The organism is Micromonospora sp. NPDC047812, from assembly GCF_040704175.1.
Taxonomy (GTDB): Bacteria; Actinomycetota; Actinomycetes; order Mycobacteriales; family Micromonosporaceae; genus Micromonospora.
The window spans coordinates 1-56250 of the sequence record NZ_JBEYRY010000008.1 but is presented as its reverse complement, the minus strand read 5'-3'; the positions used below and the strand labels follow the sequence as shown (position 1 = coordinate 56250).

At 72.4% G+C, this 56250-nt stretch carries 56 protein-coding genes, 1 tRNA gene and 1 rRNA gene (1 of these 58 only partly in view); 24 read left to right on the top strand and 34 right to left on the bottom strand.

From position 1 onward, the window contains the following. From AB0883_RS24855 to AB0883_RS24785, 15 genes are all read right to left on the bottom strand, one after another. Window positions 1-509 carry the 5' portion of a site-specific integrase gene (locus AB0883_RS24855; RefSeq protein ID WP_366643649.1) on the bottom strand. Its footprint begins 700 nt before the window's first position, so only the first 509 of its 1209 coding nucleotides appear in the window; it begins with the start codon at window positions 507-509; the stop codon falls past the left edge of the window. Window positions 510-525: 16 nt separating this feature from the next. Next, the gene (locus AB0883_RS24850) at window positions 526-735 is read right to left on the bottom strand and encodes a helix-turn-helix domain-containing protein (RefSeq protein WP_357722408.1); all 210 of its coding nucleotides are present in this window, start codon (window positions 733-735) and stop codon (window positions 526-528) included. 483 nt (window positions 736-1218) lie between these two features. Continuing rightward, the gene (locus AB0883_RS24845) at window positions 1219-2778 is read right to left on the bottom strand and encodes a hypothetical protein (RefSeq protein WP_366643648.1); all 1560 of its coding nucleotides are present in this window, start codon (window positions 2776-2778) and stop codon (window positions 1219-1221) included. After that, window positions 2775-3734 (bottom strand): bifunctional DNA primase/polymerase, encoded by a 960-nt coding sequence (locus AB0883_RS24840; protein ID WP_366643647.1) that lies wholly within the window; start codon window positions 3732-3734, stop codon window positions 2775-2777. Before AB0883_RS24840 ends, AB0883_RS24845 begins: the two co-directional genes overlap by 4 nt. 179 nt (window positions 3735-3913) lie before the next feature. After that, entirely contained in the window at window positions 3914-4216 is a 303-nt protein-coding gene (locus AB0883_RS24835; protein WP_366643646.1) for a hypothetical protein, read from the bottom strand. After that, entirely contained in the window at window positions 4213-4452 is a 240-nt protein-coding gene (locus tag AB0883_RS24830) for a hypothetical protein (RefSeq protein WP_366643645.1), read from the bottom strand. Before AB0883_RS24830 ends, AB0883_RS24835 begins: the two co-directional genes overlap by 4 nt. A gap of 147 nt (window positions 4453-4599) precedes the next feature. Further along, on the bottom strand, window positions 4600-6774 hold the full coding sequence (locus tag AB0883_RS24825; protein ID WP_366643644.1) for a cell division protein FtsK: 2175 nt from the start codon (window positions 6772-6774) through the stop codon (window positions 4600-4602). 94 nt (window positions 6775-6868) lie between these two features. Continuing rightward, window positions 6869-7066 (bottom strand): hypothetical protein, encoded by a 198-nt coding sequence (locus AB0883_RS24820; RefSeq protein WP_366643643.1) that lies wholly within the window; start codon window positions 7064-7066, stop codon window positions 6869-6871. Between the two features lie 88 nt (window positions 7067-7154). Further along, complete coding sequence (locus AB0883_RS24815) at window positions 7155-7325, bottom strand: hypothetical protein (RefSeq protein WP_366643642.1); 171 nt, start codon at window positions 7323-7325, stop codon at window positions 7155-7157. 11 nt (window positions 7326-7336) lie between these two features. After that, window positions 7337-7741 (bottom strand): hypothetical protein, encoded by a 405-nt coding sequence (locus tag AB0883_RS24810; RefSeq protein ID WP_366643641.1) that lies wholly within the window; start codon window positions 7739-7741, stop codon window positions 7337-7339. Beyond that, window positions 7738-8205, bottom strand: coding sequence for a helix-turn-helix transcriptional regulator (locus tag AB0883_RS24805; RefSeq protein ID WP_366643640.1), 468 nt, complete (start codon window positions 8203-8205; stop codon window positions 7738-7740). The genes AB0883_RS24810 and AB0883_RS24805 overlap by 4 nt, the downstream gene beginning before the upstream one ends. Before the next feature lie 92 nt (window positions 8206-8297). Next, window positions 8298-9467, bottom strand: a complete 1170-nt coding sequence (locus tag AB0883_RS24800; RefSeq protein WP_366643639.1) for a DUF2637 domain-containing protein — start codon at window positions 9465-9467, stop codon at window positions 8298-8300. Continuing rightward, window positions 9464-10138, bottom strand: coding sequence for an NUDIX hydrolase (locus AB0883_RS24795; protein ID WP_366643638.1), 675 nt, complete (start codon window positions 10136-10138; stop codon window positions 9464-9466). Before AB0883_RS24795 ends, AB0883_RS24800 begins: the two co-directional genes overlap by 4 nt. Further along, window positions 10135-10509, bottom strand: coding sequence for an RRQRL motif-containing zinc-binding protein (locus AB0883_RS24790; RefSeq protein WP_366643637.1), 375 nt, complete (start codon window positions 10507-10509; stop codon window positions 10135-10137). The genes AB0883_RS24795 and AB0883_RS24790 overlap by 4 nt, the downstream gene beginning before the upstream one ends. Next, window positions 10509-10760: a DUF6284 family protein gene (locus AB0883_RS24785; protein ID WP_366643636.1), complete on the bottom strand. Its 252-nt coding sequence runs from the start codon at window positions 10758-10760 to the stop codon at window positions 10509-10511. The genes AB0883_RS24790 and AB0883_RS24785 overlap by 1 nt, the downstream gene beginning before the upstream one ends. 324 nt (window positions 10761-11084) lie before the next feature. Between AB0883_RS24785 and AB0883_RS24780 the strand changes: the two genes are divergently transcribed. The 3 genes from AB0883_RS24780 (at window position 11085) to AB0883_RS24770 (ending at window position 14041) form a co-directional block, all read left to right on the top strand. Further along, complete coding sequence (locus AB0883_RS24780) at window positions 11085-11495, top strand: helix-turn-helix transcriptional regulator (RefSeq protein ID WP_366643635.1); 411 nt, start codon at window positions 11085-11087, stop codon at window positions 11493-11495. Window positions 11496-11568: 73 nt separating this feature from the next. Then, the gene (locus tag AB0883_RS24775; protein WP_366643634.1) at window positions 11569-13056 is read left to right on the top strand and encodes a helix-turn-helix transcriptional regulator; all 1488 of its coding nucleotides are present in this window, start codon (window positions 11569-11571) and stop codon (window positions 13054-13056) included. A 1-nt stretch (window position 13057) separates the two neighbouring features. After that, entirely contained in the window at window positions 13058-14041 is a 984-nt protein-coding gene (locus tag AB0883_RS24770; protein ID WP_366643633.1) for an NAD-dependent epimerase/dehydratase family protein, read from the top strand. 152 nt (window positions 14042-14193) lie between these two features. On the opposite strand, the gene AB0883_RS24765 is transcribed toward AB0883_RS24770, so the two are convergent. After that, complete coding sequence (locus AB0883_RS24765; RefSeq protein ID WP_366643632.1) at window positions 14194-15165, bottom strand: TIR domain-containing protein; 972 nt, start codon at window positions 15163-15165, stop codon at window positions 14194-14196. A 262-nt stretch (window positions 15166-15427) separates the two neighbouring features. Here AB0883_RS24765 and AB0883_RS24760 point away from each other — a divergent pair, with 262 nt between their 5' ends. From AB0883_RS24760 to AB0883_RS24745, 4 genes are all read left to right on the top strand, one after another. Further along, on the top strand, window positions 15428-15913 hold the full coding sequence (locus AB0883_RS24760; RefSeq protein WP_366643630.1) for a TIR domain-containing protein: 486 nt from the start codon (window positions 15428-15430) through the stop codon (window positions 15911-15913). Next, window positions 15910-16353: an HIT domain-containing protein gene (locus AB0883_RS24755; protein WP_366643629.1), complete on the top strand. Its 444-nt coding sequence runs from the start codon at window positions 15910-15912 to the stop codon at window positions 16351-16353. Before AB0883_RS24760 ends, AB0883_RS24755 begins: the two co-directional genes overlap by 4 nt. A gap of 23 nt (window positions 16354-16376) precedes the next feature. Continuing rightward, window positions 16377-16832 (top strand): hypothetical protein, encoded by a 456-nt coding sequence (locus tag AB0883_RS24750; protein ID WP_366643628.1) that lies wholly within the window; start codon window positions 16377-16379, stop codon window positions 16830-16832. 562 nt (window positions 16833-17394) lie between these two features. Next, complete coding sequence (locus AB0883_RS24745) at window positions 17395-18186, top strand: sulfite exporter TauE/SafE family protein (protein ID WP_366643767.1); 792 nt, start codon at window positions 17395-17397, stop codon at window positions 18184-18186. 76 nt (window positions 18187-18262) lie between these two features. Here AB0883_RS24745 and AB0883_RS24740 read toward each other — a convergent pair whose 3' ends face one another. Together AB0883_RS24740 and AB0883_RS24735 are read right to left on the bottom strand one after the other, a co-directional pair. Continuing rightward, window positions 18263-18511, bottom strand: a complete 249-nt coding sequence (locus AB0883_RS24740; protein ID WP_366643626.1) for a flavin reductase — start codon at window positions 18509-18511, stop codon at window positions 18263-18265. Continuing rightward, window positions 18508-19014, bottom strand: coding sequence for a hypothetical protein (locus tag AB0883_RS24735; RefSeq protein WP_366643624.1), 507 nt, complete (start codon window positions 19012-19014; stop codon window positions 18508-18510). Before AB0883_RS24735 ends, AB0883_RS24740 begins: the two co-directional genes overlap by 4 nt. Before the next feature lie 238 nt (window positions 19015-19252). Here AB0883_RS24735 and AB0883_RS24730 point away from each other — a divergent pair, with 238 nt between their 5' ends. From AB0883_RS24730 to AB0883_RS24715, 4 genes are all read left to right on the top strand, one after another. Beyond that, entirely contained in the window at window positions 19253-20020 is a 768-nt protein-coding gene (locus AB0883_RS24730; protein ID WP_366643765.1) for a helix-turn-helix transcriptional regulator, read from the top strand. Then, the gene (locus tag AB0883_RS24725) at window positions 20011-20202 is read left to right on the top strand and encodes a DUF397 domain-containing protein (protein WP_366643623.1); all 192 of its coding nucleotides are present in this window, start codon (window positions 20011-20013) and stop codon (window positions 20200-20202) included. The genes AB0883_RS24730 and AB0883_RS24725 overlap by 10 nt, the downstream gene beginning before the upstream one ends. 380 nt (window positions 20203-20582) lie before the next feature. Continuing rightward, window positions 20583-21197 carry a hypothetical protein gene (locus tag AB0883_RS24720; RefSeq protein ID WP_366643622.1) on the top strand — a complete coding sequence of 205 codons (615 nt, stop codon included), beginning with the start codon at window positions 20583-20585 and terminating at the stop codon, window positions 21195-21197. Further along, window positions 21194-21724 carry a hypothetical protein gene (locus AB0883_RS24715; protein ID WP_366643621.1) on the top strand — a complete coding sequence of 177 codons (531 nt, stop codon included), beginning with the start codon at window positions 21194-21196 and terminating at the stop codon, window positions 21722-21724. The genes AB0883_RS24720 and AB0883_RS24715 overlap by 4 nt, the downstream gene beginning before the upstream one ends. Here the strand turns inward: AB0883_RS24715 and AB0883_RS24710 are convergent, their stop codons facing one another. Then, complete coding sequence (locus tag AB0883_RS24710; protein WP_366643620.1) at window positions 21725-22300, bottom strand: kinase; 576 nt, start codon at window positions 22298-22300, stop codon at window positions 21725-21727. Window positions 22301-22483: 183 nt separating this feature from the next. On the opposite strand from AB0883_RS24710, the gene AB0883_RS24705 reads away from it, so the two are divergent. Further along, on the top strand, window positions 22484-23035 hold the full coding sequence (locus tag AB0883_RS24705) for a DUF5872 domain-containing protein (protein ID WP_366643619.1): 552 nt from the start codon (window positions 22484-22486) through the stop codon (window positions 23033-23035). A gap of 76 nt (window positions 23036-23111) precedes the next feature. Here the strand turns inward: AB0883_RS24705 and AB0883_RS24700 are convergent, their stop codons facing one another. Both AB0883_RS24700 and AB0883_RS24695 read right to left on the bottom strand, forming a co-directional pair. Next, window positions 23112-24428, bottom strand: coding sequence for a hypothetical protein (locus AB0883_RS24700; protein WP_366643618.1), 1317 nt, complete (start codon window positions 24426-24428; stop codon window positions 23112-23114). A gap of 195 nt (window positions 24429-24623) precedes the next feature. Further along, window positions 24624-24710 (bottom strand) — tRNA-Ser (locus AB0883_RS24695). Window positions 24711-24785: 75 nt separating this feature from the next. On the opposite strand from AB0883_RS24695, the gene deoD reads away from it, so the two are divergent. The 3 genes from deoD to AB0883_RS24680 all read left to right on the top strand — a co-directional run bounded on the left by deoD (window position 24786) and on the right by AB0883_RS24680 (window position 26707). Beyond that, window positions 24786-25493: a purine-nucleoside phosphorylase gene (gene deoD, locus AB0883_RS24690; RefSeq protein WP_366643617.1), complete on the top strand. Its 708-nt coding sequence runs from the start codon at window positions 24786-24788 to the stop codon at window positions 25491-25493. A 111-nt stretch (window positions 25494-25604) separates the two neighbouring features. Continuing rightward, window positions 25605-26243 carry a TetR/AcrR family transcriptional regulator gene (locus AB0883_RS24685; RefSeq protein ID WP_366643616.1) on the top strand — a complete coding sequence of 213 codons (639 nt, stop codon included), beginning with the start codon at window positions 25605-25607 and terminating at the stop codon, window positions 26241-26243. Further along, a complete protein-coding gene (locus tag AB0883_RS24680; protein WP_366643615.1) occupies window positions 26240-26707 on the top strand; it encodes a thioesterase family protein in 468 nt (155 codons plus the stop codon). The genes AB0883_RS24685 and AB0883_RS24680 overlap by 4 nt, the downstream gene beginning before the upstream one ends. A gap of 5 nt (window positions 26708-26712) precedes the next feature. Here AB0883_RS24680 and AB0883_RS24675 read toward each other — a convergent pair whose 3' ends face one another. The 4 genes from AB0883_RS24675 to AB0883_RS24660 form a co-directional block, all read right to left on the bottom strand. Next, window positions 26713-27162, bottom strand: a complete 450-nt coding sequence (locus tag AB0883_RS24675) for a nucleoside deaminase (protein WP_366643763.1) — start codon at window positions 27160-27162, stop codon at window positions 26713-26715. A 184-nt stretch (window positions 27163-27346) separates the two neighbouring features. Further along, on the bottom strand, window positions 27347-27874 hold the full coding sequence (locus tag AB0883_RS24670; protein WP_366643614.1) for a tRNA adenosine deaminase-associated protein: 528 nt from the start codon (window positions 27872-27874) through the stop codon (window positions 27347-27349). A 122-nt stretch (window positions 27875-27996) separates the two neighbouring features. Then, on the bottom strand, window positions 27997-28164 hold the full coding sequence (locus tag AB0883_RS24665; RefSeq protein WP_165947875.1) for a hypothetical protein: 168 nt from the start codon (window positions 28162-28164) through the stop codon (window positions 27997-27999). 143 nt (window positions 28165-28307) lie between these two features. After that, on the bottom strand, window positions 28308-28700 hold the full coding sequence (locus AB0883_RS24660; protein WP_366643612.1) for a hypothetical protein: 393 nt from the start codon (window positions 28698-28700) through the stop codon (window positions 28308-28310). Window positions 28701-28760: 60 nt separating this feature from the next. On the opposite strand from AB0883_RS24660, the gene AB0883_RS24655 reads away from it, so the two are divergent. From AB0883_RS24655 to AB0883_RS24645, 3 genes are all read left to right on the top strand, one after another. After that, a complete protein-coding gene (locus AB0883_RS24655; RefSeq protein WP_366643611.1) occupies window positions 28761-29522 on the top strand; it encodes a M23 family metallopeptidase in 762 nt (253 codons plus the stop codon). A gap of 171 nt (window positions 29523-29693) precedes the next feature. Next, a complete protein-coding gene (locus AB0883_RS24650) occupies window positions 29694-32618 on the top strand; it encodes a glycosyl hydrolase (protein ID WP_366643609.1) in 2925 nt (974 codons plus the stop codon). 65 nt (window positions 32619-32683) lie between these two features. Then, window positions 32684-33760: a PHP domain-containing protein gene (locus AB0883_RS24645; protein ID WP_366643608.1), complete on the top strand. Its 1077-nt coding sequence runs from the start codon at window positions 32684-32686 to the stop codon at window positions 33758-33760. A gap of 211 nt (window positions 33761-33971) precedes the next feature. Here AB0883_RS24645 and AB0883_RS24640 read toward each other — a convergent pair whose 3' ends face one another. Then, window positions 33972-35081, bottom strand: coding sequence for a DMT family transporter (locus tag AB0883_RS24640; protein ID WP_366643607.1), 1110 nt, complete (start codon window positions 35079-35081; stop codon window positions 33972-33974). Window positions 35082-35268: 187 nt separating this feature from the next. Here AB0883_RS24640 and AB0883_RS24635 point away from each other — a divergent pair, with 187 nt between their 5' ends. After that, window positions 35269-36939, top strand: coding sequence for a DUF885 domain-containing protein (locus AB0883_RS24635; RefSeq protein WP_366643606.1), 1671 nt, complete (start codon window positions 35269-35271; stop codon window positions 36937-36939). Between the two features lie 58 nt (window positions 36940-36997). Here the strand turns inward: AB0883_RS24635 and AB0883_RS24630 are convergent, their stop codons facing one another. Both AB0883_RS24630 and AB0883_RS24625 read right to left on the bottom strand, forming a co-directional pair. Beyond that, window positions 36998-37462 (bottom strand): hypothetical protein, encoded by a 465-nt coding sequence (locus tag AB0883_RS24630; protein WP_366643604.1) that lies wholly within the window; start codon window positions 37460-37462, stop codon window positions 36998-37000. A 1100-nt stretch (window positions 37463-38562) separates the two neighbouring features. Next, entirely contained in the window at window positions 38563-39666 is a 1104-nt protein-coding gene (locus AB0883_RS24625) for a DUF3068 domain-containing protein (RefSeq protein WP_366643761.1), read from the bottom strand. Between the two features lie 131 nt (window positions 39667-39797). Here AB0883_RS24625 and AB0883_RS24620 point away from each other — a divergent pair, with 131 nt between their 5' ends. Next, the gene (locus tag AB0883_RS24620; RefSeq protein ID WP_366643603.1) at window positions 39798-40997 is read left to right on the top strand and encodes an acyltransferase; all 1200 of its coding nucleotides are present in this window, start codon (window positions 39798-39800) and stop codon (window positions 40995-40997) included. On the opposite strand, the gene AB0883_RS24615 is transcribed toward AB0883_RS24620, so the two are convergent. Further along, window positions 40889-45199 carry an alpha-(1->3)-arabinofuranosyltransferase gene (locus tag AB0883_RS24615; RefSeq protein WP_366643602.1) on the bottom strand — a complete coding sequence of 1437 codons (4311 nt, stop codon included), beginning with the start codon at window positions 45197-45199 and terminating at the stop codon, window positions 40889-40891. The two genes, AB0883_RS24620 and AB0883_RS24615, sit on opposite strands and share 109 nt — an antisense overlap. Before the next feature lie 85 nt (window positions 45200-45284). Here AB0883_RS24615 and AB0883_RS24610 point away from each other — a divergent pair, with 85 nt between their 5' ends. After that, window positions 45285-46496: a glycosyltransferase family 4 protein gene (locus AB0883_RS24610; RefSeq protein WP_366643601.1), complete on the top strand. Its 1212-nt coding sequence runs from the start codon at window positions 45285-45287 to the stop codon at window positions 46494-46496. Here the strand turns inward: AB0883_RS24610 and AB0883_RS24605 are convergent. Together AB0883_RS24605 and AB0883_RS24600 are read right to left on the bottom strand one after the other, a co-directional pair. Next, entirely contained in the window at window positions 46481-46672 is a 192-nt protein-coding gene (locus AB0883_RS24605; RefSeq protein WP_148710173.1) for a hypothetical protein, read from the bottom strand. The two genes, AB0883_RS24610 and AB0883_RS24605, sit on opposite strands and share 16 nt — an antisense overlap. Window positions 46673-46787: 115 nt before the next feature. Next, window positions 46788-48347 (bottom strand): hypothetical protein, encoded by a 1560-nt coding sequence (locus tag AB0883_RS24600; protein WP_366643600.1) that lies wholly within the window; start codon window positions 48345-48347, stop codon window positions 46788-46790. Between the two features lie 116 nt (window positions 48348-48463). Between AB0883_RS24600 and AB0883_RS24595 the strand changes: the two genes are divergently transcribed. After that, complete coding sequence (locus tag AB0883_RS24595; protein ID WP_366643599.1) at window positions 48464-49723, top strand: polysaccharide biosynthesis protein; 1260 nt, start codon at window positions 48464-48466, stop codon at window positions 49721-49723. 89 nt (window positions 49724-49812) lie between these two features. Then, a complete protein-coding gene (locus AB0883_RS24590) occupies window positions 49813-52275 on the top strand; it encodes a DUF5005 domain-containing protein (protein WP_366643597.1) in 2463 nt (820 codons plus the stop codon). 42 nt (window positions 52276-52317) lie between these two features. On the opposite strand, the gene nudC is transcribed toward AB0883_RS24590, so the two are convergent. After that, window positions 52318-53238 (bottom strand): NAD(+) diphosphatase, encoded by a 921-nt coding sequence (nudC, locus tag AB0883_RS24585; protein ID WP_366643596.1) that lies wholly within the window; start codon window positions 53236-53238, stop codon window positions 52318-52320. A gap of 181 nt (window positions 53239-53419) precedes the next feature. Between nudC and AB0883_RS24580 the strand changes: the two genes are divergently transcribed. After that, window positions 53420-55234, top strand: a complete 1815-nt coding sequence (locus AB0883_RS24580) for a VanW family protein (protein ID WP_366643595.1) — start codon at window positions 53420-53422, stop codon at window positions 55232-55234. On the opposite strand, the gene AB0883_RS24575 is transcribed toward AB0883_RS24580, so the two are convergent. Then, window positions 55189-56091, bottom strand: coding sequence for a GNAT family N-acetyltransferase (locus AB0883_RS24575; RefSeq protein WP_366643593.1), 903 nt, complete (start codon window positions 56089-56091; stop codon window positions 55189-55191). The genes AB0883_RS24580 and AB0883_RS24575 overlap by 46 nt on opposite strands. A 72-nt stretch (window positions 56092-56163) precedes the next feature. Continuing rightward, window positions 56164-56250, bottom strand: a 5S ribosomal RNA gene (rrf, locus tag AB0883_RS24570); the annotation flags it as partial.

Genomic DNA, 56250 nt, shown 5'->3' with positions numbered 1-56250 from the left:
AGGCGGGGTGGCTTGGCCAGCGCGGCAGGATTTCTAGCGAGGTGCCCCCGGCGGACCGCCTCGCCGAGCGCTGTGCGAATGGTCCGGTGCGCCTGGTGGGCGGTGCCGGCCGCGCTGCCGTTGGCCATCATCCGTACGTACAGCTTCTCCAGGTGCTCCGGCTCCAGGCGGTCGAGGCGGTGAGCGCCGACACCAGGAATCAGATGCTTGCGGACCGCCACCCGGTAGCCGTCGAGGGTGTTCGTGCGGACCACCGGGCCGGCGATGTTCTCGACCCAGTGCGTGAGCCACTTCTCGACGGTCCACCTCTGCCCCGGCTTCCGTACCGTGCCGTTGTCCCGCTCCCGTTCCAGGGCACGAACCTTGCGAATCACCTCGGTCTCGGTCTTCGCCTGGACGTGCCGCCGGTCCGGCTTGCCGTCGTCCTTCACGCCGACCGTTACCCGGCCGTGCCAGTAGCCGTCACCGCCCTTGTAGATGCTGGATGCGCCGTTTGGCTTGCGTCCCATTGGCTGGCTCCTTTCGTCAGGCGGCGTGGTCGAGGGGCGTGGGTTCGGCGAGCAGGTTGCGCACGTACTCGTCCAAGCAGAAGGTGGGCACGCGGCGAAGTCGGCCGATGGTGACGGTGCGAATTTGGCCGGTCTTGATGAGGGCGTACATGGTGGTGCGGCCGATGCCGAGTCGTTGGGCGGCTTCTTCGATGGTCAGGACGACGCGGTTTTCTGGCGTGGACACGGTTCTCCCCGTAGTTCCGTTGGGTTGAGAGCGCCGGTGGCGGGCGTTCTCGGCGGGCGAGGGGCATTTGCTGGGTGGAGCGAGCGAATCGATGGAGGCCGCTAGGGCGGCCCGCTGAGAGCGCCGGAGAGCCAAGATCTCGGGCAGGCCGGTGCCAACGGGTAGGCCGGATCGGTTCAAGGGTTCTCAGCGGGCTGTCTGCGCGCGGGTCGGGTGCGGTGGTTGGTGCGTTGCTGCGCGGGAGGGCTGAACCATCTCCGCATCTCCGCATCTCCGCAAACATGGCTGTGAGCTGGGCGAATGCTTGCGGAGATGCGGAGTGCCACTGAGGGGTCATCTCCGCAAAGAGGGTTCATCTCCGCAGCGCGGTTGCGGAGATGCGGAGATCGATGATCCTCTAGGTTCTGATCTCCGCAGAGTGTTTCCCCTGGTAGAGCGCCGTTGCTGCGGCGTTGCGGAGATGCGGAGATGGTTCAGCGGGTTTCACCCCTGGTGGCGTTCGACCCAGAACACCGACCGGTCGCCCCGGTCGTTCTTGCCGGCCCGGATGACGTGATCGCCGCGCCAGCGTCCGGCCTGCCCGGTCAGCAGCCGGCCGAGTTGCAGCGGGTTGGGTAGGCGGCCGTTGTGGGTGGTGATGAATTGCCCGTCCCACGGGTCGTTGACGTCGCTGCCCAGGTGCATCGGTTCAGCGTCTTGGCGGAGTTCGGCGGCGGTCATCGCTCGGCCGCCGTGGCGGTCGTGCCAGCAGGTAAGGAACGCGCGCCAGCGCGTTTCGTCTTCATCGATCTCACGGATGTCGGCGGCGTTGGTGAGGAACCCGTCGATGCCGTGGTGGGTGAGGAACCCGCCGAGGGCTTGCGCCCACGGGGTGAACTGCCGCATCGACAGTCCGGTGACCCGAGGTGCTCCTCGGCGGGTCCAGTCGAGGACGAGGACCAGGAGGTGCCACAGGACGGTGAGTTGGTTGGCCGGGTCGGTGATCCATTGGTCGAGGTGGGGGATGCCGAACCCTCGTTGGTCGCGCAGCTCGGGGCGGGGCATGTTCGGGTCGAGGTGCACCCGCACCGTCCGAGATGCCATGTCTCCGCCAACCTGGAGGTTGTTGCCGGTGGCCATCCATAGCCGGTCGTTGACGGTGGCGACGTTGCGCGACGCGCCTAGCTGCCGGTCGGACCACACACCCGAGGTGACGAGTTGAGCGAGCACGGCGGAGTCGATGACGGTGCCCTCGGCGAGGTTGTCCCAGATGACCACCCCGACCTGCTCGGCCAGCACCGCGGTGATGCTCTTGCGAAGTTCTTCATCGGAGTAGGCCCAGGTCATGACCCGCTGTCCGTACAGCATTCCCGGCCCGGCGGTGAGGATCGTCTTGCCGGATGACGGCATGGTGGCGTCGATGAGCGCGAACGGCGTCAGGGATCGGGTGAAGTGCCGCAGGATCGGCGTTGCCAACAGCGCCACGTAGTTGGCCCGGTCAGCAGCGGACGCCCACGGGAAGTCACGCAGGAACCGGCCGAGCAGGAACGTACGCGCCTCGTCCACCTGCTCGGCGGTGGGTTCGTCCGGCACGGGCGGAAGCGCCACCTTAGACGCCAGGTAGAGGCCGGTCGCCGGGTCGTAGCCGGGCCGCTGCAACAGGGTGCCGTCACGGCGCAGCACCGGGGCACCGATGATCCCGCGCAGCGGCGGCACGCCCGGCCACGTCTTGCCGGCCAGCACCGACGAGAGGATGTCGCGGGGCGGGGTCACCTCGTCTTCGAACATCTCCGGGTCGCCGGTGTCGCTCTTGCGGGTCTTGAGCCGGTAGACGTAGGCGTGCTCGGCGAGCAGCCCGGCCAGGCCGGCGGGGTTGACCATGCTCGCGCTGACCGGCAGCGGGGAGTCTTCGTCGGCGGCGGTGGCGAGGCCGCCGGAGACGGCTTCCATGTGCACCAGCGACCCGGCTGACACGTACGTGTCGGGTAACAGTCCGTCGACGAGGGCGGCCTTGAGTACGCGGATGGTTTCCGGGCCGGAGCCGATCTGTAGGCGGGTGGTCATGCTGCCGCCTTTCCGAGGTTGGTGAGCGTGCGGGGGTTGCGTACTCCGGTGCGCAGGCCGGAGGCGATCGTGCGGGCGACCTCGGCGGGGCGCAGGCCGATCGACAGCGCGGCCGGTTCCAGGACGGCGGTCACGTCGTCGTCGGTGAGCGCGCCGCCGGCGGCCAGCTGGCCGAGGGCGACGGCGGAGGCGAATAGGGCGTGGTTGCGTTGCCCGTCGGGGGCGGCGGTGAGGTGGGCGACCTGGCGGCGGATAGCCGCAGCCACGTAGGGGCCGTGCCGGTCGGCGGGCAGCGCCACCGGGGCGGGCCGGTAGGCAGGTCGCGGGGCGGGGGTGAGCAGTCCTGCTAGCCATGCGGGCAGCGGCGCCGGGTCGCAGTCGAGTGCCACGGCGTAGGGGCGGCCGGCGACGGTGCTGCCGGCGGCGACGACGTAGCCGCCGTGGGCGCGGGTGTCGACCTTCCACCCCAACCCGCCCCGATCGCCGGTGGAGTTGCGCAGTTCCGGGCCGGCGGTCGGGTGGCGGTAGTACAGGTGGCTTCCGCCCCGCCCGGTGGTGACGGTGTAGGTGGTGTCGATGCTGCCGCCGTGGCGGCCGGCGAGGGCGGTGAGCACGTCCAGGCCGTCACGCGCCCCGGCCCAAGCGGCGGGCGGGGTGTCGTCGGTGGTCTTGGGCACGTCGAGGTCGACCACCGCGAGCCCGGACGGGCCGCAGGCGATGCCGACGCCGTAGGGGCGCGTCGACCACGCGCGGCGGATGCGGTCCGGGTCGGTGGTGGCGCGGGGTTCCCAGCCGAGGTGGCGGCCGGCGGCGCGGCAGCGCGGATCGTGGCCGGTGCAGGTGTCGGCGGTGTGGTCGGGGAACGCGGGCCGCTTGTCGTCGGGGCGCAGCGGGAAGACGTGCCATTCGCGTGCGGCGTGGGCAAGGGCAGCGGCCAACAGGCCAGGGTCGGGCATGAGGTCCCCTCCTTCGGTCGATGGCGGACAGATGGGGGTAGAGGGCGGCTCCGGCCGCCCCGCGAGCGCTGAGGGCGTGTGCGCGGGGCAGCGAGGGCCTTGTAGGTAGGGGCGGATGCCGTTCGGGCTGTGGCAGTAGCGGGCGGCGGTGCCGATCCAGTGGCCGCACCGCCCGCCGGTCACCGCCCGGCCCGCCCGGGTCGAGGCCGGGCCGCGATGGCGGCGCGAGTCACGGCCTGGCGCATGTCGCCGAGCAGCCCCACCAACTGGCGGCGGGCCGCGATCTCGCCGGGGGCGAGGGCCACGCGGACGCGCACCTCGGCGTGCTCGCGGCCAGCGGCGGTACGCACCCTGACGAGCACGGCGCGGGCGTAGCCGGCGTCGACCACAATTTCGTCGGAGCGGTGCTCGCCGAGGCCGCATCGGTGGTCCCGGCCGCACCAGTCGGTGTGACCGGCGCGGCCGGCGCGGCGGGCGGTCATTGGTGCCCTGCCCGGTATTCGGCGCGGATGTAGTCGATGAGGCGGCGGCCGTAGCGGACGCGGATGCCGGTGCCGTCGCAGCGGCGGCAGTCGCGGCGGGTACCGATGGCGGTGCGGTGGGAGCGGCGGCCGTGGCAGCGGCGGCAGCGTCCCCACGGGGAGGTGAAGCACACGGCCAGGTAGCACAGTGCGTAACCGAGGGCTGCGAGGCTAGCGAGCAGGGCAATGGTGGTCACGAAACGCCTCCACGAGCCGTTATGAGGGTGCGGAAGGCTGACGCCGCTAGGAACTAGGGCGCTGGCCAGGTATCGGATGGGTTGCTAGCGGGGGTGCTAGGTCTAGCGGGGGCTACCGCTAGACCTAGCAACCAACCGCTGTCCGGCTTAGGCGGCTTTGTCGCCTCGCCGCTTGTTACGCTCCGCGACCGCATCGGCGATGTGCTGCCGCTCGATACCGCGCCGGTTCGCGCCCTTGCCGGTCGTGGGGTCGGTGCCCCACACCTGCCCCGTGGTGATGCCGTACGGCTTGAGCGCCGCCGTGAGCTGATCGCGGGTCAGGTCCCCGTACGCGTCGGTGTTGAGGTCGGCGAGCCGCTCGGTGAGCGTCTCGGCCCACACCTTGCCCTCGGTCGCCGGGACGACGGTGAGGATGTCGTCGAGCAGGGTGTCTCGGCGGGCCGCCGGAGTCGGCGTCGCCTGCCCGATGGCGTGGCCGGTCAGCGTCCCGGCAGCCTCGCGCAGGGCACGCGCCCGGTCGATGACTTTCTCGGCGGTGGGGCCGTCCACGTAGAAGGTCCGCACGATCTGCGCGTCGTCGGCCGCGCCGACCAGGTAGCCGACGCCCTTGTCCTTCTTGGCGAACATGGTCGCCCGGATGCCGTTCTTGTACGCCGAGGTGCCAAGGATCATGTCGTTCTCGATCTGACCCATAACCCGCAGGCAGAACCGCGTACCCGCGTTCGCCGACACGCCGGTGGGCAGGCTCTTCGCGTCGGGCCGCTGGGTGGCCACGACGAGGATGACGCCCAGGGCGCGGCCGAGCTTGATGACCTTCTCGGCCAGTTCCCCGGCTTCCTTGCCGAACTCCGGGTGCGAAAAGAGTTCCTGCACCTCATCGAGGGCGACGACCAACCAGTGCAAGCCCAGCTTCTTGCGGCGGGCCAGCTCCGGGGTGACCTTGTTGTCCGGGCACACCGCCTTCGGCAGGCCCTTGATGACGGCGGCGCGGCGCTGGCACTCCTTGCGCAGCTCCCGCAACGCCATCAGGCCCTCTTCGGCGGTGTCGTCGTCCTGCCCCGACGCGTAGCGGGCGGAGACCTTCTCCAGGGGGTCGAGGCCGCCGGTGCCCTTGAAGTCGAAGCACCACAGTTCCGCATACGGGTCCAGGGCCGCCGCGAGCAGGGGGACCTGGGTGGCGGCCGTCTTGCCGTAGCCGGGAATCGACCCGATCAGCACGTTCGTGTACGGCAGTTCGAAGGAGATGACCCGCCCGCGCGGGTCGGTGCCGAACGGCACCGGCCGCCTCAGATCGAACCCGCCGGACGCCTTGAGCAGCGGCCACGGCTTCGGCGGCGTGGCGGCCATGTCCTGATCGCCCACCCACAACAGCAGCCGGCCCGGGTGCACCTCCGGCTGCCCCTCCGGCCACACACACCCGAGAGGGCGGGTGAGGCCGGCGGCGAGCCGATCTCGCCGCTCGATCACGTCTCCGGCGGTGACGCCCGGCGGCAGGTCGATGTCGGCGCGCCAGCCGGGGCCGTCGCGGGTAATCGGGGCGGTGAACGCGATAGCCCGCTGTCCCTGCTTGGCGATGGCCTGGGTGATGCCGGAGATGCCGAGCACCGCCAGGGCGCGCACCACCACATCCGAGGTCAGCCGCGCGACGCGGGGGATGACCACGGCGGTGTCGAGCAGCGGCTTGTCGGCCGGCTGACCGAACATCCCGCACAAGGTGACCAGCAGCGCGGGCACCGCCCACTGCGCCCATCCGGGCGCCCACATCATCGCCAGCCCCCCGGCCAAGGAGAGCGAGAGGGAGAAGGTGGCGACGATGCCCCGCCACCGCACCCGCCGGTCACGCTGCCGCGACAGCTTCAAGTACAGCTCCCCGTCGCGGGTCTCGGAGGTGGCCTGCCGCAGCCGCTCACCCTCCCAATCGAACACCCACCGGGTTGCCCCGGACAGCAACCGCCACGCCCCCGCCGGTGAGCGCAACGCCACCTTGCCGCCGTACTTCGGCAGGCGGGTGGCGTGGTAGGCGGTCGTGTGCAGCAGGTGCCCGACCGCCCACCGCATCGTGTCGCGCAGCTCGGCACGCGAGCGCACCCAGGCCGGCAGAATCGGGCGACGCTGGCCGGCGCGCACGCCGTCGAGGGTGAACCGCGGGGACTTCTGCGCGGCGGGCGAGTCGACCAGCACCGGCCCGCCCTCGTCGTCAGGGTCGGGGGTACGGGCGGCGCGGGCGGCGTCCAGGTCGACCACCTCCGCATCCGGGCCGGCGGTGATGTCGGCCTCTGCGGCTCGCCAGTCGAAACGGTCGTCATCTCGGGGGGCAGTCATGATGGGGGTTCCTCCAACTGATCCGTCAGGGTCGGGGGTGAGGGCCGGCGGCGCGGCGCGGGTTGGTCGCCAGGGGCCGCGCCGCCGGGCCGGGTCAGAAGCGGATGCGGATGGGGCCGGTCACGGTGTCGGCCTGGATGCCGACGCGGGCGTTACCGGTGACGGTGTTCTCGGTCCGGGCCGGCTTGGTGTCGGTGTCCTTGGGGGTCTTGCTGGTGTCGCGGCGGCTGGTGACCTCACCGGCCTGCACGGCGACGCGGTCGTTGCCGGAGGCGACGTTGCGCTTGCCCATAGCGGGGGTGCTCCTTCGGTTGGGCCGTCCAGGGGGTCTGGCGGCTTCCGCGCGTCACCGGGTGATGAGCCGGTGACGACGGGAGCGGTCAGCTCTTGACGGAGATGCGGTTGCCGCAGTGGCCGCAGGTCGCGTGGGTGCGCTGGTTGTCGGCGGTGATGTCGCGCCAGTGGGTTTCGTTGCCGCAGGCCGGGCACCACAGCTGCGAGGTGCCGGTGGTGATGCGTCCGCCGGTGGAGCCGATCGAGATGCTTGCCATCAGGTGTCCTTTCAGGGCTGGGTGGCGGCGTCGATGAGCGCCAGGTCGCGGTGGTCCTTCGGCCGTGCGGTGTGCCGCTTGGAGCGCACGACTTCGGCCAGTGGGGCGAACGGGATGCCGTTGTGGTGCTCGGCGGTGGCGATCAGGTGTGCGGTGTCGAAGCCGGGTAGCCACTGGTCGGCGGCTTCGATTTGCAGGCGCACCATCTGCCCGTGCCCGGACGGGGCGGGGGCCGGCGGGGACATCGCGGCGAGGCGGTGCCAGGCCGTGCCCCGGGCGACGATGTCCAGGTCCCCGAGCTGGGTGCGTAGGCCGTGGGCCAGCAGCGGCCCGGAGCCGAACACCACGTAGTCGTCGGTGGGTAGGTCGAGGGCGCGCAGCATGCGGATCAGCGGGTGCCAGTCCAGGCTGTTCATGCCGCCGCCAGCAGGGCCGCGACGAACAGGAACCCGATGTGCCATGACTGGTCCAGGGCGTAGAGGCCACCGCCGCGCTCCAACCAGGCGGGGTCCTTGCCGAGGGCATCGGCGAGACGCCGCAGCGGCACCCGTCGGTCGGCAACGTAGTGGCTGACGGCCGAGACGGTCAGCCCCACGGTGACTGCCCACGGGTCGAGCCGTAGGCCGGTGCCGGCCATGAGGAACAGCAGCGCGACGGCGGCGGTGAGGGTGTAGGTGGCGACGTGGGCGGCGCAGTGCCAGCGGGAGCGCCACACCGAGCAGTGCGGGTGCCCCGCGCGGCCGTGCTCCGGGTCGCACCCCTTGTGGGTGGCCTGGTGCTGCGTCTGCACCCAGTGGTCGGCGACCTGGTGGGCGACATAGAGGGCGACGAACACGGCCGCGAACGCGCCAGCGTGCGCGTCGGTGGGGTCTGGGAACATGGGTGGTCTCTCCCGAGGTCGATTGGCTGAGGGGTGAGGGCCGGCGGCACGGCACGGGTTCCTAGGCCTGAGGGCCGTGCCGCCGGGCGGGGCTACGTGCGGTTGCGGTGGCGGTTGGTGGCGAGCAGGGCGGCGGAGGCCATGACCATCAGTCCGTCGATGGCCAGGGGGCCGATGGCGACGGTGAGGGGGTCTTCGCCGAAGTGCTCCAGGAGTCCGGCGAGGTGCCGGTACGAGACGACGGCGGCGACCAGGGCGACGGGGAGCACGCCGACGATGCGGGCCATGAACCAGCGCAGGCCCTCGCCCCACGGGATGCGGGTCAGGATCTCGACCGCGACGAACAGGGCGACCGGCCAGAACACCGAGAACGCCACCGCCAGGGGTGAGGGGGACCAGTCCGGGGCCGGGGTCCAGTCGGCGGGTGCGCCCTCGGGCGGCTTCGGCAGGTAGGTGTGGGCCACGTTCGCGGCGATGGACACCACCCCGCCGAGGATCACCCCGACGTACGCCCATCCACGCCCCGCCGAGCGGGTAGCGGCCGGGGCGGTGGTGATGTTGGGACCCGGGTGACCGACCACCGTGACCTGCTCGGCCGCCTCGGCGACGGGGGCCGGCGGTGCGGGGGTCGGGGCTGGCTCGGCGACCGGCACGGACTCGGGTGCGCCCGGGTCCGTCCAGGACGTGCCGGCGGGCGGCAGCAGCGCGCCCCGGGCGGTCATCGCCGTGCGCAGCGTCTCGGCCCGCTCCGTCGTCTCGGTCGGTGCCGGCGGGGCCGGGTGCGGGCCGATCGGCTCGGCGTAGTCCAGCGGCACCGGGTCCGCCCCGTCGGTCGGGTCGCCGTCGATGTTGTCCAGCCTGCCGGCGGCCCGGCGCTTGTGGACCATTGCTACCAGGTTGGTCAGAGCCCCTGCTTGTTCCAGACTGATTCCGAACGTGGCCGCGTACTCGTCGGCGGTAGGTACCTCGCCGCGCTCGTCGGCGATCTCGACCGCTGCGGGAATCATCTCGGCGACACTGAGGCCGGTCCGGTCCGGCGGTGCGGGGGTGGCGTCCGGCTTCTCGGCCAGGTCGGTGCCGGCGAGCAGCCGGACCACCTCGGCCCGCACCGCGTCGGCCTTCGGCGCGCCGATGCGGTACTGCCGCATTAGGGCGTTACGCGACGGGATCTTGTGCTCCTGTTCGGCCCATGCCAGCGCGCGGGGCACCAGCTCGTCGATGGGCTGGGGGTAGCGGGTGCCGTTGAGGGTGGGGGCGGTCATGGGGTCACCTCGTCCAGGTGGTCGGCGAGCAGGTCACGGTGGGCGGGGAACACCTGGCCGTCGTAGGCGTCGGCCAGGTGGTCGGCGAGCACGTCGTAGTCGTCGGCGGGCAGCCACAGCGCCCGGCGGGCGTCGTCGGCACCGGTCACCGGCGGGAAGTCGTCGCGGCGGTGGTGGCCGATCCAGGTGCGGGCAAGGACGGTGACCATCCATGCCTCATCGCTGGCGCGGGGGTCGGGCACGTAGCGCGGTGGCGACAGCTCCCACCGGGCATCGGGAAGGATCAGGCCGGTTTCCTCGGCCAGCTCCCGCACGGCGGCGTCGGCCGGCGTCTCGCCGGGGTCGACCTTGCCCCCGGGCAGCGCCCAGCCGTGGCCGTCGCCGCGCTCCACCATCAGGATCCAGCGGTGCCGGTTCTCGTCCCAGAGCGACACCAGGGTGTCGGCGCAGACCTGCTCGCCCCAGTGGCCGAGCTGGTTGCGGCCGTAGCGGATACCGGTCGGCGCGTACGGGTTGACCGGCCGTCCGTCGACCAGCGGGAAGGGGATCGCGGCGGCGGCCCGGCGGGCGGTCCAGTCGATGGCGGCGGGGTCCATGGTCGGGTCGGCCCACGACGCCCCGGCGGCGATGCCGTCCAGAACGCTCGGGTGGGTGTAGGTGCGGGGGATCATGCGGCGGCCTCCATCGGGTGGGCGCATTCGAGGCACTCGCCGAGCGAGCGCGGGATGCAGTAGCTGCGGACCTGCCGGCAGGTTCGGCAGGTGCGGCGGGCGGTGAGCGCGGCGCGGACCGCCCGGAGTTGGGCGGGGGTGGCGGTGCGCTTGGGTCGGGCCAGGTCGACCCGGTACAGGTAGGCGGCGCGGGTACCGCCGACCCCTTGCCAGAGCACCTGCGCGGCGATTGGCTGACCGCCTGGGCGTAGGCCGGCGGCGGTCAGTTGGCGGCGGGTGGCGTAGCCGGCGGGGGCACCGCGCCACCAGTAGGTGGGGATGCCGTACCGCGTGCCCTCCGGATCGAAGTAGGCGGCGCGGATGCGCGACATCAGGCCGCGCGGTGCGGGCCGGCGAGGGTGCCGGCGGCCAACTCGGCGGCGGCGCGGGTGACGCGGGCCTCGGCCCGGCGCAGCCGCCGCCAGTCCAACGCGGTCGGGCCGCCGTGGTCCTCGGCGTAAAACATCGTGATTTCGGCGTCGAGCACGTCCAGCTCGGCGGCGATCAGCGGCCACTCCGCCTCGATCGCGGCCAGGTCGGCGGCGGTCGGCTCGGCGGTGATGGGGGCGAGGTGCTTCCTCACGGGAACCTCCGGAACGGGTCGATGGGAGCAGCGACGGCGCGAGCCAGAGAAGGCCCGCGCCGACGCGCCAGGTGGGTGACGAGCTGCACGGTGACCAGAGCCGTGCGCGGCACCTTTTCGGTGGGAGATGCGGCCCGATGAAGTTCTGAAGGAACGAGTGCGCAGCGGCTCGTGGGCGCGCAGCGCTGTGAGGCGCTGCCTTCCCCGGTAGCCAACCGGCGGCATAGCTAATTTCAGCGCTAAAATTAGCGCTGATGTTGTGCGGTGTCAACGAGGGGAGGGACTAGGATCAGCGGATCGGGCAGTCAGACAGGGAGGCGTCGGGTGGAGGATTGGCAGGCTGTAGCCAGCGCCATCAACGGCCGGATGGCCGAGTTGCCGATGACTCAGCAGGAGTTGGCCGAGCGGTCCAAGGTCTCAGTGGCCACCCTGCGCGAGCTGCAATACGCGACGGCGACTCGCAAGCGTTCGGCCCGTACGCTCGCCGCGATCTCTCAGGCTCTTAGCTGGCCGGACGACTACCTCCGCGCCGTGCTGACCGGGGCTACGCCGCCGCCGAGCGGTGGCGGGAGTGCCGGGCGGGTGGACAATTCCTCGCTGGTGCTCGCACGGCTGGATCAGCTTCACGCCGAGGTGCGGCGGCTCGCGGATGCCGTAGAGCGGATCGCGGTCGGTCATGGCGACAAGGACACCAGTTCCGGACGCGCATCCGAACGCCGTTCACCAGCCGGGTAAGCGCCGTTCACTAGGCATCCACTAGGCACGGGTGTGCATGGTCGATGCCTACGCCAGTAGAGGGAGGGCTGTTGTGCCTGCTCGCGCCAAAGATGCCAACCCGAATCTCGCGCTCTACAACCTTCGCGACGCTGCCGGCGAGACTCAACAGGACGTGGCAGATGGACTGAACCGCCTCGGGACAGGACGCGGGAAGAGGCTGGCCGTCACCGCCAACCAGGTGAGCAGATGGGAACGGGGAATCACGTTCCCATCGGCGCTCTACCGGCAGCTCCTTGCCGAGCACTTCGGCGTGTCCGTGCAGGATCTCGGCCTTACTCGGCAGCGCGTCACGCCGCAGCAACGAGACAGCCCCGAGAGCGATTCCGGAGGTTTCGCGATCTACCAGGATCTTGAGTCTCACCCGCACGCGGAGAAGAGCCAGGAGGAGTGGCGAGCGGTCCGGCGGAAGCTGAACACCCATCGGGTGCAGCTCGCGCGGGAGGCAGCGTGCCTCTACGACGCCGAGCAGCGAGTAGGCAACAGCGGACTGATCGCGCCACCGGAATGGCTGCCGTCGACTCCCGTCGAGCTGACGCAGTTCGGCATCGGACTCGCGCCGGAGGGAACCGCGCCCGTCGTCACCGGCACCGAGGACGCGTCAGCCGGCGTGCGGCCGTTGGCGTCGGACGGGAGGCGGCACCAGCGCTACAGCCTCGCCCTGCGGGACGTCGAACAGCCTCGACTCTTTGAGAACCGACTCGCGTGGCACCTCGCCGGAGTCGACTGGAGCCAGCCCGATCGGGCGCTCACCTTCACCACCGGTACGTACTTCGGTGGCGTCGACGTCTCGGAAGCGCTCGCACACGAAATGGCGATGTACCACGTTGCTGGCGATGGGAGCGGCATCCTGCCGGCGTCCTGGCGGAACTTGAACTTCCGGCGGTTCGTCGGCGACCCGTTCACGCCCAGCCGTCGGCCGACGGCACCGTCAACCGACACGCTCACCCTGCGGGTCGACGACGACGGGGTCTCCTTCGTGCTGCACAACCGCGCGGCCGGCAACGTGGCCGTGGCCGGGGGAATGCTGCACATCATGCCAGCGGGGGTCTTCCAGCCGTCGAGCGTTCTGCCGGCCGCCCAGGCGACCGACTTCAACCTGTGGCGCAACATGATGCGCGAGTACAGCGAGGAATTTCTCGGCAGCGCCGAGCACGGCGGCGAAGGTGAGCCGGCGGACTACAGCGCCGAGCCGTTGGCGTCCTTCGACCGCGCCTACGCAGCCGGCGGGGTGCGGGTCTTCTGCCTCGGCGTCGCGCTCGACGCACTTACCCTCTGGGGCGAGATTCTGACGGTCGCCGTGTTCGACGGCGCCACCTATGACCGTCTGTTCGCCAACATGGTCAGCGCCAACGCCGAGGGGACCGTGGTGAAGACCGGGCGGGTGCGGCCCACGTCGGCGCTGCCGTTCACCCGTCACACCATTGAGGAGTTGACCGCCGGCGGGTGCCTGGCCCCGGCGGCGGCCGGGTGCATCCAACTTGCGTGGGAGCACCGCCGCACCATCCTGGGGAGAGGTTGACGTGCACGTACTGGTAACCGGTGGCCTGGGCTTCCTCGGCCGTGCCGTCGGACGCGAACTACTCGCCACCGGCCACCGGGTCACCGTCATGAGCCGGGGCCGCGGTGACCGCACCCCGCCCCCGGGTGTCGAGCTGGTGACGGGAGACATCCGGGACCGCGCGCGGGTCGCTGAGATCGTCCAGGAGGGCGGGTACGACGGAGTCGTACACCTGGCCGCCCTGACCAGCGGCCGGGACTCGTTCGCCGACCCGCTGAGCTACTTCGACGTCAATGCGACCGGCACCCTGAACCTGCTCATGGCCCTGAACGCTGCGCGGACGACCACGGCACCGGCCGCGCTGGTCTTCGCCTCCACCAACATCGTCTACGGTTCGCAGCACCACGGCGCACTGTCCGAAGACCTCGACCCCCACCCCGAGAGCCCGTACGCGGCGTCGAAGGTCGCGGCCGAGCACATGGTCGCGGCCTACGCGGCAACCGGGGCAGTCGGTGCGATTACCGTGCGGCCCTTCAATATCGCCGGAGCCGTTGACGGCGTCACCGACACCGACCCCGCTCGGATCATCCCGAACGTCTTTCGCGCGATCACCGGCGAACTCGACCACGTCAGCCTCAACGGGGACGGATCAGCGGTCCGGGACTTCGTCCATGTGACCGACGTAGCCACCGGGATCCGGCTCGCCCTGGCCGCCTGCACCCCCGGAGTCTGTCAGACCATCAACCTCGGCTCAGGCGTCGGAACGAGCATGGCCACCGTTGTCGCCACCGCCGAGCAGGTCACCGGGCACCGGGTTGTCGTTCACCGTCAGCCGCCCAAGCCTGAGCCTCCAAACTTGATCGCAGACGCCAGCCGCGTCCGCACCGTTCTCGGCTGGGCCCCGGCAAGATCCAAACTGATCGACATCCTTGCGGACGCGTGGGAGGCGTGGCAGGGGAATATAGTCGAACCCCTCACTGCCATGTTACCGAACCGACCTTTGTAGGGAGCGAGCGCCTAAAGTGGAACCGGGTCATGCCTCGACTACAGGATGCTGATGTAAGACAGCGGCCGAGCGAAATGCCCGTGCCACTGCGCCTCACCTAGACGTCGCCCAAAACGGAGCAAACCGCCTCTGGGGACTTGATATGGGAGGACCTAATGCCTATGTACATGAGAGGACGAAAGCGCCGAGAAGTCGAGTCGCTCAATAATTGATACCAGGTGGTTCTCACAGTAGTGCTCCAGTGCGGTTTTGAACATTCCGGCGGCGACCTTCGTGGACGAATTCGCCGCGAAGCTAGCAAGTTTCGCATTCCTGTACACACTCATGTCGTGCCATTCGAGATGGAGGGCTTCCTCCCCGGCACCCCCGAACGAATGCCGCTTGACGCGCGCAAAGAAACCAAGGGATGCCATGCCAGCGATGGCGCTTATAATCTCGGGTCCGGGAATACCGGTATCACGTCGCATAAGGTCTAGATTAACGTGCGGATCGGTCAACTTCCCCTCTACGCACGCCATGGTGAAGACGTACCCAACCAGGCGGCGTTCGTCAACAGTCGCGCGCTTCAAACTACTCAGTAGCGATTCAGCAACCCGAACGCACCTCTTGCGGTCGGCTTCCGACCTGAGCTTCAGCATATTGAAGAGAAGGTCCGGGTTCGGCGGCAGGTAGTTCTTCCTAACAACGGGGCCTAGCTTTTTGGCCGCCAACTCAGCAACTTCACTCGCCGGTGTTTTACGAGCATCCAGAAAACCAACCGAGGGCAGCAATCCAGGCACTTCACTGTCATCGAAGATGACCGGAAGTATGTACTCCTTGCTCTCAGTCATGGCGCGTGCTTGCGCAGCCCGCCTCTCGTGGCTAGTCCACATCTTCTCCGCATACTCATTCGATGCGAATAAGATGCAATACTTCGCCGACTTCCGGTAGACCCACGAGAGGTGCTCATACAGATCCTTGCCCCACAGTTTAGCTTTCTCGTTCTCGTCATAGAATACCCGCATTCCCCGTAGTGACAACTCCGCTGCCACCTCTGAAACATAGGGGCGCTGCTCACCAGCAAACGACAGGCAGACGTCGTATTCACGCTCGCTTGAGTCCGGATTCTCAACTTTCCAGCCCATTTACACCCAATCCTTTGCCGGGACCGATCAGTCAGATGCCCTGCCGTGCGGCAATCCTATTCGACGGGACATGAGGAAGCAGCAGAGCATCAGGCCGAAATGACGGATTTGACAGGATTTCGATGCTACGAACGCGTCTAGCTCCTGCGGAGTCGGAATACGGACAGCGGCGAGTCATGGCCGCTGTCGCACCCTGGTGCTACGAAGATCAGGCAACTCGCCAACGCAGCCGCCCTAAGCAGCCGACCGTAGAGAGGGAACCATGGCCAAGTCGGTCTTCTTTAGCTTCCACTACGAACGAGATGTGCACCGGGTGCAACTCGTGCGGAACATCAACGCCCTGGAGGGGCAGCCACTTCTAAACGCTCAACGATGGGAAGAGGTTCGGCGGAAGGGCGCCACCGCCATTGAAGAGTGGATTCACGGCCAGATGGCGTACAAGAAGGCGGTCATCGTGCTGGTCGGCCAGGAGACCGCTTCTCGGCCGTGGGTCATCTACGAGATTGAGAAGGCATGGACTGACAAGAAACCACTGCTAGGCATCCGCATCCATGGACTATCATCGTTCGGCACGACCGACAGGCTGGGCGCAAACCCGTTCGAAAAGGCTAACATCGGAAGCAGTATCCCCATTTTTGACCCCACGGCAACAGACTGGCAGGGCAACATCGATTCTCAAACTACGTATAAGAACCTTGCCACTAACCTGGAGTGGTGGTCAGGGCAAGGGGTAATCCGCTCGCGATGAGATATGACGCCGACTGCCCGTTCTGCGAGATCGTCCAGCGACGGGACCCCGATACCCGAGAAATCTTCCGCAACGAACATGTAGTTGCATTCTTTCCACTGGAGCCCGCGACCTTGGGCCACACGCTTGTGATTCCGCGGGAGCATATCCCCGACATCTGGTCGCTAGGCGAGGATGCTGCTTCTCATCTGGCACGAGCGACCCTTGGCCTGTCACGCGCAATAAGACGTGCAACCGAGCCCGAGGGCTTAAACGTAATCCAATCAAATGGAACTGCGGCCACCCAATCCGTGTTTCACCTACACGTCCACATCGTTCCCCGGTGGGCGAACGACGATCTAGGGCGGATTTGGCCTCCGGAGACAAGCTACTCCGAAAATCAAAAGGATGAAGTCTGGGAACGGATTCGAAACGAGTGCCAGGAAGCGAGCAGGGAGTGACCTATCCCCCTGAGAAGACCGCCGTGGACCCCGACGACCGGCGAAAGCACTTGGACTACATCCAAGCTGTCGTGACGCGGATGTCTGCGGCTTCCTCGGCCGCGAAGGGCTGGCTACTTCCGGTAGTCACTGCAACCTACGGCTACTCCTTAACCAAAAAGGATAGCTCCGTCGCCATTTTGGGCGTTGGTGCGGTGCTATTGTTCGGCTTTCTTGATGCGAATTACTTGCGGCAAGAAAAGGCATACAGGCGACTCTATGACGCGGTCGCACGCGGAACTAGAGATATCCCACTTTTCTCGCTCGACCCGTCACATGCGGACGATCCGATTACCCCGGCGGCCACGCGTCTACGAAAGATCCAACTACGCGTGCGGCGGTGGTTCCCAGATCGCAACGTTTGGCTCTCATGGTCGGTCGCCCCCTTCTACGGAGCGGTCGTCATTGTCGGCTGCTTGATCGCGTTGTTGGTCCGGTGATGACTCGTCGCCTCGTCGCTGAGGGTAGCTAAGACGGCTGTCTCTAAGTCCAGACAGGCAGCGCGATCGTCTCAGTTTCCGTCTCGTTCGATCACGTGCGAGGTAGTCCGGCCGGGTTCAGTCCCTAACCGACACTGCTGCTCGGTACGAAGACAACCGCCTCCGGATGCGAGACGACAGACTTGGAAAGCGTGTTGGGTTAACACCCTCACGAGTTCGAATCTCGTATCCTCCGCTCGCTGAGCAGCACGAACGCGAGGGCCGACCCCATCGGGGGAAGGCCCTCGTACCGTTTCTGCCGATGCGGCCCAGGAGCGTTCGGAGGCCGGGGCCGGGCCGGCGCTTCTCCGGCTGGTGCTGGACATCGGCATCGAGTCGCTGGCGCCGCTCCGGGGCGCGCTACGCGGCCGTGACTGGTCACGGCGTGATCCCCGCCGCACGTCGATCAACGAGCGCCGCCCGCGTCCTACGCTGACAGCCGCAACCGGCAGCGAGACAACCGGGCGGCGGCGACCCGCGGGCGACGACCGGCCCGGGGAGAGCGCAGACACGAGTGAACGCAATGCTGAACGTCGCCGAAGGGCTGGCGGTGCTGGCCGCCGGGGTCGCGGCGGGAGCCATCAACGCGGTGGTGGGCTCGGGGACGCTGGTGACCTTCCCGGTCCTGCTCTCCCTCGGCTATCCGCCGGTGGTGGCGAACGTGTCGAACACCGTCGGGCTGGTGCCGGGGGCGTTCTCCGCGGCGTACGCCTATCGCCGGGAGTTGGCCGGGCACGGCGGCCTGCTGGCCCGCCTCGGTGTCGCCGCCGTGCTCGGCGGGGTCACCGGCGGCGTACTGCTGCTGCTCCTGCCGCCCGGCGCGTTCCGGGCCATCGTGCCGGCGCTGATCATCCTGGCGTTGGTGCTCGTGGTGGTGCAGCCGCGGCTGGCGCGGGCGTTGGCCCGCCGGCGGCCGGTCGCGGACGACGCGGGCGCGTCGTCGGCCGGCGGTCAGGCGGTACGGCGGGTGGGGCCGATGCTGCTGCTCGGCGTCTTCGGCACCGGGGTGTACGGCGGCTACTTCGGCGCGGCCCAGGGAGTGCTGCTGCTGGGACTGCTCGGGGTGCTGCTCTCCACCGACCTGCGCTGGGTCAACGGGGTGAAGAACGTGCTCGCCGGCCTGGTGAACGGGGTCGCGGCGGTCCTGTTCGTCGTGGTGGGGAACGTGGCATGGCAGCCGGCGCTGCTGATCGCGGTGGGTTCGGTGGCGGGCGGCCTGGCCGGCGGCCGGTGGGGACGCCGGCTCCCGCCGGTGGCGCTGCGCGCCATCATCGTGGTCGTCGGGCTCGCCGCCCTGGTCAACCTGCTGCTCTGACCACCGAGCCGGGCACCGGCTCGCACCCGATTAATCCGGGCGGCAGGGCGACGGGTGGGCGCGGCGCGGCGGGTGGTCATCCGCGCGGGCGGGCCCAGGAGAGGAAGCGGTCGGCCAGCCGGGCCGGGCTCACGCCGGGGTCGAGCGTGGCGAGCTGTGCGGCGGCCTCGGCCTGGAGGGTCGCCAGGTGGACGGTGAGCGCGGCGCGGTCGTGGCGGTACTCGCCGAGCAGCCGCAGCTTCGCCGCCGAGCAGGGCCAGGCGATGCCGCACGCCCGGCACCGCCACGTGGGCCGGGTCGGGGTGTGCTCCCGGCGGCGACTCACCGCGCCACCGGTCCCGCCGCTCCGGCCGGGTCCTCCGCTCCGGCCAGGTCCGCTCCGACCCGGGCCGCGCCGACCCGGGCCGCGCCGACCTCCGAGGCATCGGCCCGGCAGGCAGCGCTCCGACAAGTCCCGGTCCCGGAAGCAGCGTTCCCGGAAGCAGCAGCCCCGGCGGCAGCGGTGGCGACCACCCGGGCGCGGTCGACGCGGATCGAGGCGAAGCGCTCACGGGGGTGGACCGTCCCGTCGGAGTCCACCTGGTGGCCGCGTACCTCGGCCCAGAGGCGACCCTCGAACGGGCCGACGCTCAGCACCTCGGCGATGCGCAGCGTCAGCGGGCCCTCGCCGAAGCGGTAAGCGTCGTCGGGGACGCGGATGGTCGTACCCGGGGGCCAGCCCATCGGTCGGTTCCGGGCGGGGGCGGCGGGCGGGGGCGGATCGTCGCGGTCGACGGGGAGGCGGGGCTCGCCCCGGTGCTCGGTGTCTGGGGCGCGGCGGGTTGGCACGGGCGGGACCTCCTTGGAGGCTCGACAAGTTCGCCCCGAAGGCCGGGACGTCGGGCTGGAGCGGGGCCGCCCCGCCCTCCCCGCCGGGGCGGCCCCGCGACTGACGCCGACCGCCGGGCTCATACGCCTCCACCGGCCGCGCCGTCTTCGTCACCCCAACTTGCCGCGTGTGAGCAGACAGATACAGCCCGTAGAGATATGGTCGCCAGATATTTGGGACATCCGATGGGAGGAGCCCGTGAACGACGCGCTCCGGGTGGCGCTCAGCGACACCGGGCACACGATCGAATCGCTCGCCGAGACCGTCGGCGTCGATCCGAAGACGGTCGGGCGATGGCTGACCGAGGACCGCATACCGCACGCCCGGCACCGGTTGACGGCGGCGGAGGCCCTCCGCCGGGACGTGTCGGACATCTGGCCGGACACTTCGAGACGTCGTGACCCCATCTGGTTTCGTCCGTGGCAGGAGATCGAGCGCGAGGCGGTGTCGCTGCGGTCGTACGAATCGGTGGTCTTGCCGGGCCTGCTCCAGACCGAGGCGTACGCGCGGGCCGTGCTGACCGACGGCGGTCTGTTCCCCCGGGGCGACGTCGAGCGGCACCTCGCGGCCCGGCTCGCCCGCCAGGGCATCCTGCGGCAGGACGAGCCGCCGCAGTTCACGGCCGTGATCGACGAGGCGGTGCTGCGCCGGCCGGTCGGCGGGCGGGCCACCATGCGCGAGCAGCTCCGGGCCGTCGTCAATGCCTGCGCCGAGCCGCACGTGCGGGTGCACGTCGTGCCGTCGTCGGTCGGCGCCTACGCGGGCCTGAACGGGCCGTTCGTGATCGCCAGCAGCCACGACCACCGGATCGCCGGCTACCTCGACAACCAGCTCCAAGGCCAACTGGTTAGCGATCCCGCGGACATCGCCGCCATGATGGCTGCGTGGGAGAACGTGCGCGGCGAGGCGCTGTCCCACTGGCAGTCGGTCGATCTCATCTCGGAAGTGGCGGAGACATGGAGCTGAACGGCGCGCGGTGGCGCAAGAGCAGCCGCAGCAGCGGCAACGGCGGCAACTGCGTCGAGGTCGCCGACAACCTGCCCGGCGTCGTCGCGGTACGCGACTCGAAGGACCCGGCCGGCCCGGCGCTCGCCTTCCCACCGGCGGCGTGGCGCGCGTTCGTCGAATCCGTCGCCGCGCGCACCTGACCGGAGTCCGGTAACGGCGGAGACGCGCCCAGGGTGGGGTGCGAGTGGAACACCACGGTTGTCTCCCGGCGCGGGATACACCCGTGGTGTTCCACTCGACCCACCCGCCCGCAGGGCACGCCCGCCGGGCCCGCCCCGGACGCCGGCCACGGCCGCCGGGTGCGACCCGGAGGCCGGCCCGCTCCGGCCGTCACGCTGGGTGCTGCGCTCCGGCTCCGCGCCCTTCGGGCGAAGGCCGCAGTTCGTCGCGGAACGGGCTGACAGAGCAAATCGCGGGGCGGTGCCGGTAGGGGACGATTCGGTACGGTGCGGAGGGCGGCGGAGGCGGCATTCGTCGTACACATGTTCCATCCACAGGCTGTGGACGGCGGAGGGCTCCCATGGGTTACCAGCTCAGCGCGGTCGTCGCGGACGCCGAGCTGCTCCGCGAGCAGACCGCCGACCTCGACCACGCGGTCCTGGGCGAGCTGCGTCAGGACTTCGCGCTGCTGCCGGTCACCCCACAGCTCGTCGAGGAGCTGACCGGCGCGCTGCCCGACTTCTCGGTGGCGGAGCGGTCGCCGGAGGAGCCGTTCCACCTGTCGCTCTCGGCACCCCTCGCCGACGCCCTCGCACGGTGGTCGCGGTCGGGCCCGGTCGCGTACCTGGAGGCGGAGTTCGCCGGCGGCGCGGGCTACCAGTCGGCGGTGGTGTGGCTCGGCGGTCGGGTGAGCTGGGGGCCGGGGTTCGACCGACTCTTCGACGGGCCGCGCGCCCAGTGGCCGCTCAACGCGGCGCTCACCCGGCTCGGGGCGGAACCCGGCGCATGGATCGATCCGTTCGCCGAGCTGGGCCTGCACGTCGAGCGGAGCACCGCCGGCTGGCTGGCGCACGGGCGCCGGCGGCTCAGCGCCGACTACTGGGACGAACTGGCCGAGGAGTGGGAAAACCGGCAATCTGCGGGCGGGCAGCAACCTGAACGGCCCGGTCCCGTTGGGGACTGGGGGATTCCATGAAATTGCGACAATTTGGCTTTATCGCCGCGCTGACGACGGCTGCCTGGGTTTCGGGCAGCGGCGCACATCCGCCGTCGTCCGGGTTGGACGGTCGGCCCGTCGGGGCCGTCGAGGTGGTCGACCTCAACGGCCTGCGCGACGTCGAGTTCGGCGACACCGAGGACGAGCTGACCCGGCGGGGCATCCTGCGCTCCGACGTCGACGCCTGCGGCCCGGCGCTCGCCGGGTACGACACGACCAGTCCCATCTTTGTCGACGACCGGCTGGTGCTGCTCTGGCTCGGCGAGGCGACGCGCACACCGCAGGGAGTCACCGCCGGCATGCCGGTCGAGGAGGTCCGTAGCCGCTACCCGTCCGTGCGCGAGCTCGATGCTCCACAGGGGACGTACCGGCTCGACGGGCTGCTCGCCCGGCAGGGCGACCGGGCGTACCTCTTCCTGCACGACGGACAGGCGGTGAAGAAGATCATCGCCGGATACGCCGACTGGGCCCAGCGCCTCTTCCACGAGGGCCACAGCCCCTGCTGACTACGGGACCGGCGGCCCTGACCACGGCTGGCCCATGGCGGTGACCCGGCTGTCGATCTGCCGGGCGGCGTCCTCCGGGTCGGTCAGGAGGGTGTTGATGGTCAGGTCCGCGTGCCCGATGATCGGGACCTCGTCCCAGCCTTCCGTGTCGCCGGTGCCGCGCTGCCCGACCCGCGCCTCGGCGATCTCCCGGGGGCACCAGAGGAAGGCCACGAGCCAGCGCGCGTCGGGGAAGGCGCCGGTGACGGCGTCGATGCCCTCGACGTGGCGGAGGTGGACCACCGGGACATGCTCGGCGAGCCGCGCCGCGAGTCCCGGCCGGTCGATGACGTGGGCGGCACCGTGCCGCCGGCTCTCCCAGACGATCTCGCCCCGCCGGCGGAGTTCCTCGATCTCGGTCGGGGTGGCCCTCCGGGGGCCGTTCGTAAGGCCCGGCCCGGCTTCGAGGCAGGGGAACAGGACGTACCGCTGGTCCAGCACCCCCAGGTAGCGGGTGATGGTGTCCTTCCCCACCGCCGGTGGGCCGTAGAGGACGACGCCGCGCTTCAAGCCGGCGCTCCGACCCGAGGAAGACATGGTCGGTCCTCTCGACGAGGGCATCCGGCCGGGTCGCCGGATCCTCGGACGTTATCAGTCGCCCCGTGCCCGACCGAGCGCGATGCACACGACGGTCGACGGCGCGCCGAAGCCGTCGGAGGCTCGCGGGAGCATCCGAAGCCCCGGAAGCATGGGCCCGGGAGTGCCGGGTAACCGCCGGGCATGGCGCGGTACACGAAGCCCGAACTCCGGGAGCAGATCAAGGAAGAGGTCAAGGCCTCCGACAAGGGCGGCCGGCCGGGACAGTGGTCGGCGCGCAAGTCGCAGCTGGTCACCCAGGAGTACAAGAGGCGTGGCGGGGGCTTCGTCGGCCCGAAGGACGAGCGGCAGAAGTCCCTACAGCGCTGGGGCGGCGAGCACTGGCAGACCAAGGAGGGCGACACGCGGGCGCGGCACGGCGACGAGACCAGCCGCTACCTGCCCGAACAGGCCTGGAAGGAGCTCTCTCCCGAGCAGCGGCGCGCGACCGACGCCAAGAAGCGGAAGGAGTCGAAGTCCGGCAGGCAGTTCGTCGCCAACACCGGGCCCGCCAAGCGCGCCCGCCGCAACGTCACCGCAGCCGAGCGGCTGTCGGAGCTGCCGGTGGCCGAGGCGACCAAGCTGGTCCGCGACCTCGACAAGGGCCAACTGAAGTCGGCCCTGCGCCGCGAGCGCGACGGCAAGTCCCGCAAGACCCTCATCAACCGCCTGGAGAAGGAACTGACCCGCCGCTGACGGGCGGCGGAGGCGGGCGGATCAGCACACCGCCCACGTGAGTCCCAGCCGCCCCGCACGGCGCTTCTCCAACTGCTCATGATTCGCCCTGGTCGCGGCCCCTCCTTTCGAGCAGGTTCCTCGCCCTGCCCTCGGAATTCGCGTCGGATGTGACCAGCAGGGCGACCGCCGCCGTGATGATGGCCGCCTGGACGGCGCCCGTCGCCGGGGCGCCGGCGTCGATGGTGGGGAGTTTCGGATAGAAGAACCCGAGGGCGCCCAACGCCAGCGCCGGTACCACCCGGCGAAGGACTTCGACCAGACGGGTCCTGACGCTGCGCCGGCCCTGGCCGCTCGCATCCGGCCAGCCGTCGACGCACAGCGACTCGACGTCGAGCAGCATCTCCCGCAGGACACTGTCGACCTGGGCCGGGGTCATGGCGTCGAACACCCGACGCTCGTGCAGTTCGAGGCGGGAGGCGAAGACCTGCGCCCGGTCACGGTAGATGCCCCGGTCCTCGTTGCCGCCGCCGTAGCTGCGTACGCACCGGTCCACGTCGAGAACCATCTCTGCCCGGTTGAAACGCATCGCCGAGACAAGCCGTCTCTTCACGCCGCTCTTTCGGATCCTCGCGCGGTTGCCGTCGAGGAACACGATCAGATGCAGATAGACCTCCATGATTATATGGGCCGGGGGAAGATATCCGTGGGCCCGCCGAGCGAGTAACTCTGCGGGTGACCGGTAGCCGGAGATCCGGTGTACGAAGTCGACCAGGGTCGTCGTCAGCCCGTAGAGGGCCGCGGTCAGCAGCAGGGTATGCACCAACGCCGTCACCCTCGCCCGATCATCCTGGTCGAGGTTCAGGCCACCTTCGCCCAGGAAGGCGCTCAACTGCTCGTTCCCGCCGCCCCGGATCATCCACCAGGTGAGCACGCCCAGCACGCCGAACTCCAGCACGTCGGCAGGCAGCGGAACGACGGAGAGGGGCGGAACACGGGCCGCGGCGAGGAAGGCGCGCGTGACCACCGCCCACAGAGTGAGCGCGAGGAAGGAAGCCCCTATCGCGATCACGATCGAGATCTCGACGTCGAGCAGTGACGCCGCCAGAAACGGCATCCCGATCACTCCGGCAGCGACCAGCAGGCCGCCCCCCGTCGACAGCATCGCTCGCACGATCCATTTCTGCTGGATCGCCGAGTGGACGGCGATGCGACGTATCGCCGCGACGACGGGCTCCGGCAACCCCTTGTCGCCCGGACTGTGCCGCACGGCGACGCCCGACCAGTCCCTGCGCAGCGAGCGGGCCGACGGGAGTGCGCGGAGCGCCGGCCAATGCCGGATCCGCCCAAGGACGTTCAGCGCCGCAAGTCTGAGAAACTGCCCCTGCTCTTTCCACCGAGCGCTGACCGGCATCCGATGCTTCTCCCGTAAAGGCGGACCATCGGGGCAGAGGGTAGTGCCGCCTGTCAATTCGTGAGCTGACAGGCGTCCTCGCATGCAGCCCTCGCCGGAGCGGGTGCGAGTCGCGAGGGCCTGTTCACACCGGCCACAAGCAGAACGCCCGGTGCGATCCTCGCGGATCGTCCGGGCGTTCTCGCATGTCACGAGCGGTGGCGGCGGGATTTGAACCCGCGGAGGGCGTAAACCCTCACACGCTTTCGAGGCGTGCTCCTTAGGCCACTCGGACACGCCACCGCCGAGAAGGGTACATGACCCCGGGTTCGGACGCCGAACCGGTATGCCCCGGGGCGGCCTGGCAGGATCCTTGCCATGAGTACGCACATCGGCGCGAAGCCGGGAGAGATCGCCGAGCGGGTCCTGATGCCGGGCGACCCGCTGCGGGCCAAGTGGATCGCGGAGACCTACCTCGAGGGCGCGCAGTGCTACTCGACGGTCCGGGGCATGCTGGGCTTCACCGGCCGCCACAACGGCGTCGAGGTATCCGTCCAGGGCTCCGGCATGGGCATGCCCTCCGCCTCCATCTACGCCCACGAGCTGGTCAACGAGTACGGCGTGAAGAGCCTGATCCGGGTCGGTTCCTGCGGGGCCCTGACCGAGGACCTGCGGCTGCGCGACGTGATCGCCGCCATCGGCTCGTCCACCGACTCGAACATGAACCGGATGCGCTTCGACGGGCTGATCGACTACGCCCCGGTGGCCGACTTCGGGCTGCTGCGTACGTCGGTCGAGGTGGCCGAGCGGCGCGGCATCGCGATGCGGGTCGGGCCGATCCTGGCGGCGGACGCCTTCTACACCGACCGCCCGGACCTCTACGACGCCCTCGCCGACTACGGCGTGCTGGCGGTGGAGATGGAGTCGGCGGCGCTCTACACGATCGCGGCCCGCTTCAAGGCCCGTGCCCTGACCCTGCTGACCGTCAGCGACCACATCAAGACCGGCGAGAAGACCACCTCCGAGGAGCGTGAGCAGACCTTCAGCCAGATGGTCGAGATCGCCCTGGACACGATCGTCGCCTGAGTTCCACTCGGCAACCGCCCCGTCGTCCCTCCGGACGGCGGGGCGGTTTCGTGACCACGGTCACGCGGATAAACTGTACGAACGGTCGTGCTTATTTATTAGCCTCAGCCCATGACAGTCGACGGACGCGTCGCGCGGGGCGACCGGACCCGCGCCGCCGCGCTGGACGCCGCCGTGGTCCTCGCCACCGAGGTCGGCCTGCACGGGCTCTCCCTCGCCCAGCTGGCCGACACGCTCGGCGTCAGCAAGTCCGGCCTCTTCGCGCACTGGGGTTCCAAGGAGGCGCTCCAGCTCGCCACGGTCGACCGGGCGGTCGAGCAGCAGCGGGAACGGGTCATCGAGCCGGCCCTGCGCGCCCCCCGGGGCGTACGGCGGCTCTGGGCGCTGCACCAGGCCCGGATCGACTTCTTCGCCGCCCGGGTGCTTCCCGGCGGTTGCTTCTTCGCCAGCGCCGACTTCGAGTACAACGCGCGTCCCGGCCCGGTCCGGGACCGGCTCGCCGAGGTGTTCGGCCGCTGGACCGCGTTCCTCGAACAACTCGTCCGCGAGGCGGTCGCCGCCGGCGAGCTTCCCGCCGACGTGGACGTTTCTCAGCTGGCGTACGAGATCGACGCGCTCGGGATCACCGCCGCGATGCGCTCCCGCCTGCTGGACCCCGACACCGCCTACCGGCACGCCCGCCAGGGCCTGCTGAACCGCCTGCGGGCGCTGTGCCCCGATCCGAACCTGCTACCGGAAGGCATCTCATGAGCCACGCCATCGTCGACCAGCCCGCCGCCGAGTTCGGTCACGTCGCGCACGTCGCGGTGCACTTCGACGACCTCGACGCGTTCGGCCTGCTGCACAACGCCCGGTACGCGGTGCTGCTCGAACGGGCCCTGACCGGGTACTGGGCGGAGCACGGCGTCTCGTTCCAGGGCGGGCGGCACAGCGCGCCGGACGTCTTCCACGCCGTACGCGAGTTCACCATCAGCTACCGGACGCCGGTCACCGGGACCGGACCCGTGGCGGTGCACTTCTGGCTCGACCACTTCGGCACCAGCAGCGCCCGGTACGCCTACCGGTTCCAGTCGCTGGACGGCGGCACGGTGCACGCGGAGGGCGCGCGGGCGATCGTCCGGCTCGACCCGGCGACCCTGCGCCCCACCCCGTGGACCGACACCGCCCGCGCGGTGGCTGCGACCCTGCTCCGGCCCGCCCCGACGGGTGCCTGAGCCCGTCAGCGGAAGAAGGCGCGCAGGATGGCGGCGCTCTCCGACTCCAGGATGCCGCCGTAGACCTCCGGCCGGTGGTTGAGCCGGCGGTCGCGCAGCACGTCCCACAGCGACCCGGCCGCCCCGGTCTTGGGCTCCCAGGCGCCGAAGACCACGGTGGACACCCGGGACAGCACCAGCGCCCCCGCGCACATCGTGCAGGGTTCCAGGGTGACGACCAGGGTGCAGCCGTCGAGCCGCCAGCGGCCCAGCCGTTCGGCGGCCCGGCGCAGCGCCAGCACCTCGGCGTGCGCGGTCGGGTCGCCGGTCAACTCCCGCTCGTTGCGCCCGATCGCCAGCTCGGTGCCGTCCGGCCCGTAGAGCACGGCGCCGACCGGGATGTCGTCGGCGGCGTCGGGGCCCGCGCCGGTCGGGCTGTCGGGCCCGGTCACGGCCACCTCCAGCGCCCGGCGCATCCACAGCTCGTGCCGCTGCCGCCGGCCGGCGCCGTCCGGCTCGGCCAGCCCCTCGTGGGCGCCGGGTCCGACCCGGCCCGCCGCGCCCGGGGTCGGCTGCCCGGGGCGTACGGTGCCCAGCGCCGGATCGGTGGCGTCGGCCGGCTCGGCGCCGCCCGCCCCGGCCCGGCCCGGCCCGGACGGCTCAGACCTCACGCAGTTCCTCGACCTCGTCGGCGCAGCCGAGCACCTGGCACACCTCGGCGGTGACGTCGCCCGGCATCATGCCCTCCCGCGTGCAGAGGTTGAGCAGCTTCTGCGCGGAGATGCCCAGGTCGGCCAGGAGGTCGGCCTCGCCGACCGGGTCGGCCTCGGGGTCGACGGCGGGCTGCTCGGTGTCGTCGTCGCCGCGGCCGGACGGGCGCGGCTCCTCGGTGTCGTCCAGCCCGGTCACCGAGGTCTTCAGGTCGCCGACCAGCAGGGCGCCCAGCCGGGACTCCTCGGCGTAGGCCGAGTCGGAGCCGAAGACCCGCAGGTCCTCCCCCTCGTCCAGGCGCATGACCACCAGGTACGTGTCGTCCGCCTCGACGAAGAGCAGCGACAGGTCGGCGTCGGAGTCGACGTCGCGCAGCCGGTCGGCGACGTCCTCGATGTCGGTGACGCCCCGCAGGTTCACCTCGGCGGCCGTCCAACCGCTGTCGTCACGTACGACGGCCGCAGCGAAGTACGACACGGTTCCCCCAAAAGAGCCTCGGCAGGCCGACCCGTTACGCGTGCACGTTAGCCGGTCGGGTCGGCAGGCGACCGGTCAACGCCCCGAAGGGCCGGTCAATCCTGGGGAAAGTCTGCCTGTCGTCAGCCGGCGACCCGGCGCCGGGTGGCGATCAGCTCCCGCAGGCGCTCGCTGCGCACCCGCTGCGGCCGTACGCGCTGGCGTACCGCCCGGGCGCCCGCCAACTCGGCGAGGAGCTGCTGGCGACGGCGGCTGCGCTCGGGATCGAGCCGCGGAGTGGTCCAGGCCATACCGCCGAGGGTGCCGAGTTCGGGCGGCCACGTCAAGGCGGGATTCGCTGCGCAGCCGGCCCGCGACGCAGCGCAGCCACGGGCCCGCCGGAGCGGGTCCCGGGAGGCGGGTCGCGGCCCGGGTGGAAGGGGCCGGACCGGGCTCACCAGAGCGGCCAGTCCCCGCTCGACGCCCACCGCACCGTCACGATGGCGGCGGCGATGCTCCACCCGCCGGCGGTGACGATCGCGATCCCGGTGGCCACGCCCCGGTCGCCCGCGCGGACCAGCAGCAACGCGGCCAGCCAGGCCAGCCCGCCGGCCAGCAGCGTCCACCAGGCGTACCCGGACACGCCACGACCGAGCAGGCCGAACAGGAGCAGCCAGACGGCCGCCACGGCGGCGCCGGACGCGACGCCCGCGCCGGTGACCGGGTGCGGTTCGCGGTAGGTGGGCTGGGACGGCGGCCCGGACGGGAAGAGCCCCGAGGGGACCCGTGGCGCCGGCCGGAACCCGGCGTCCGGCTCGGGCGGGAAGGCGTACCGTCCGGTCGTCATCGACCCCTCCCCTTCTGCCGTGCGCCTCCACCACCGTACCGACTCTGTCAGGATGACCGGATGCCCTCGCCGACGATCGGACGCCGCGCGCGCCCGGCGTACCCGGTCCTGCTGGTGCTCGTGCCGGTGCTGGCCGCCGGCTGCGCGACGACGCGGCCCGGGACGACGCCCGGCGAACCCCGCCCGAGCCTGCCGGCGACGGCCGCGCAGCCCGCGCCGCCGGCCGCCAGCCCGACCGGCGCCGGCACCCCGACGGCCGCCGCCCCGACCGGCCCGTCGACCGCGTCGACCCGCGCCGGGCTGCCGCACGTCTTCCCGGTACGCGCGGCGAACGTCGCCTACCACCCGACCCACTCGGCCTACCCCGGGACGGACATCTTCGCCGACTGCGGCGAGCCGGTCGTGGCGGTGACCGACGGCGTGCTGCTGGAGGTCAGCCGGGTCGACCGGTTCGACAGGCGCGGGCCGCGGGGGCCGCACAACGGCGGGCTGTCGGTGTCGCTGCTCGGCGACGACGGGGTGCGCTACTACGGCTCGCACCTGCGCCGCATCGCCGACGGCATCGACGCCGGGGTACGGGTGCGCGCCGGGCAGCGGCTCGGCGAGGTGGGCCGGACCGGCAACGCGAACAACGTCTGCCACCTGCACTTCGGCATCTCCCCGCCGTGCACCGGCCGGGACGGCTGGTGGATCCGCCGGGGCGTGGTCTGGCCGGCGCCGTACCTGAACTCGTGGCGGCGCAAGGGCAACAAGGAACCGGCCGCCGAGGTGGCCGCCTGGCACCGCCGGCACGGCTGCCCGAAGGCGCCGCCGGCCGCCTGACGACCGCTCCCGTTTGTCGTCATCAGCGCTTCATCGGTCGGAAACATTGACGGAAGTCTCGGCGCTGGGCTAGCGTCCCGCTGCAAGAGAGCGCTCTCTGAGGCCCCTTTCCACACAATTCGCCCGCAGAACGCGCCCGTCCCCGACCGGCGCTCCCCGACCGGAGGCACTGTGACACCTCCTGCGACACGCCGCACCTGGGCCGTGGCGGCCACCTCCGCCCTGGCCCTCGCCCTCGGCGGCCTCGCCGTCGTGACCACCACCCCCGCCCAGGCCGCCACCGTCGGCGCCGGCAGCTACACCACGGACCGCGTGGGCCCCCTGCCCACCGGCTGCGGAGACATGACCACCAACCCCCGGCAGTTCGCCACCGCCGACGCGCCCGCCGGGCCGATCCCCACCAACGACTGGTGGTCGTCGCTGCTGTGGAAGCGGACCAACTGCTCCTACAGCGAGCCGCTGCACGCGCACCCGGTCTCCTACCAGCCGGCCGGCGACGGCCTCGGCCTGTCGGCCACCTCCACGCCCACGATCAGCGGCACCGCCACCGGCGTCGGCGAGTTCAAGTACACGTACTCCGAGGACATCCGGGTCGGCATCGCCGGGCTCGGCGCCCCGGTCGTCAAGGTCGACGGCTGGACCGACTGGACGGTCACCCCGTACTGGAACGACGGCGCCCGGACCCTGCGCGCCACCATCGGCCACGGCCTGCCGTTCGCGTACTTCCGCACCAGCGGCGGCGACGCCCTGGTCAACGCCACCGGCGGCAGCGCCACGGTCTGGTCGAACAGCGGCGCCACGATCGGCTTCACCGTCCGGGGGCACGACTACGTCGCGTACGCGCCCACCGGCGCCACCTGGTCCGTCAACGGTGGACGGATCACCTCCAACCTGGCCGGCAGGGGCTACTTCTCGGTCGCCCTGCTGCCCACCACCCCGAGCACCGACGCCGCGTCCCGCGCCGAACTGGCCACCACCTACGGCCGGTACGCCCACGCGCACGTCACCGGCACCCGGGTCTCGTACGCCTACGACCAGGCGACCAGCACCGTCAACACCACGTACGCCCTCACCACGACCGCCCGGGAGGGCACGGCGAACCAGACGGTCGTCAGCCTCTACCCGCACCAGTGGCGGTCGCTGACCGGCTCCACCCCGCTGGTGCTCACCTACCCGTCGGCGCGCGGCCGGATGAAGGTGCTCACCGGCGTCAACGCGTTCCGCACCTCGATGAAGTTCAACGGCGTACTGCCGGAGGTCCCCGCCGTCGCCACCGGCACCGGGGCGGACCTGACGACGCTGCGCAACCACCTGGCCGCGGTCAGGGGCAACCCGATGGACCAGCGCGGCGGCGACACCTACTGGACGGGCAAGGGCCTGGGCCGGGCCGCCCGGATCGCCGAGATCGCCGACCAGGTCGGCGACGCCGAGACCCGGACCTCCGCGCTGAACGCCATCCGGAGCACGCTCAACGACTGGCTCACCGCCACGCCCGGCGAGACCGAGGGCGTCTTCCACTACGACCGCAACTGGGGGACCCTGATCGGCTACCCGGCCTCCTACGGCTCCGACCAGGAACTCAACGACCACCACTTCCACTACGGCTACTACATCGCCGCCGCCGCCACCCTGGCCAAGTTCGACCCGACCTGGGCCCGGCAGGACCAGTACGGCGGCATGATCGACCTGCTGATCCGGGACGCGAACAACTACGACCGCAGCGACAACCGCTTCCCGTACCTGCGCGACTTCGACATCTACGCCGGGCACGACTGGGCCGCCGGGCACGGCTCGTTCAACGCCGGCAACAACCAGGAGTCCTCGTCCGAGGGGATGAACTTCGCCAACGCCCTCATCCAGTGGGGGCAGGCCACCGGCAACACCGCCGTACGCGACGCCGGCATCTTCATCCACACCACCCAGGCCGCGGCGATCCACGAGTACTGGTTCGACGTGACGAACGAGAACTACCCGGAGGCGTTCGGGCACTCCACGGTCGGCATGGTCTGGGGCGACGGCGGCGCGTACGCCACCTGGTTCAGCGCCGACCCGGAGATGATCCAGGGCATCAACATGCTCCCGGTCACCGGCGGGCACCTCTACCTCGGCCAGTACCCGGCCTCCAACCGGGCCAACTACCAGGAGCTGGTGCGCAACAACGGCGGGGAACCGACCGTGTGGCAGGACATCCTCTGGCAGTTCCTGGCGCTCGGCGACCCGGACGCGGCGCTGGCGAAGCTCCGCGCGAACCCCGGGTACACGCCCGAGGAGGGCGAGAGCCGGGCACACACCTTCCACTGGATCCGCAACCTCGCCGCCCTCGGGACGGTGCACACCCCGGTCACGGCCAACCACCCGCTGGCGGCGGTGTTCCAGCGCAACGGCGTCCGCACCTACGTGGCGAGCAACATCACCGCCGCGCCGCTGACGGTCACCTTCTCCGACGGCACCCGGCTCGCCGTGCCCGCCGGGAAGACGGCCACCAGCGGGGCGTACACCTGGAGCGGCGGCACCGCGACCGGTGGGGTCACCGGCACGCCGCCGCCCACGACCACCCCGCCGACGACCACCCCGCCCACCACGGCCCCGCCGACGACCCCGCCGCCCACCACCCCGCCGCCGTCGGCGGACTTCCCCACCCGGTACCTGCTGCCGGGTGGCGGGCTGGCCGCGGCCGGCGGCCCGGCGACCGCCACGGTGGCCGGCGCGGGCGGCGCGAACCGCGACGGCACGCCGACCAACCCGCAGGTCTTCACCGCGACGGGCCTGGACCTGGCGTACGGCGGCGGGCAGACCGCCTTCGACCTGTTCCTCGACGCCGGCAACGCGGTCGGCAACGGGGTGCAGGTGCGGGTCTCCTACGACCTGACGGGCAACGGCAGCTGGGAGCGGGTGGAGACGTACCGCTACTTCGCCACCGACCCGGTTCCCGGGTACGAGCGCTACACCCAGCAGAGCGGCCTGCACTCCGCCACCGGCGCCCTCGGCAACCTGTCGAACGGCACCGTACGGGTGGAGGTCTGGTCGGCGATCGGGAACAACCCGACCACCCTCGGTATCGGCGACCGGTCGCTGGTGAAGCTGCCGCACTCCTGATCCCGTGAGCCTCCGCGCCGTCGGTCGTCTGACGACCGGCGGCGCGGAGGCGTATTTTCCATGGCATGAGCGCCCGGGACCCCATCGCCGACCTACGCCGGATCGCCTTCCTCCTGGAACGGGCGAACGAGGCGACCTACCGGGTCCGGGCGTTCCGGTCGGCGGCCACGGCCCTCGCCGCGCTGCCGGGAAGCGAACTGGCCGAACGGGCCCGCGCCGGCAAGCTCACCGAGCTGTCCGGGGTCGGCGACGTCACCGCCCGCTGCGTGGCCGAGTCGCTAGCCGGCGAGGAGCCGGTCTACCTGCGCCGGCTGCTCGCCACGGAGGGCACGGACCTGGACGCGGCGGCCACCGCGTTGCGCACGGCGCTGCGCGGTGACTGCCACACCCACTCCGACTGGTCCGACGGTGGCTCGCCCATCGAGGAGATGGCGCTCGCGGCGGTCGAGCTGGGCCACGAGTACGTGGTGCTGACCGACCACTCGCCCCGGCTGAAGGTGGCCCGGGGGCTGACCGCCGACCGGCTGCGCCGGCAGCTCGACCACGTGGCGAAGGTCAACGACGCGCTGCCGGAGGGCTTCCGGATCCTGACCGGCATCGAGGTGGACATCCTCGCCGACGGGTCGCTCGACCAGGACGAGGAGCTGCTGGCCCGCCTCGACGTGGTGGTCGGGTCGGTGCACAGTGGCCTGAACGACGACCGGGCGAAGATGACCCGGCGGATGCTGACCGCGATCGCGAACCCGCACCTGGACATCCTCGGCCACTGCACCGGGCGGATGGTGGCGTCCCGGCCCGCCGGGGTGAAGGGACCGGGCGACCGGGCGCACCGGCCGCGTACCCGGGCGGAGAGCGACTTCGACGCCGACGCCGTCTTCGCCGCCTGCGCCGAGCACGGGGTGGCCGTCGAGATCAACTCGCGGCCGGAGCGGCAGGACCCGCCGAAGCGGCTCATCCGCCGGGCGCTGGAGGCGGGCTGCGACTTCGCCGTCAACACCGATGCGCACGCCCCCGGGCAGCTCGACTGGCAGCGGTTCGGCTGCGAGCGCGCCGCATTGTGCGGGGTGCCCGCCGACCGGGTGGTCAACACCTGGGACGCCGACCGGCTGGTCGACTGGGCCCGCGGGCACGCCGCCGGCTGACCCCTGGCTGCCGTACTGCCGGACGGCGCCCTGGCCGGCGACCCGGACGATGGCCCCCCGCGACCCGGGTGGTGGCCGGCGATGGCCGGCGGTTCCCGGGCGATGGCCGGCGGTTCCCGGGCGATGGCCGGCGGCCCGCTGTCGAGCTGCCCCGTCCGTGGGACCACGTCGCAGCGGGCCCGACGGTCCCCGTGGTGACGGCCGGGGCCGCTCAGCAGCGGGCAGCCGGCGCGGCAGGCACCGCCGGGTCGGCCGCCCCGGAGGAAACGGGCTGCACGGCGGCGGCCGGCACGGTCGTGGCATCCGCCGGCACGGTCACGGTGGCGGCCGACACGGTGGTGGCGGCGGGCACGGACGGCTCGGGGGCACGGGCCGTGGACGGCCCGGCGACACCGGCGGGTGCGGGCCGGCGGCCGATCAGGCCCTGCGAGACGGCGACGCCGAACAGCACGATGAGCGCGCCCACCGGCTGGTGCCAGGTGAGCCGCTCGTCGAGGGCCAGGGCGCCGATCAGCACCGCGAACACCGGCACCAGGTAGGTCACGGTAGAGGCGGTGCTCGCCCCGGCGACCCGGATGTTGCGCAGGTTGATGACGAAGGCGAGGCCGGTGCCGAGCGCGCCGAGCGCGAGCACGCTGCCGAGCACCTCGGCCGAGAGGCCGGTCGGGGCCGGCGGCGCCCCCGCCACCAGCGGCGCGACGACCGCGAGCTGGGCGGTCGCGACCAGCAGCTGCGCCGCCGAGAGCGAGAGCCCGGAGTGCGCGCTGCCGGCGACGAACTTCTTCTGGTACGGGATGGCGACGCCGTAGCAGGCGGCCGCGCCCAGGCACATGAGCTGCCCGGTGAAGTGGGCACCGCCCACCCCCTGCCAGACCCCGAGCACCACCAGCACCCCGGCGAAACCCAGCGCCATGCCGACCGCCCGACGCGCGGTCAGCCGCTCGGTGCGGAACACCAGCACGGCCAGCGGCAGCACGATGAGCGGGGTGGTGGCGTTCCAGATGCCCGCGAGCATCGACTCGACGCGCTGCTCGCCGTAGCCGAACAGGGTGAACGGCACGGCGACGCCGAACGCGGCGACCACGGTCAGGTGCGCCCAGACCCGGGGCTCGGCGGGCAGCCGGTCGCGGAGCACGACGAGCACCAGCAACAGGGTCGCCGCGCCGGCGGCGACCCGGTAGAGGGTGAGGTGGAGTGGATGCAGCTCCCCAATGCCGATCTTGATGAACAGGAAGCTGGAGCCCCAGATGGCGGCCAGCGCCAGGAACCCGGGCAGCCAGCTCCGCAGCGCCGCCCGGTCAGGAGTGGAATCCACTGTCACCCCTGACACTCTGCCGCAGCCGTACGACGAAGTCCCGCGACTTTTTCCACGCCGTGTCGATCACCACAGAAACCGCCTAGCCCGGTGACGCGTTGGCCACTGCGAGGAGGCGCACGCCGTGGCGTGCCGCCCTGAACACGCAGAACGCGTTCGACAACCCGGCGGTGCCCTCACGTAGGGTCGCAGCGTGGGACGAATCGATGACCTCGCGAACCGCTACGTGGCCGAGTGGGCGCCGCTGAGCCCGATCGGCGCCACCTACGTCGGCATCGCCGGCTACGACGACCAGCTCGACGACCTGTCGCCCGACGGATACACGGCCCGCGCGGAGCTGACCCGGCGGACGCTGGCCGAACTGGACATGACCGAGCCGGAGTCGGAGGCGGAGCGGACCGCCAAGGAGGCCATGCAGGAGCGGCTCGGCCTCGACCTCGCCCGCTACGACGCCGGCGAGGCGAGCAGCGAGGTCAACGTGATCTCCAGCGGTCTGCACGAGGTCCGCATGGTCTTCGACCTGATGCCGACCGAGGGTGACGACGCCAAGGCCAACGTGGCGGCCCGGCTCAACCGCTTCGCGAGCACCCTGGAGGGCTACAAGGCGACGCTGCGCGAGGCGGCCGCCGCCGGCCACGTCAGCGCCCGGGTCCAGCTCGTTGAGGTCGCCAAGCAGTGCGACATCTGGGTCGACCCGGACGGCGACAACTTCTTCCACGGGCTGGTCGAGCGGCTGGGCGCCGACGGCACCCTCGGCGCCGAGCTGCGGCGGGGCGCGGCGGCGGCCACCGCGGCGACGGCCGAGTTCGGCCAGTTCCTCCGCACCGAGCTGGCCCCGCTCGGCCGGGAGAAGCAGGCCGCGGGTCGCGAGCGCTACGAGCTGGCGTCGCAGTACTTCCTCGGCGCCAGGGTCGACCTCGACGAGACGTACGCCTGGGGATTCGAGGAACTGGCCCGGCTGGAGGCCGAGATGCGGGCGGTGGCCGGCCGGATCGTCGGCCCGGGCGCCACCATCGACGAGGCGGTCGAGGCGCTCGACGCCGACCCCGCCCGGACGATCCGGGGCAAGGAGGCGTTCCGGGACTGGATGCAGGCGCTCGCCGACAAGGCCATCGGCGACCTGCACGGCACCCACTTCGACATCCCGGAGCAGGTACGCCGCATCGAGTGCTGCCTCGCCCCGACCAGCGACGGCGCGATCTACTACACCGGCCCGAGCGAGGACTTCTCCCGCCCCGGGCGGATGTGGTGGGCGGTGCCGCAGGGCGTCACCGACTTCTCCACCTGGCGCGAGGTGACCACCGTCTTCCACGAGGGCGTGCCGGGTCACCACCTCCAGGTCGCCCAGACCGCCGTCCGGGCCGAGCTGCTCAACCGCTGGCAGCGGCTGCTCTGCTGGGTCTCCGGGCACGGCGAGGGCTGGGCGCTCTACGCGGAGCGGCTGATGGACGAGCTGGGTTACCTGGAGGATCCGGGCGACAAGCTCGGCATGCTCGACGGGCAGGCGTTCCGGGCCGCCCGGGTGATCGTCGACATCGGCATGCACCTGGAGCTGGAGATCCCGAAGGACAACCCGTTCGGCTTCCACCCCGGCGAGCGCTGGACGCCGGAACTGGGCTGGGAGTTCATGCGGGCGCACTGCCGGGTGCCGGACGAGAACCTGCGTTTCGAGCTGAACCGCTACCTCGGCTGGCCGGGGCAGGCCCCCTCCTACAAGGTGGGCGAGCGGATCTGGCTCCAGGCCCGTGACGAGGCGAAGGCCCGCAAGGGCGCCGACTTCGACCTCAAGGAGTTCCACCGCCAGGCGCTCGACCTCGGCTCGCTGGGGCTCGACCCGTTACGCAAGGCGCTCGCCCGCCTCTGAGCCGGCGGTGCGGGGCCGGAGGGACACCGGCCCCGCACCGGGTGGTGGTGGAGTGAGGTCAGGAGAGGGTCAGCTCCAACGCCGGCCGGGCGGTCAGCGTGTCGCTGGTGACGAACGCCAGCTCCATGGCCGGCTCGGTGAAGGTGATCGGAACGGGTGACGTGACCGGCAGGCCGTCGGGGAACGGCAGGTCCGGGGTCAGCGTGATCTTGATGCCGAGCAGCCGCCCGACGAACCGGGTGGCGTAGAAGGCGACGTCCCCCTGCACCGTCAGCTCGTCCGTGGCGAACCGCATCGTCCGGTCGGCCGGCCCGGGTGCGCGGAGCAGGAAGTCCTCGGTCACCGCCCGGTCCATCGTGAACTTCAGGACCCGCAGGCTGCCGTCGGCGGTGGGCAGGTCGACGATGCCCTCGAACCGCAGCCCGTCCATCGTCACCTTCGAGCCGGTGAGCTTCGACGGCACCGCCGCCACCACCGGCTGCCCGGGATCGGGGGCGACCCGCGGCAGTGGTTCGCCCGCCACCACGTCACCGGGCCGGCCCGGCGTCGGGCTGGCCGGCGCGCACGGCGTGCCGGGAGCATCAGGCCGAGCCGAGGCTGTGGCGGTGGGCCTGGCCGTCGTCGAAGCGGTGGGCCTGGCCGGGACGGTGGGCCTGGCCGTCGTCGAAGCGGTGGGCCTGGCCGGGACGGTGGGCCTGGCCGTCGTCGAAGCGGTGGGCCTGGCCGGGGTGGTGGGCTCGGCCGGGGCTGAGGTCGGGGCCGGGGTCGTGGGGCGGATGGTCGGGGCGTCCGGCAGCGTCGCGCGGGGGGCCTCGTCGTCCTCCCGGCCGCCGCCAAGGCGGTCACCGATGCCGTCGAGGACGGCGTTCCCGTCACCCGTAGGAGGGGGCGGGGCGGCGCCGGTGGCGCTCGGGAACGGCGCCGCACCCGGTCCGCCCCCCGGTGCCGGAGGCGCGCTCGTCGGTGCCGGAGGCGTGCTGGTCGGTGCCGGAGGCGTGCCGCTCGGCACCGCAGGCGTACCGGTCGGTGCCGGACGCGTGCCGTCCTGGCTCGGAGTGGGGGTCGGGCAGTCGGGAGTCCGCGGCGCCACGGCGTGCACCGGCGTCGGGCCGGGCGCGGCGAGGAAGCCGCCCAGGTTCACCCCGATCAGCGAGAAGAGCGCCGTGACCGAGGCGACCACCGCGTAGGGGATCCGCTGCACGGTCTTCCTCCTCCGGGGGCTTCCGCGCGGGTCGCCCGATCGGCCGGCGACGTCCCCGCGCCCGAGCGGCCACAGTTACCGATGAGTAACGAACGTGCGACGATGATGCCCCGCCGAGACGTGGGCCACAAGGCCCGGATCGACGGTCGGCACGGCCGGAATGACGCTCGGTGACGCCCCGCCACAGGACCCTCCGAGGCTTATCGATGCCTATCTATTACTTTCCTCGCAAAGAGGGCGCATCGCCGCCCGCCCTGCGACCGTCGGTGACGGGAAGCCGTGCAGGTTACGGTTCCGTAACGACGAGTCCCGTACGCGCAGAAAGGCCGCCACCGTCGCCCCGCGTACGAGGACGACGGTGGCGGCCCGTCATCTGGCAGCCGGTGATCGACGCCCACCCGTGGGCGTCGGTCGACGGCCCGCTACCGGCGCCCGGCCTCGCCGTCGCGCCCGGACGCCCCGGAGGTCACCTGCTCGGACGACGTCCGCGGCGCGGGCGCCGTGGCGGCGTCGGCGTCCCCCTCGGCGGCGCGGTGCCGCGCGGCGGCGGTGGCCCGGCGTCCGGCCAGCACCAGCCAGAGCCCGACGATCAGCGCCAGCGCGCCGACGACCGTCAGCACGAGCGGAATGGTCCGCCCGATCAGCAGCAGCTTGTCCCGGTTCTTACCGGCCGACTCGACGCTGTTCGCGATGGTCTGGTCGGTGTAGACGAAGTCGGCGTCCAGCAGCGCGGTGGGCGTGCCCTGGTTCGGCACCAGCGTCTTCTTCTGCTGTTCCCGCACCTTGACGAAGTTGCCGCTGACCGGCTCGACCCAGATGGTGCGGGTGTTGCTGTACATCACCTTGCCGCTGGTCGCGCCCGGAGCGAACGCCCCGAGCAGGCCACCGACCCGCTCAGCCGGCATGCCCAGGTCGGTCTCCTCGATGACCTGCTGGAACCGGTACGCCTCCGTGCCGTTGATCTTCTCGGTGCCGTCGAACCGAATCGGCAGCGCCTTGCGCACGTCCCGGTCGAAGTACTCGTAGTCCTTGCGCTCCGTGTGGAACGGGAACTTGTAGGTCTGCCCGCCGAAGGCAACCTCGCTCGGCCCCTCCGGGCCGTCGGCCTGGAGGAACTGCTTGTCCCAGCCGACCGCCGCGGCGGTGCGCCGGTCCAGGGCCAGCTCCGCGGAGTACTGGCTGATCACCTCGCCGGTCTGGACCCACTTCACCGTGCCGTACGCGCCCCAGACGACCGCCTTGCCCTCCAGGTCACCGGTCATCTCCGCCTCGGTGTTGCCGGCCTGCGGCGCCACCTCGGTGGTGGCCTCCAGCGAGCCGGTCTGCACCGTCGGCGGGGCATCCTTCTTGAGCTGCAGGAACTTGGCGTTCTCCGCCACCGCGACGCTCGACTTCAGGCAGCCCTCCGGCTTGCCCTCCGCGTTGCACAGCTTGAGGTCGTACGGCAGTTTCGTCACCGTCGGTGCCACGAAGAACGCCGCTCCCGCGGCGAGCACAAGACACAAGACGCCTATCCCGAACAGCACGGCGCCCAGACGAGCCTTCACTGATCCTCCCAACAAAGACAGTCAGCCGGTGTCCGGCGAGCGGTCCTGTCCCTAAACTTGGCCGCAGGTTACTCCCGGGTTACATATTCACGCGACCCTCTGGACGGTTGATGTCTGCCCCAACTCCGGATCACGACCTCCGCCGACTGCCCGCGCTGGACGCCGTACGGGTGATCGGCGCGCTGGCCGTCGTCGGGCACCACGTCGGGTTCGCCACCGGTGCGAACACCGGCGACTCGGGGCTGGGCAGCTGGTTGTCCCGCCTCGACGTGGGCGTCGCCGTCTTCTTCGTGCTCTCCGGCTTCCTGCTCTTCCGTCCGTACGCCCACGCGTCGGCCACCGGGCAGCGGTCCCCCTCCGCCCGGCGCTACCTGTGGCGCCGCGCGACCCGCATCCTGCCCGCCTACTGGCTGACCGTGGTGGTCTGCCTGCTGGTGCTGCCGCAGAACCAGCCGACGGCCGCCGGCGACTGGTGGCGGCACCTGGCGCTGGCCCAGATCTACGAGCCCCGGCAGTTGCGCCACGGCCTGAGCCAGACCTGGAGCCTGGCCACCGAGGCGGCCTTCTACCTGCTGCTGCCGCTGCTCGCCGCGCTGCTGCTCCGGCGGCGCTGGCGTCCCGGCCGGTCCGCCGTCCTCATCGTCGCGGCGGGGCTGGCGATCACCGCCGCCTGGGTGGCCCTGATGGGGTTCGGCCTGCTCGACCTGGGCCTGCACACCATGTGGCTGCCCTCGTACGCCGGCTGGTTCGGCGCCGGCATGGCGCTGGCGACCGTCCACGTGTCGCTGCGCACCGGCACCGGTCACCGCTGGCGGTGGCTGGACGACCTCGGCGCCGCGCCGCTGGCCTGCTGGTCGGTCGCGCTGGCCGCCCTGGCCGTGGCCACCACGCCGATCGTGGGTCCCCGCGACCTGGCCGAGCCCACCGCCGCCCAGTTCGGGCTGAAGATGGCGCTGTACGCCCTGGTGGCGGTGATGCTGGTGCTGCCGGTGGCGTTCGGGCCGGCCACCCGCACCAAGGCCGTCCTCGGCGGCGCCGTCGGCCGGTGGCTCGGCCGGGTGTCCTACGGGCTGTTCCTCTGGCACCCGTTCGTGCTGGAGGGGGTGTACATCGTGGGCGACCGGCCGAACTTCACCGGCGACACGGGCGAGATCTTCCTGCTCACCGTCGCCGGTGGGCTGGTCCTCGCCGCCGTCAGCTACTACGCCGTCGAGCGCCCCTTCCAACGCTGGAACGCTCCCCGGCCGCGCCGCGGCGCCAGCACGAGGGAGAACCAGAGCACCGTCACGGCGGCGACCGCCGCCAACTGAGGCGCCGCGTCGGTGTGCCCGCCCCGGGTCACCGCGTACCAGCCGGCCAGGCCGAAGCAGGCCACCGGCAGCCAGCGCCCGGCCACCCGGTAGACCCGGCGCAGCCCGCGCCGGTCCGGCGGGTGCAGTTGCGGCGCCAGCGCGTGGCCGGCCACCACGCCGGCCGCCGCCAGCAGCGCCACCGCGACCGCGGCCAGGCCGCCGACCAGCAGCAGCGCCGCCCCGCCGAACACGAGGGCGAGCAGCCGGTGCCGTCGTCGACGCGGCGGCCCCGCCACCGCCACCGGCACGCCCCGGCTCGGGAGCAGGGCGGCCACCGCGACCCCGCCCAGCGCGACCGCGCCGGCGCCCAGCGCCAGGACGTACCCGTCGTCGGGGGCGAACCGCAGCAGCACCTCGCCGGAGAACCCGGCCGGCACCAGCCAGCCCTGCTGCCAGCCGTCCACCACGAACGGGGTGAGTCGCTCGCCGCCCGCGGTGGCCTCCCACCCGGCGTTCGCGTTCTCCCGCAGGGCCAGCACCCGCTGACCCGGGTACCCGTCCAGGTGCAGCGACCGGCGGGTGGCCGACCAGCCGTCCACCCGGACCGGGGTCTGCACGGCGTCCGCCACCTGCGCCGAGCCGGCGACGCCCGCCGAGCCGGCCGCACTGCCGTCGGAGGGCCCCGGGACCACGGCGTGCGGGGTCAGGACGAGCCGGGTGGGCGTCGCCAGCCGGCTCGCCGCCGCCACCACCCGCACCTCTCCGCCGGCCAGCGGCAGCGGATCCTTCGCGCCGGCGCCGCACAGGAGCGCGTCCACCTCGCGCAGCTCCGCCAGTTCCCGCCGGCTGGCCACCAGCGCCGTACGGCGCCGTACGGCGCCGACCTCGACGGTGGGCCCGGAGCCGCAGGGGAGCGTGACGCGCGCCTCCGGGTCGTTGCGGAGCACCGGTCCGTCCGGCAGCACGGTCAGCTCGCCGACGCCGACCGGCAGGCCCTGTGACAGCCGCCGGTACGGGTCGAAGGTGTTGGCCGGCACCACGTCGGAGATCAGCACGGTGATCTCGTCCGTCTTCAGCGGCCGGTCGAAGACCAGGCTGCCGCCCTCGTCGAAGACGCCGCCGCGCATGCCGCCGTCCCCGATCACGGTCGCCTGCCACGGGCGGGCCGCCGCCGCGGTGGGCGGCAGGGTCACCTTCAGCCCGGCGATCTGTTGGGGTTTCGGCCAGGTGAGGCGCAGCCACGGCTGCCGGTCGGAGCCGGCGGCGTACCAGGTCGTCGCCGGGTCGCCGTCGACCACCGCGCCCGGCCGGGCGGCGGGGTGCGCAACGCCGACGCTGGAGGCGACGACCACCGGGCTGACCCCGCGTGCGACGGCCGCCGCGCCGCCGCCGTCCAGCAGCGCGTTCAGTGCCCCGCCCGCACGCGGGCGCACCCGCAGCGCGACGTCGTAGCCGGCGGCGACCGGCAGGCTCAGCGTCCGGTCGATCCGGTCGCCGTCCTCGGACTCCCGGACGAGCCCGCCGTCGCAGATCGGCCGGCCCTCGTCGAAGACGCAGGGCGAGGCGCCGGCGGCGGCCGTGAGCACCACGGAGGCCGGGGCGGCGGTCGCCGGGGGCGCCGGCACGGCCAGGGTGCGCTCGGCCCGCACGCCCGGGATGGTGACCTCGGCGATGCCGACGCCGCCGAAGCCGGCCCGGATGTCGAAGACCGCGTCGATGGAGATCCGCACCCGCCGGGTCGGGTAGCCGGCGGGCACGGTGACCTGCACGCTCTGGCCCGGGTTCTCCACCACCGCCTGCTGGTTGCCGGCGCTGACGGTGATCCTCGTGGGCAGGGAGTCGGCGCCGGTGTCGAAGACGATGCCCACCTCGCGGACCACCTGCGGCTCGGTCAGCTCCACCTCCAACCACTGCTGGGTGGTGACCGTCCCGGGCGCCGAGCGCCAGGTGGTGGCGAGGCTGCCGTCGAGCGCCGCGTACGGCTGGTGCGCCGGCCGGCCGCCGACCAGCGGCTGGGCGTCGGACCAGGAACTCGACGCGGTGACCGACCCGATGCCCAGGTAGCGCACGGTGGTGGCCTGCTCCTCGCCCCACGGCGGCAGGTAGTCCCGGGCGGGCGCGCCGAGCCTCGCCTCGTCGGCGGAGGCCATGGTCGCGGAGGCGTTGTCGTGCGGCTGCCCGAACGCGACCTCGCGCCGGCGCATCCCGTCGGTGAGCACCACCGGGCCGTCGGCCAGCCCCGCCGGCCGGTCCCCGGCGAGCACCGTCGGGGCGTCGGAGAGCCGGCCGGCCGCCGCGATCTGGAGCAGCGACTCCGGCCCGCCCACCACCGTGGTCAGGCCCTTCGCGTCGTACGCGACGACGGGGCTCACCGGCCGCGCGACCTCGTACACCTCCAGGGCCCGGACCTTCACGTCGAGCCCGTGGTCGACGAAGTTGCCGGGCAGTTGGCCGCCGCCGACCTCCGGCCCGAAGGCCCGCACCGGACGGATACCGGGCGAGCGTTGCAGCGCCTGCCGGACCACCACCGGTTGGGTGGCCCCCGAGCGCCCGTAGTCGAGATCGGAGCGGAGCAGCAGGTACCGCACGCCGGAGCGGGCGAGCAGGTCGGCCAGCCCGGCGGAGCCCTCGCCGTTGGCCAGCGCCGACTCGACGGCGTCGAGCAGCCGGATCGTGCCCGGCGGGGTGAGCGGCACCGAGCTGCGTACCGCCCAGGGGCTCTCCAGCAGCGGCTGGGTGACCTCGTCGCTCGGGCTGCCCCACAGGTAGCGGGGGAAGCGGGCGGCGGGCACCACCAGCACCCGGTCGTCGCCGAGGTTGCGGTCCAGCCAGGAGGTCGCCTGGTGCCAGTAGCCGGGCACCTCCCGGAAGCTGCCCTGGGCCGGCAGTCCGGCGGCCAGTGCCGGCGCGGCCACCCCGGCGACCGCGACGAGGGCGGTGCCGGTGACCAGCACGGCACGCAGCCGCACCGGCTGGAGCAGGCGGGGCAGGCCCGGGTTCACATCGGGCCGGTCGCCCGCGCGGGCCGCCCGGGCCACCAGGCCGAGCAGGTGGGCGAGCCCGAGGATGAGCGGCAGCCGCAGCACCACGTCGAACTTGTGCACGTTGCGCAGCGGCGCGCCGGCCGCGTCGAGGAAGTCCCGCTGCGTCTGGGCGCCGAACCCGTCGACCGCGCCGACATGGCCTAGCCCGACCAGGGCCAGCCCGACCAGCAGGCCGGTGACCAGGAAACGCCGGTGCGGCATCCCGCGCCGGGCCAGGCCGGCGAGGCCGAGCCCGGCGACCACCAGGGTGGCGACCACCAGCGGCTGCTCGGTGGCCAGCCGCCACCCGGCCGACCAGGACGGCCCGTAGGCGCCGTTGAGGTACGCGTGCCAGTGCGAGGCGCCGCGCAGCACGGTGGTCATGTCGGTGGGGGCCGTGGTGACCGGCGCCGTCTCGATGTAGTCGAGGAACGGCGGGCTGTACCGGCCCAGCAGCAGCAGGGGCACCAGCCACCAGGCGGTGGCGGCGCCCACCGCCAGCCCCCAGGCGACCAGCGCCCGGCTCCGCAGCCGGAACGGGTGCAGGCCGACCAGCCAGAGACCGGCCAGCGGCACGACGGCCAGCACCGCCGTCGCGTTGACGCCGCCGGCGCACGCCACCACCAGCGCGGACAGGGTGACCGCGCGGCGTACGGAGCCACCCCGGGCCAGCCCCACGAGGGGCACCAGCACCCAGGGCGCGAGGGCGCTCGGCCACGCCTCCACCGAGATCGGGCCCAGCTCGGTGACCAGCCGGGGGGAGAGCGCGAAGGCCACCCCGGCGACCAGGCGGGCGGCCGGCGTGCCGATGTGCAGCCGCTCGGCCAGCCGGACCACGCCGGTGCAGGCCACCGTCATGAGCAGCGCCCACCAGAGCCGCTGCACCACCCAGGCCGGCATGCCGAGTTCGTCGCCGAGCAGGAAGAACGGGCCCATCGGCCAGAGGTAGCCGTACGCCTGATTCTGAAGCTGGCCGAAGGTGCCGTCGGGGTCCCAGACGTGCAGGGCGCGGCTCAGCCATCCGGCCGGATCGACCGCCAGGTCCACCTTGGTGTCGATGACGATCATGCCCGGATCCTGGAGGAACGCCAGGGCCGACAAACCGAGACAGACCGCGACCAAGCGCAGACGCCACACCCTTCTCGATGTGGCGTCCGGTCGGTCGGTCAGCTCCGGGCGGGCCGGCGCCTGCTGCATCTCGCCTCCGATCGGGCATTGCGGGGGCCGTGACGAAGCCCATAGTGTGACGCGACGCGAAGACTACTCGGCAGTAGGAGTAAGTGTGGAAGCACCGCCTGCCGCCACCCGGCACGTACTTTTCCTCAACTGGCGTGACACCCGGAACCCCGAGGGCGGCGGTTCGGAGGTGTACGTCGAGCGGATCGCCGGTGAACTCGTGCGCCGGGGCCACCGGGCCACGCTGCTCTGCGCAACCCACTCCGCCGGCCCCGCCGAGGAGACCACCGCCGCCGGCGTACGGGTGCTGCGGCGCGGCGGCCGACACACCGTCTACCTGCGCGCCGCGCTCGTCTACCTGGCCGGCGCGTTGGGCCTCGGGCCGCTGACCCGGCGGCGGGGCGGTCGCCCCGACGTGATCGTGGACGTCGGCAACGGCCTGCCCTTCCTGTCCGCCCTGTACGCCCGCCGACCGGTCATCGCGCTGGTGCACCACGTGCACCGCGAGCAGTGGCCGGTGGTGCTGGGCCGCTGGCTGGCCGGCTTCGGCTGGTGGGTCGAGTCCTGGCTCGCCCCGCGCGTCTACCGCCACTGCCAGTACGTGACCGTCTCGGCGGCCACCCGGCAGGAGCTGGCCACCCTCGGCATCGACGCGTCCCGGGTCGCCATCGTGCACAACGGCACCCCCGACATGACGGTGGGGCCGGTGCCCCGCACCCCGCAGCCGTCCCTGGTGGTGCTCGGCCGGCTCGTGCCGCACAAGCAGGTCGAGCTGGCCCTGCACGCGGTCGCCGGGCTCACCGGCGAACTGCCCGGGCTCACCCTCGTGGTCGCCGGCCAGGGCTGGTGGGAGCCGCAGCTGCGCCAGCTGGCCGGGGAGCTGGGCGTCACCGACCGGGTCCGGTTCACCGGCTTCATCAGCGACGCCGAGAAGCGGGAGCTGCTGGCCAGCGCCTGGGTCGCGCTCACCCCCTCGCTCAAGGAGGGCTGGGGGCTGACCATCGTGGAGGCCGGGGCGGTCGGCACGCCGACGGTGGCGTTCCGGGGCGCCGGCGGGGTCGAGGAGGCGCTCGTCGACGGCGAGACGGGTCTGCTCGCCGACGGCGTCGACGACTTCGTCGCCAAGGTGCGGCTGCTGCTGACCGACGACGGCCGGCGTACGGCGATGGGCACGGCGGCGCGGGCGCACGCGGCCCGCTTCACCTGGCCGGTCTCGGGCGAAAAATTCGCGGCCCTCGTGACGAGGGCCGCGAACGTTCGGGCTGTGGTGCCGGCGGAGCAGTTGGAGCCGGTGGAGCCGTCCTACCTCGTGCCGTAGACCAGCGGCTTGTTGGCGCCGCCGCCACCGTCCGAGCTGGTCCGCGCGGCCTGCTCGGCCTTGGCGGCCTCGGACGACGAGGTGCCGGTGAGGGTGGTGGCCAGGGCCACCGACCCGAAGACGCCGAGAGCGACCGCGATCACTCCGGCGAGAACCAACGAGAGAGCACTGCGCATGGTGCTGACTTCCTCCTCGTGAGCTGCGTGCGCGGGACGTTACCACCAAGTAGCGTCAGTGGGGAGGGCCGCGAGGACGATCGATACCGGCCCGGCGGCGGGAACCGGCGGCAGCTCACCGCGCGCCGGGGCCGCGCGCGGCCGGGTTCTCGTACAGGGTCAGGTCATCGCCGACGTACACCTCGCGCAGCCCGACCAACGCCGCCGGGTCCGCCCGCTGCCCGCCGGCCACCCGCTGCACCACCACCCAGCGCACCCCGGTGTCCCGCACCGGGGCACCGGCGTCGAGCACCCGCCGCACCTGCGCGACGCGCGGGTTCTCCCCGCTCACCTCGCTCGTGCCCACCCAGAGCGTGTCGTCGACGAGGACGTCGGCGTCGACGTAGCGGGGCAGCGGGTCGAGCGCCGTCCGGCCTCCGTTCCAGGGATACGCCCGGTAGGAGCCCAGCGGCAACGAGAGCACCTCGCCCGGCTGACCGTCGAGGCGGGCGGCGACGGCGTCCCAGTCCGCCGGATAGGCCACCGGCCGCAGCCGGCCGGCCGCGCCGAAGGCCAGGTCCGGCAGGACCACCACCGGCAACGCCAGCGCGCCGGCCAGCACCGCGCCCGCGCCGGCCCGCCCGGTCCGGCCCGCCGCCGCGGCCAGCCGTTCCGCGCCGAGCGCGAACCCCAGGGCGACCAGCAGGGCGTACGGGACGAGGAACTTCTGCCCGTCGCGCAGCACCCCGGCCCCCGGCACCGTGGCCACCAGCCACTCCAGCGACGCGCCCAGGCCGGGCAGCACGCCCAGGGCGGCGAGCAGGAAGCCACCGGCCGCCAGCACGGCCAGCCGGTCACCGGTCCCGTCCGGCCACCGGCGGCGCAGCGCCCGGTAGCCGAGGACCGCCACGGCCAGCACGACGGCGGTGGCCAGCGGCGCCAGCGGGGACGACCGGCTCGCCGGCGTGGTCTGCGCGTTCCAGATCCCACCGGTGCCGGCCAGGGCGCCGAGCGCTCCGCTCCAGTTCTCCGCCCGGGCCGCGAACGCCGCCACCCCGTCGGGGTCGGTCCGGGCGTCCGCCCTGGTCAGTGCCGCCGCCACCAGCCACGGCGCGTTCAGCAGCAGCACCGCGGCGATCGCGGTCGCGGCGACCCGGCCCCCGCCCCGCCGCGGCACCAGCACGACGGTGGCGGCCAGCGCGATGAGCCCACCGGTCGGGGTCACCGCGGCCAGGGCGGCGGCCAGCACCAGCAGCGGCAGGGCCCGCCGTCCACCGGCCCGCAGCCGGATCACCGCCAGCACCAGCCAGGGCAGCGACGCGTACGCCAGGAGCAGGCCCCAGTGCCCGATCAGCAGCCGCTCCGCCAGGTAGGGCGTCCACGCGTACCCGACGGCGGCCACCAGCCGGGTGACCGGGTGCCGGGCCGGCACCAGCAACCCGGCGCCGACGGTGGCGAGCAGCAGCACCGCGACCAGCGCCAGCCGCTGCACCAGCCACCCGGGCACCACCTGGCTCGCCAGCGACACCAGGGCGTCCAACGGCACCGCCCGGGGCAGCGAGTCGGACGGGGCGACGAGTTCGGCGCGCCACGGCTGGTGCGGCACGAAGACCATGTCGTAGCTGAGCACGTAACCGGGTGCCGCCAGCGGAGCCAGCACCAGCAGGGTGACGGCCAGCCCGAGCCCGACGAGCATCGACCTCTCCCGCAGGGTTGACCTCCTCATTACGCTGACCGGGCGTGGCACCGGCGTGGCGCCACTGTACGCGCGCCCGTTGCACAGCCGGGAGTGCCGGCGACACGGGACGGTTCATGGGTACGGATTCGGAGCAGCCCGGCCGGGCGGGGAGTCTCGGCACCGCCGGCGTCGCGGTGACGCTGGCCGGCGTGTTCGTCAACGGGCTTGCCTACGTGGTGCCCGTCCTCGGCGCGCGGCACCTCGATCCGGCGGAGCTGAGCGCGCTCGCCACGCTCCTGGCGTTGGGTGCGATCGGCGGCGTGGCCAGCACCGGGCTCCAGATCGCGGTCGCCGTGCACCGGGCCCGGCACGGTCGCGCCGCCACCGCCCGACCGACCCTGCTCACGGTGCTCGTCTCCGCCGTGCTGCTCGCCCTGGCGCTGCCGGTGGCCGCCGTCCAGCTCCGGCTGTCCGCCCCGGCGGTGCTGCTGCTCGGCGTGCTCACCGTGGCGGTCGTGGCGGCCGGCCGCTGGCTCGGCGAGTTGCAGGGCGACCAGCGCTTCCTGCGCCTCGCCGGGGGCATGGCGCTGCTCGGCGCCGGCCGCTACGGGGGAATGGTCGCCGGGCTCACGCTCGGCGGCGGGCTCACCGGGTCGCTGCTGGCCGGCGCGCTCACCTCGGTCCTGGTGCTGGCCCTGCTGGTGCGCCTCAACCGGGGCGCCGGCATCGACCCGACCGTGCCCTCCCTCGCCACCCGGACGGTGCTCATCGCCAGCGGGGCCACCCTGGCGATGCTGGTGGTCTCCTACGCGGATCTCCTGCTCGCCCGCCGCTTCCTGCCGCCGGACGTCTCCGGCACCTACGCCGTCGGCACCGTGCTGACCAAGGGGGCCCTGTGGGCGCCGCAGGTGGTGACGGTGATCGCGCTGCCCCGGCTGGCCAGGGGTGACCGGCGGGCCCTGCTCACCGCGCTGGCCCTGGTCGCCGGCGCCGGGGCGGTGCTGGTGCTCGGCTCGGCGCTCGCCGGCGGGCTGGCATTCCGCCTGGCCGGCGGCCCCGACTACGCCACGGCCGGCCGCTACGCCCCGCTCTTCGCCGCCACCGGCGCCCTGTACGCGGTCGTGTTCATCCTGGTCAACGCCCGGGTCGCGGCGTCCGCCCGGTGGCCCGCCGCTCCGCTGTGGACGTCCACGGTGATCTTCGTGGCCGCCGTCGCGACCGTCGTGCCGCGGACCGTCGCCGGGATCGCCGGGGCCGCCCTGGCGACGGCGGCGGTCACCGCTGTCGTCACCGGGTTCCTGACATTGGCCCACGAACGGGACAGCAGGCCGAAACGCACCCGTACGGCCACTACCACCCCCGCGGGAGGACATGTCACAGTGCGGGACGGATAACCAGGAGACGGGGGTTTCTGGTGAGCGTCAGCACGGCCACGACCGGATCCGGGCCAGGGAAGGGCCGCACACACGCACGCTGGTTGCTCGTGTTGTACGCCACCGCGCTGGTGCTCACCCTGACGGCCGGCGTACCGGGCCGGGCGCGGGCCGAGGGCGGCATGTCGGCCGACCGGCTCACCGCCCTCTTCGAGCGCTACGGCGACACCTCCGGCCGGTGGAACGGCGCCGACCGGACGGCCTCGGTCCGGCTCCCGGACGGCCGGCTCCTCTGGCTCTTCTCCGACACCTTCCTCGGCCCCGTGGGCCCGGACGGTTCCCGCCCGCGCACCGCGTCGTTCATCAACAACTCGGCCGTGGTGCAGCAGGGCGACGAGCTGCGCGAGACGGTGCACGGCGGCACCGCCGACGACCCCGCCTCGCTGGTGCCGCCGCCGGCCGCCGACCAGTTCCACTGGATCGGCGACGCCCAGGTCGTGGGCGAGACCCTCCAGGTGCTGGTCAACCGCTACCGCCGGACGGGCGACGGCCCGCTGGACCACGTCCTGCTGGGCACCTCACTGGCGACCTTCGCACTGCCCGGCCTGACGCCCACCGGGGTCCGGCCGCTGCCGCTGGGGGAGCGCGTCTCGTGGGGCTCCACCCTGCTGCGCGACGGCGGACACACCCTGATCTACGGCACCGAGGCGAGCGGCGAGACGAAGTTCGCGCACGTCGCCCGGGTCGCCGGGACCGACCTCAACGGCCCGTGGGAGTTCTGGACGGGCACCGGCTGGACGCCCGCGGCGGACCGGTCCGCCCGCATCCTCAGCGGGGTCGGCACGTCGTACGGGGTGCAGCGGGTCGGCGACCGGTACGTGCTCGTGACCCACGAGAACAACCTGGTGTTCAGCGCCGACCTGGTGGCCTACTCGGCCGACGGGCCGACGGGGCCGTTCGACGGGCCGGACTACCTGCACCGCGCGCCCGAGACCGACGCCGGGCACCTCGTCTACGACGCCGACCTACACCCCGACCTGGCCCGCCCGGGCAAGCTGCTGGTCTCCTACAACGTCAACAACGTCGACGACGCCGTGACGTACGCCGACGCCGGCCTCTACCGGCCCCGCTTCGTCGAGGTCGACTGGCCCCGCCCCCGGCCGGACCGGGCCGACGTGCCACCGGCGCCGGCGGCGCTCACGGCCGAGGCGCGGGGCGCGGGCAACGCCGAGCTGCGGTGGCGTCCCGTCCCGACCGACGACGAGCTGCGCTACCTGGTGCACCGCCGGAACGTGACCGCCGGCCAGACCCACTTCGTGCGGATCGGCGAGCCGACCGCCGAGCCCCGCGCCTCGGCCGACTTCCTGGTCAACGGGCACCAGTACGAGTTCCGGGTGACCGCCGTCGGGCGGCGCGGCGAGAGCCCTGCGTCGCCCGTGGCGCGGATGACCGCCACCGTGCCGCCGCCACCGCCGCCGGGCGGGGTGCGCGCCGAGGCCGGCCGCACCGGGGACGTCGCGGTGCACTGGGAGCCGGTGCCGTTCGTCCAGCTGTTCCGGCTCTACCGGCGCGACGTCACGGCGGGGCAGCGGGAACCGGCCCTCGTCGGCACGTTCACCGGCACCAGCGCGACCGTGGGCTCGCTGTGGCACGCCCGGACGTACGAGTTCACCGTCGTCGCGGTCGGGGGCGGCGGGGACAGCCCGCCCTCGACGCCCGTCCGGGCCACCGCCTCGGTCAGCCCGCCGGCCGCGCCGGCCCGGCTGACCGTCCAGGCCCAGCCGGACGGCAACCTCCGACTCGGCTGGGCCAACCTCGGGCCCGGCGTCTCCTACCGGGTCTACCGGCGCGACGTGACGGCGGGCCAGAGCCGCCTCGGCCCACCCGCACTCGAGAGCCGGCCGAGCCACCTCGCCCGTCACCTGGAGCACGGCCACGAGTACGAGTTCGCCGTCAGCGCGGTGGACCGCGACCGCGAGGGTCCGCTCTCCCCGCCGGTGCGGGCGCAGGCGCGCTTCACCGCGCCGACGGTGGTGCCGACCGACCTGCGGGTGACGAAGATCGGGCTGGGCGAGGTGGAGCTGACCTGGCGGTCGGCCAGTCCCGGCGGATGGCACCGCGTCTACCGGCGGGACCTCACCGCCGGGGAGCGGGAGTTCACCGAGGAGGAGGTGCCCGTGCAGGGCACCGAGGCCACCATCCGTCAGCTGCGCAACGGCCACGAGTACGAGTTCGTGGTCGCCGCGGCCAACCAGGCCGGCGCCGGGCGGCAGAGCAGGCCCGTCCGGGCCGTCCCGCGGCTGCCCACGCCGGCCGGGCTGGCGGCGACGGCGGCCGGCAACGGCGAGGCCCGGCTGACCTGGCGTCCGGCGGGGCAGGGCCTCGCCTACCGCGTCCAGATGCGGGACGTCACGTCCGGCGGGGAGTGGCGGACGGACCCGGTGCCGGTGGGCGGGACGGACTTCACCGCCGTGCTGCTGGTCCGCGGGCACCGCTACGAGTTCCGGGTCGCCGCCACCGACGGCGTCGACACCGGTACGCCGTCCGCGCCGGTCGCCGTGGTCGTCCGCTGAGAAACCGGCGACGGCCGCGTCGCGCCGGAGGAGCTGGCCCGGTCAGGCCCCGGCGGCGAGCCAGGAGTGCAGCAGGTGGTGGTCGATCGAGTCGGCGCGGCCCAGCGGCCGTCCGGCGACCGCCCGCTCGCGCAGCTCGTCCCGGGTGAACCAGCGCGCCTCCAGCAGTTCCTCGCCGTCCACCCGCACCTCCTCGGACGCGGCGGTGGCCCGGAAGCCGATCATCAGGCCGGCCGGGAAGGGCCACGCCTGCGAGCCCACGTACGCCAGGTCGGTCACCGTCACGCCGGCCTCCTCGGCCATCTCCCGCCGGACGGCGTCCTCCAGGCTCTCGCCCACCTCGACGAAGCCGGCGAGCGTCGAGTACGCCCCCTCGGGCGCACCCGCGTGCCGGGCCAGCAGGCAGCGGTCGGGGGCACCGGGCGCCTCGATCAGCACGATGACCGCCGGCTCGATCCGGGGGAAGAGGAGCCGGCCGCAGTCCGCCCGCGCGCACGACCGGACGTGTCCGCCGCCCCGGGCGACTGTCGACGCGCCGCACGTGCCGCAGAAGCGCTGCTGGCGGTGCCAGTGCAGCAGCCCCCGCGCGTACGCCTGGACGGCCGCCCCGGCCGGGTCGAGCCGGCCCACCAGCGCCCGGACGTCCACGGCGGCGTCCGCCTCCGCCACCTCGACGGCGGCGGCCTCGGGCAGCCCGGAGAGGTCGACGGCGAAGACGGCCGAGCCCTCGTCCATGCCCAGGAAGACGGTCTCGTCGGCGACGGTGAGCGCCTTGGCCGCCCGTTCCCCGGTCAGCCGCACCGGCACGCCCCCCGCGACCAGGCAGCGGTCCCGCCAGAGCGGCAGCAGGGTGCTCGCCGGGTCCGCCAGCAGCGCGGCGATCCGTTCGGGGTCGGTACGCAGTTCCCCCGCCCGGTCCAGCCAACCGCCCCCGTACGCCAGGACCGCCTCGTCCGTTCCCATGCCCCCTACCGTGCCATGCCCGACGGCCCGTCCGACGACCGGCCGGTGGTCCGCGACACGCCGTGCGACACGCCGCGACGCGACGGGTGGGGCGCTGGCTCCCGCCCCGCCGGAGCGCCGGTTACCGTAGGTGTCTTCCGGGCGGAGGCGCGCTCCGCCCGTTGTGGTACGTCCGATCGAGGTGACCGTGACGCTGTACGGCGAGCAGACTCCACCCGCCGACGACCGGCCCACCGTGCAGGTCAAGGCTGTGACCTGGCCCGGTGACGAGCCGGAGCCGGCCGCGCCGACGGGCAGGCCGGGCGGGTCACGGTCCCGCCGGATCCGCCTGCTGCTGGCCGCCGGGGCCGCCACGGCGGTGCTGGCCTCCGTGGCGGGGGCGGGCGCCTACGCGTACGCCGGTGACGTGCCGCGCGGGACGACGGTGCTCGGCGCGGAGCTGGGCGGCCGGAGCCGCGCGGACGCCGCCCGGGAGCTGCGGACCGAGCTCGAACGCCGCGCCGGCACGCTCAACGCCCCGCTGTCGGTACGCGTCGGCGAGCGGACCGCCACGATCGACCCGGCCACCGTCGGCCTGGCGGTCGACGTCGACGCCACCGTGGCGGCGGCGGCCGAGGCCGAGGCGCACGCCGTCGACCGGCTCGTGGGGTCCCGGGCGGTGCAGCCGGTGGTGACCGTGGACGCGGCCCGGCTCGACGCCGCCCTGGAGAAGATCGTCGGTGACCAGGGCCGGAAGATGACCATGCCGGCGATCACCTGGAAGGGCACCACGCCGAAGGCGGTGCACCCGAAGCCGAGCCTCGCGCTGGATCCGGAACGGTCCGCGCAGGTGGTGCGGGAGGGCTGGCTCAGCGGCCAGCCGGTGACGGTACCGCTGGTCGAGACGCATCCGGCGACCACCGCCGAGGAGGTGGACCGGCTGGTCGCCGAGCTGGCGAAGCCGGCCGTCGCCGCCCCGGTCACGCTGACCACCGGCAAGGGCTCGGTGCAGATCCCGCCGAGGGCGATCGCGAGGAGCCTCCGGTTCACCGCCGACAAGACCGGCAAGCTCACCCCCCAGGTCGACGTGAAGCGGCTGCGGGCCGCGCTCGGCGACGACCTGGCCGCGATCGAGGTGCCGCCGAGGGACGCTCGGATGACCATCTCCGGTGGCAAGCCGAAGGTCGTCGACGGCAAGCCCGGGCAGCAGCTCGACAGCGCGGCCCTCGGTCGCGACCTGCTCGCCGTCCTGCCGAAGGCCGACGACCGGAAGGTCACCGGCGAGCTGAAGCCGGCGGAGCCGGAGCTGACCGCGGAGAAGCTGGCCGGCCTGGGCATCAAGGAGCGCGTCTCCACCTTCACCACGCACTTCACCGGTGGGCTCTCCTCGCCGCGCAGCCAGAACATCGTCACGATCGCGAAGGACGTGGACGGCACGGTGGTGCTGCCCGGCGAGACGTTCTCGCTCAACGGGCACACCGGCGAGCGCGGCTACGCCCAGGGCTACCGGGACGCCCCGGTCATCCTCGACGGCAAGCTGGTCCCGGGGGTTGGCGGCGGCACCTCGCAGTTCACCACGACGCTGTTCAACGCGACGTACTACGCCGGGCTGGAGGACGTCGAGCACAAGCCGCACTCGTACTGGTTCAGCCGGTACCCGGCCGTCATCGAGTCGACCATCTTCTGGCCGGACCTGGACTTCAAGTTCCGCAACAACACCGAGCACGGCGTCCTGATCGACACCTCCTACACGTCGAGTTCGATCACCGTCTCGATCTGGAGCACGAAGATCTGGGACAGCGTGAAGACCGAGTACAGCCCGCGCCGCAACATCACCCACCCGAAGACGGTCTACCTGGAGCCCGGCCCGACCTGCATCCCCGCCAGCGGCAGCCAGGGGTTCACCCAGGACGCCTTCCGGGTGTTCAAGAAGGACGGCAAGGTCGTGAAGCGGGAGAAGTTCACCTGGCGCTACTCCGCCGAGCCGCGCTTCATCTGCGGTCGGGAGCCGTCCTGACGGCCGCCTGACTCACGCTCGGGGAAGCCCCGCCGGCCACGTCGCCGGCGGGGCTTCCTCCTGTCGTACGCACACCGCGTCGCGGCCTCCGTGGCGTGCGCGGCCGGTCCCTGTGCCTGCCTACCGGTGCCGAACCACAGGTTGGGCTCGGTGTAGGTGCCCTGGTCGAGTTCGCGGTCGACCCGCAGCGGGGCGAGACCGTCGGGGATGACGTAGTCGCCGCTGTCGGGGAGGACCATGCCGGTCCACTGCTCCCACTCGGCGACGGTGCCGGTCATCGTCTGCGACCGGGGTGCGGTGGCGATCAGCCGGGCGCCGAGCCGCCAGTGTGTACGCACCCAGGGATCGAGCGGGGCGCCGTCCTCGCGGGTCCAGGTGGCGAACCGCTCGATCGGGGTCAGGGGGTAGCGGGCCTTGAGCGTGGGCCGTACCGGGGCGACGATCCGCGGCCAACCGCGCTGGTCGGCCAGCGACCGCAGGGCCGTGAGCAGGGCACCGGCCAGCCCCCGGCCGCGTAGGTCGGGACGGACCTGGGCGGCCATCACCACCAGGGTGTCGGGGCGCTCGCCGCGGTCGTGGCCGTCGAGGGCGTGCCGCAGCGAGTCGGTGTATCCCTCGGGCAACTGCGCCGGGTCGCCGTCCCAGCGGATCGGCACACCCCACCCCGCCGCCACCAGCTCGTCGTCGCCGTCGAGCAGCACCAGCTCCAGGTCGGCGAACACCTCCCGTACGCGGCCGAGATGGCGACTCGCCTGGCGGTCGACGCCGATGAAGGCCGGCCAGCCACCGGAGAAGAGCCGCTGCATCTGGTCGTCGGGCCGGGGGCGGGCGTTCAGGGGTTCCACGACGGTCCGCACAGCGCCCTCCCCGAAAAGGTCCGTAACGCAGTTCAGGGCCACCCCTTGCGGGGTGACCCTGAACGAAAGATTGTCCGGCGGTGTCCTACTCTCCCACACCCTCCCGAGTGCAGTACCATCGGCGCTGGAGGGCTTAGCTTCCGGGTTCGGAATGTAACC

Bases quoted from the DNA above. Each gene is read 5' to 3' on its own strand.
- AB0883_RS24845 (WP_366643648.1), bottom strand. From the start codon at position 2,778: ATGACCACCCGCCTACAGATCGGCTCCGGCCCGGAAACCATCCGCGTA.
- AB0883_RS24840 (WP_366643647.1), bottom strand. From the start codon at position 3,734: ATGCCCGACCCTGGCCTGTTGGCCGCTGCCCTTGCCCACGCCGCACGC.
- AB0883_RS24835 (WP_366643646.1), bottom strand. From the start codon at position 4,216: ATGACCGCCCGCCGCGCCGGCCGCGCCGGTCACACCGACTGGTGCGGC.
- AB0883_RS24825 (WP_366643644.1), bottom strand. From the start codon at position 6,774: ATGACTGCCCCCCGAGATGACGACCGTTTCGACTGGCGAGCCGCAGAG.
- AB0883_RS24820 (WP_366643643.1), bottom strand. From the start codon at position 7,066: ATGGGCAAGCGCAACGTCGCCTCCGGCAACGACCGCGTCGCCGTGCAG.
- AB0883_RS24815 (WP_366643642.1), bottom strand. From the start codon at position 7,325: ATGGCAAGCATCTCGATCGGCTCCACCGGCGGACGCATCACCACCGGC.
- AB0883_RS24810 (WP_366643641.1), bottom strand. From the start codon at position 7,741: ATGAACAGCCTGGACTGGCACCCGCTGATCCGCATGCTGCGCGCCCTC.
- AB0883_RS24805 (WP_366643640.1), bottom strand. From the start codon at position 8,205: ATGTTCCCAGACCCCACCGACGCGCACGCTGGCGCGTTCGCGGCCGTG.
- AB0883_RS24800 (WP_366643639.1), bottom strand. From the start codon at position 9,467: ATGACCGCCCCCACCCTCAACGGCACCCGCTACCCCCAGCCCATCGAC.
- AB0883_RS24795 (WP_366643638.1), bottom strand. From the start codon at position 10,138: ATGATCCCCCGCACCTACACCCACCCGAGCGTTCTGGACGGCATCGCC.
- AB0883_RS24790 (WP_366643637.1), bottom strand. From the start codon at position 10,509: ATGTCGCGCATCCGCGCCGCCTACTTCGATCCGGAGGGCACGCGGTAC.
- AB0883_RS24765 (WP_366643632.1), bottom strand. From the start codon at position 15,165: ATGGGCTGGAAAGTTGAGAATCCGGACTCAAGCGAGCGTGAATACGAC.
- AB0883_RS24760 (WP_366643630.1), top strand. From the start codon at position 15,428: ATGGCCAAGTCGGTCTTCTTTAGCTTCCACTACGAACGAGATGTGCAC.
- AB0883_RS24755 (WP_366643629.1), top strand. From the start codon at position 15,910: ATGAGATATGACGCCGACTGCCCGTTCTGCGAGATCGTCCAGCGACGG.
- AB0883_RS24745 (WP_366643767.1), top strand. From the start codon at position 17,395: ATGCTGAACGTCGCCGAAGGGCTGGCGGTGCTGGCCGCCGGGGTCGCG.
- AB0883_RS24725 (WP_366643623.1), top strand. From the start codon at position 20,011: ATGGAGCTGAACGGCGCGCGGTGGCGCAAGAGCAGCCGCAGCAGCGGC.
- AB0883_RS24720 (WP_366643622.1), top strand. From the start codon at position 20,583: ATGGGTTACCAGCTCAGCGCGGTCGTCGCGGACGCCGAGCTGCTCCGC.
- AB0883_RS24715 (WP_366643621.1), top strand. From the start codon at position 21,194: ATGAAATTGCGACAATTTGGCTTTATCGCCGCGCTGACGACGGCTGCC.
- AB0883_RS24710 (WP_366643620.1), bottom strand. From the start codon at position 22,300: ATGTCTTCCTCGGGTCGGAGCGCCGGCTTGAAGCGCGGCGTCGTCCTC.
- AB0883_RS24705 (WP_366643619.1), top strand. From the start codon at position 22,484: ATGGCGCGGTACACGAAGCCCGAACTCCGGGAGCAGATCAAGGAAGAG.
- AB0883_RS24700 (WP_366643618.1), bottom strand. From the start codon at position 24,428: ATGCCGGTCAGCGCTCGGTGGAAAGAGCAGGGGCAGTTTCTCAGACTT.
- deoD (WP_366643617.1), top strand. From the start codon at position 24,786: ATGAGTACGCACATCGGCGCGAAGCCGGGAGAGATCGCCGAGCGGGTC.
- AB0883_RS24685 (WP_366643616.1), top strand. From the start codon at position 25,605: ATGACAGTCGACGGACGCGTCGCGCGGGGCGACCGGACCCGCGCCGCC.
- AB0883_RS24680 (WP_366643615.1), top strand. From the start codon at position 26,240: ATGAGCCACGCCATCGTCGACCAGCCCGCCGCCGAGTTCGGTCACGTC.
- AB0883_RS24675 (WP_366643763.1), bottom strand. From the start codon at position 27,162: ATGCGCCGGGCGCTGGAGGTGGCCGTGACCGGGCCCGACAGCCCGACC.
- AB0883_RS24665 (WP_165947875.1), bottom strand. From the start codon at position 28,164: ATGGCCTGGACCACTCCGCGGCTCGATCCCGAGCGCAGCCGCCGTCGC.
- AB0883_RS24660 (WP_366643612.1), bottom strand. From the start codon at position 28,700: ATGACGACCGGACGGTACGCCTTCCCGCCCGAGCCGGACGCCGGGTTC.
- AB0883_RS24655 (WP_366643611.1), top strand. From the start codon at position 28,761: ATGCCCTCGCCGACGATCGGACGCCGCGCGCGCCCGGCGTACCCGGTC.
- AB0883_RS24645 (WP_366643608.1), top strand. From the start codon at position 32,684: ATGAGCGCCCGGGACCCCATCGCCGACCTACGCCGGATCGCCTTCCTC.
- AB0883_RS24620 (WP_366643603.1), top strand. From the start codon at position 39,798: ATGTCTGCCCCAACTCCGGATCACGACCTCCGCCGACTGCCCGCGCTG.
- AB0883_RS24615 (WP_366643602.1), bottom strand. From the start codon at position 45,199: ATGCAGCAGGCGCCGGCCCGCCCGGAGCTGACCGACCGACCGGACGCC.
- AB0883_RS24605 (WP_148710173.1), bottom strand. From the start codon at position 46,672: ATGCGCAGTGCTCTCTCGTTGGTTCTCGCCGGAGTGATCGCGGTCGCT.
- AB0883_RS24600 (WP_366643600.1), bottom strand. From the start codon at position 48,347: ATGCTCGTCGGGCTCGGGCTGGCCGTCACCCTGCTGGTGCTGGCTCCG.
- AB0883_RS24595 (WP_366643599.1), top strand. From the start codon at position 48,464: ATGGGTACGGATTCGGAGCAGCCCGGCCGGGCGGGGAGTCTCGGCACC.
- nudC (WP_366643596.1), bottom strand. From the start codon at position 53,238: ATGGGAACGGACGAGGCGGTCCTGGCGTACGGGGGCGGTTGGCTGGAC.